Annotated in this window: 70 protein-coding genes and 2 other annotated features (1 of these 72 only partly in view); all 70 genes read left to right on the top strand. The window is 43.6% G+C overall.

The genetic code is table 11. The annotated features are described in order from the left end of the window. Positions 1-89, top strand: partial view of a glutamate--tRNA ligase gene (gene gltX, locus B0H99_RS14980; RefSeq protein WP_106534499.1) — the 3' end only. It extends 1,375 nt beyond the left edge of the window; 89 of the gene's 1,464 nt are visible here — the last part of the coding sequence; its start codon lies beyond the left edge, outside the window; its stop codon occupies positions 87-89. 43 nt (positions 90-132) lie between these two features. Then, positions 133-348: a binding site (T-box leader), on the top strand. A 52-nt stretch (positions 349-400) separates the two neighbouring features. Beyond that, positions 401-1,063, top strand: coding sequence for a serine O-acetyltransferase (gene cysE / locus B0H99_RS14975; protein ID WP_106534498.1), 663 nt, complete (start codon positions 401-403; stop codon positions 1,061-1,063). Beyond that, complete coding sequence (gene cysS, locus B0H99_RS14970; protein WP_106534497.1) at positions 1,060-2,460, top strand: cysteine--tRNA ligase; 1,401 nt, start codon at positions 1,060-1,062, stop codon at positions 2,458-2,460. The genes cysE and cysS overlap by 4 nt, the downstream gene beginning before the upstream one ends. A gap of 4 nt (positions 2,461-2,464) precedes the next feature. Continuing rightward, on the top strand, positions 2,465-2,884 hold the full coding sequence (locus B0H99_RS14965; protein WP_106534496.1) for a Mini-ribonuclease 3: 420 nt from the start codon (positions 2,465-2,467) through the stop codon (positions 2,882-2,884). Then, positions 2,881-3,633 (top strand): 23S rRNA (guanosine(2251)-2'-O)-methyltransferase RlmB, encoded by a 753-nt coding sequence (rlmB, locus tag B0H99_RS14960; protein ID WP_106534495.1) that lies wholly within the window; start codon positions 2,881-2,883, stop codon positions 3,631-3,633. The genes B0H99_RS14965 and rlmB overlap by 4 nt, the downstream gene beginning before the upstream one ends. A gap of 5 nt (positions 3,634-3,638) precedes the next feature. Further along, positions 3,639-4,148 (top strand): NYN domain-containing protein, encoded by a 510-nt coding sequence (locus B0H99_RS14955; protein ID WP_106534494.1) that lies wholly within the window; start codon positions 3,639-3,641, stop codon positions 4,146-4,148. A gap of 4 nt (positions 4,149-4,152) precedes the next feature. After that, the gene (sigH, locus tag B0H99_RS14950; RefSeq protein WP_181313683.1) at positions 4,153-4,869 is read left to right on the top strand and encodes an RNA polymerase sporulation sigma factor SigH; all 717 of its coding nucleotides are present in this window, start codon (positions 4,153-4,155) and stop codon (positions 4,867-4,869) included. Positions 4,870-4,930: 61 nt separating this feature from the next. Then, positions 4,931-5,086, top strand: coding sequence for a 50S ribosomal protein L33 (gene rpmG / locus B0H99_RS14945; protein ID WP_425440391.1), 156 nt, complete (start codon positions 4,931-4,933; stop codon positions 5,084-5,086). A gap of 59 nt (positions 5,087-5,145) precedes the next feature. Further along, complete coding sequence (gene secE / locus B0H99_RS14940) at positions 5,146-5,331, top strand: preprotein translocase subunit SecE (RefSeq protein ID WP_106534491.1); 186 nt, start codon at positions 5,146-5,148, stop codon at positions 5,329-5,331. Between the two features lie 98 nt (positions 5,332-5,429). After that, positions 5,430-5,963: a transcription termination/antitermination protein NusG gene (nusG, locus tag B0H99_RS14935; RefSeq protein WP_106534490.1), complete on the top strand. Its 534-nt coding sequence runs from the start codon at positions 5,430-5,432 to the stop codon at positions 5,961-5,963. Between the two features lie 163 nt (positions 5,964-6,126). Beyond that, positions 6,127-6,552, top strand: coding sequence for a 50S ribosomal protein L11 (gene rplK, locus B0H99_RS14930; RefSeq protein WP_052654209.1), 426 nt, complete (start codon positions 6,127-6,129; stop codon positions 6,550-6,552). A 109-nt stretch (positions 6,553-6,661) separates the two neighbouring features. After that, positions 6,662-7,360 (top strand): 50S ribosomal protein L1, encoded by a 699-nt coding sequence (rplA, locus tag B0H99_RS14925; RefSeq protein WP_106534489.1) that lies wholly within the window; start codon positions 6,662-6,664, stop codon positions 7,358-7,360. 42 nt (positions 7,361-7,402) lie between these two features. Beyond that, positions 7,403-7,551 (top strand) — a sequence feature (ribosomal protein L10 leader region). Positions 7,552-7,589: 38 nt separating this feature from the next. Next, positions 7,590-8,090 carry a 50S ribosomal protein L10 gene (gene rplJ / locus B0H99_RS14920; RefSeq protein WP_106534488.1) on the top strand — a complete coding sequence of 167 codons (501 nt, stop codon included), beginning with the start codon at positions 7,590-7,592 and terminating at the stop codon, positions 8,088-8,090. Positions 8,091-8,147: 57 nt separating this feature from the next. Next, complete coding sequence (gene rplL, locus B0H99_RS14915) at positions 8,148-8,507, top strand: 50S ribosomal protein L7/L12 (RefSeq protein WP_106534487.1); 360 nt, start codon at positions 8,148-8,150, stop codon at positions 8,505-8,507. Positions 8,508-8,626: 119 nt separating this feature from the next. Beyond that, positions 8,627-9,229, top strand: a complete 603-nt coding sequence (locus tag B0H99_RS14910; protein ID WP_106534486.1) for a class I SAM-dependent methyltransferase — start codon at positions 8,627-8,629, stop codon at positions 9,227-9,229. A 214-nt stretch (positions 9,230-9,443) separates the two neighbouring features. Further along, on the top strand, positions 9,444-12,998 hold the full coding sequence (gene rpoB / locus B0H99_RS14905; RefSeq protein ID WP_106534485.1) for a DNA-directed RNA polymerase subunit beta: 3,555 nt from the start codon (positions 9,444-9,446) through the stop codon (positions 12,996-12,998). A 107-nt stretch (positions 12,999-13,105) separates the two neighbouring features. Further along, complete coding sequence (gene rpoC, locus B0H99_RS14900; protein ID WP_106534484.1) at positions 13,106-16,711, top strand: DNA-directed RNA polymerase subunit beta'; 3,606 nt, start codon at positions 13,106-13,108, stop codon at positions 16,709-16,711. Positions 16,712-17,074: 363 nt separating this feature from the next. Then, complete coding sequence (gene rpsL / locus B0H99_RS14895) at positions 17,075-17,494, top strand: 30S ribosomal protein S12 (protein WP_106534483.1); 420 nt, start codon at positions 17,075-17,077, stop codon at positions 17,492-17,494. Between the two features lie 42 nt (positions 17,495-17,536). Further along, positions 17,537-18,007 carry a 30S ribosomal protein S7 gene (gene rpsG, locus B0H99_RS14890; protein ID WP_106534482.1) on the top strand — a complete coding sequence of 157 codons (471 nt, stop codon included), beginning with the start codon at positions 17,537-17,539 and terminating at the stop codon, positions 18,005-18,007. 51 nt (positions 18,008-18,058) lie between these two features. Beyond that, positions 18,059-20,137: an elongation factor G gene (fusA, locus tag B0H99_RS14885; protein ID WP_106534481.1), complete on the top strand. Its 2,079-nt coding sequence runs from the start codon at positions 18,059-18,061 to the stop codon at positions 20,135-20,137. A gap of 115 nt (positions 20,138-20,252) precedes the next feature. Continuing rightward, positions 20,253-21,440 (top strand): elongation factor Tu, encoded by a 1,188-nt coding sequence (tuf, locus tag B0H99_RS14880; RefSeq protein ID WP_106534480.1) that lies wholly within the window; start codon positions 20,253-20,255, stop codon positions 21,438-21,440. 499 nt (positions 21,441-21,939) lie between these two features. Then, positions 21,940-22,839: a branched-chain-amino-acid transaminase gene (gene ilvE, locus B0H99_RS14875; RefSeq protein WP_106534509.1), complete on the top strand. Its 900-nt coding sequence runs from the start codon at positions 21,940-21,942 to the stop codon at positions 22,837-22,839. A gap of 352 nt (positions 22,840-23,191) precedes the next feature. Continuing rightward, the gene (gene ilvB, locus B0H99_RS14870) at positions 23,192-24,904 is read left to right on the top strand and encodes an acetolactate synthase large subunit (RefSeq protein ID WP_181313684.1); all 1,713 of its coding nucleotides are present in this window, start codon (positions 23,192-23,194) and stop codon (positions 24,902-24,904) included. Next, positions 24,904-25,416, top strand: a complete 513-nt coding sequence (gene ilvN / locus B0H99_RS14865) for an acetolactate synthase small subunit (RefSeq protein ID WP_106534478.1) — start codon at positions 24,904-24,906, stop codon at positions 25,414-25,416. Before ilvB ends, ilvN begins: the two co-directional genes overlap by 1 nt. Before the next feature lie 27 nt (positions 25,417-25,443). After that, the gene (gene ilvC / locus B0H99_RS14860) at positions 25,444-26,478 is read left to right on the top strand and encodes a ketol-acid reductoisomerase (RefSeq protein ID WP_106534477.1); all 1,035 of its coding nucleotides are present in this window, start codon (positions 25,444-25,446) and stop codon (positions 26,476-26,478) included. Beyond that, positions 26,465-28,006 (top strand): 2-isopropylmalate synthase, encoded by a 1,542-nt coding sequence (locus B0H99_RS14855; protein WP_106534476.1) that lies wholly within the window; start codon positions 26,465-26,467, stop codon positions 28,004-28,006. The genes ilvC and B0H99_RS14855 overlap by 14 nt, the downstream gene beginning before the upstream one ends. Before the next feature lie 33 nt (positions 28,007-28,039). Further along, positions 28,040-29,140 carry a 3-isopropylmalate dehydrogenase gene (gene leuB, locus B0H99_RS14850; protein WP_106534475.1) on the top strand — a complete coding sequence of 367 codons (1,101 nt, stop codon included), beginning with the start codon at positions 28,040-28,042 and terminating at the stop codon, positions 29,138-29,140. 18 nt (positions 29,141-29,158) lie between these two features. Beyond that, entirely contained in the window at positions 29,159-30,577 is a 1,419-nt protein-coding gene (gene leuC, locus B0H99_RS14845) for a 3-isopropylmalate dehydratase large subunit (protein WP_106534474.1), read from the top strand. A gap of 21 nt (positions 30,578-30,598) precedes the next feature. Continuing rightward, positions 30,599-31,189 carry a 3-isopropylmalate dehydratase small subunit gene (gene leuD, locus B0H99_RS14840; RefSeq protein WP_106534473.1) on the top strand — a complete coding sequence of 197 codons (591 nt, stop codon included), beginning with the start codon at positions 30,599-30,601 and terminating at the stop codon, positions 31,187-31,189. After that, positions 31,143-32,210 carry a threonine/serine dehydratase family protein gene (locus tag B0H99_RS14835; RefSeq protein ID WP_106534472.1) on the top strand — a complete coding sequence of 356 codons (1,068 nt, stop codon included), beginning with the start codon at positions 31,143-31,145 and terminating at the stop codon, positions 32,208-32,210. Before leuD ends, B0H99_RS14835 begins: the two co-directional genes overlap by 47 nt. Before the next feature lie 157 nt (positions 32,211-32,367). Further along, on the top strand, positions 32,368-33,690 hold the full coding sequence (locus B0H99_RS14830; protein WP_106534471.1) for a Na+/H+ antiporter family protein: 1,323 nt from the start codon (positions 32,368-32,370) through the stop codon (positions 33,688-33,690). Positions 33,691-33,943: 253 nt separating this feature from the next. Continuing rightward, a complete protein-coding gene (gene rpsJ, locus B0H99_RS14825; protein WP_033542800.1) occupies positions 33,944-34,252 on the top strand; it encodes a 30S ribosomal protein S10 in 309 nt (102 codons plus the stop codon). A 50-nt stretch (positions 34,253-34,302) separates the two neighbouring features. Next, positions 34,303-34,932, top strand: a complete 630-nt coding sequence (gene rplC, locus B0H99_RS14820; protein ID WP_106534470.1) for a 50S ribosomal protein L3 — start codon at positions 34,303-34,305, stop codon at positions 34,930-34,932. Between the two features lie 28 nt (positions 34,933-34,960). Continuing rightward, positions 34,961-35,584, top strand: a complete 624-nt coding sequence (gene rplD / locus B0H99_RS14815) for a 50S ribosomal protein L4 (RefSeq protein WP_106534469.1) — start codon at positions 34,961-34,963, stop codon at positions 35,582-35,584. Further along, positions 35,584-35,868 carry a 50S ribosomal protein L23 gene (rplW, locus tag B0H99_RS14810; protein ID WP_106534468.1) on the top strand — a complete coding sequence of 95 codons (285 nt, stop codon included), beginning with the start codon at positions 35,584-35,586 and terminating at the stop codon, positions 35,866-35,868. Before rplD ends, rplW begins: the two co-directional genes overlap by 1 nt. 46 nt (positions 35,869-35,914) lie before the next feature. Then, positions 35,915-36,745, top strand: coding sequence for a 50S ribosomal protein L2 (gene rplB, locus B0H99_RS14805; protein WP_106534467.1), 831 nt, complete (start codon positions 35,915-35,917; stop codon positions 36,743-36,745). 60 nt (positions 36,746-36,805) lie between these two features. Further along, positions 36,806-37,084, top strand: coding sequence for a 30S ribosomal protein S19 (rpsS, locus tag B0H99_RS14800; protein ID WP_106534466.1), 279 nt, complete (start codon positions 36,806-36,808; stop codon positions 37,082-37,084). 19 nt (positions 37,085-37,103) lie between these two features. Beyond that, on the top strand, positions 37,104-37,445 hold the full coding sequence (rplV, locus tag B0H99_RS14795) for a 50S ribosomal protein L22 (RefSeq protein ID WP_106534465.1): 342 nt from the start codon (positions 37,104-37,106) through the stop codon (positions 37,443-37,445). A 3-nt stretch (positions 37,446-37,448) separates the two neighbouring features. Then, complete coding sequence (gene rpsC / locus B0H99_RS14790; protein WP_106534464.1) at positions 37,449-38,105, top strand: 30S ribosomal protein S3; 657 nt, start codon at positions 37,449-37,451, stop codon at positions 38,103-38,105. 1 nt (position 38,106) lies between these two features. Beyond that, a complete protein-coding gene (gene rplP, locus B0H99_RS14785) occupies positions 38,107-38,541 on the top strand; it encodes a 50S ribosomal protein L16 (RefSeq protein WP_036803910.1) in 435 nt (144 codons plus the stop codon). Further along, positions 38,531-38,731, top strand: coding sequence for a 50S ribosomal protein L29 (rpmC, locus tag B0H99_RS14780; protein WP_006828936.1), 201 nt, complete (start codon positions 38,531-38,533; stop codon positions 38,729-38,731). Before rplP ends, rpmC begins: the two co-directional genes overlap by 11 nt. Before the next feature lie 24 nt (positions 38,732-38,755). Further along, positions 38,756-39,019 carry a 30S ribosomal protein S17 gene (gene rpsQ / locus B0H99_RS14775; protein WP_106534463.1) on the top strand — a complete coding sequence of 88 codons (264 nt, stop codon included), beginning with the start codon at positions 38,756-38,758 and terminating at the stop codon, positions 39,017-39,019. Between the two features lie 47 nt (positions 39,020-39,066). Then, positions 39,067-39,435 carry a 50S ribosomal protein L14 gene (gene rplN, locus B0H99_RS14770; protein ID WP_036803916.1) on the top strand — a complete coding sequence of 123 codons (369 nt, stop codon included), beginning with the start codon at positions 39,067-39,069 and terminating at the stop codon, positions 39,433-39,435. 35 nt (positions 39,436-39,470) lie between these two features. Then, positions 39,471-39,782, top strand: coding sequence for a 50S ribosomal protein L24 (rplX, locus tag B0H99_RS14765; RefSeq protein WP_106534462.1), 312 nt, complete (start codon positions 39,471-39,473; stop codon positions 39,780-39,782). Positions 39,783-39,809: 27 nt separating this feature from the next. Beyond that, positions 39,810-40,349 (top strand): 50S ribosomal protein L5, encoded by a 540-nt coding sequence (rplE, locus tag B0H99_RS14760; RefSeq protein ID WP_106534461.1) that lies wholly within the window; start codon positions 39,810-39,812, stop codon positions 40,347-40,349. 19 nt (positions 40,350-40,368) lie between these two features. Further along, the gene (locus B0H99_RS14755; protein ID WP_106534460.1) at positions 40,369-40,554 is read left to right on the top strand and encodes a type Z 30S ribosomal protein S14; all 186 of its coding nucleotides are present in this window, start codon (positions 40,369-40,371) and stop codon (positions 40,552-40,554) included. A gap of 29 nt (positions 40,555-40,583) precedes the next feature. Beyond that, positions 40,584-40,982 carry a 30S ribosomal protein S8 gene (rpsH, locus tag B0H99_RS14750; protein ID WP_106534459.1) on the top strand — a complete coding sequence of 133 codons (399 nt, stop codon included), beginning with the start codon at positions 40,584-40,586 and terminating at the stop codon, positions 40,980-40,982. A gap of 30 nt (positions 40,983-41,012) precedes the next feature. After that, the gene (gene rplF / locus B0H99_RS14745; RefSeq protein WP_106534458.1) at positions 41,013-41,552 is read left to right on the top strand and encodes a 50S ribosomal protein L6; all 540 of its coding nucleotides are present in this window, start codon (positions 41,013-41,015) and stop codon (positions 41,550-41,552) included. Positions 41,553-41,585: 33 nt separating this feature from the next. Next, on the top strand, positions 41,586-41,945 hold the full coding sequence (gene rplR / locus B0H99_RS14740) for a 50S ribosomal protein L18 (RefSeq protein WP_106534457.1): 360 nt from the start codon (positions 41,586-41,588) through the stop codon (positions 41,943-41,945). Between the two features lie 20 nt (positions 41,946-41,965). After that, positions 41,966-42,466, top strand: a complete 501-nt coding sequence (rpsE, locus tag B0H99_RS14735) for a 30S ribosomal protein S5 (RefSeq protein ID WP_106534456.1) — start codon at positions 41,966-41,968, stop codon at positions 42,464-42,466. Positions 42,467-42,480: 14 nt separating this feature from the next. Continuing rightward, positions 42,481-42,663, top strand: a complete 183-nt coding sequence (rpmD, locus tag B0H99_RS14730; protein ID WP_106534455.1) for a 50S ribosomal protein L30 — start codon at positions 42,481-42,483, stop codon at positions 42,661-42,663. Positions 42,664-42,696: 33 nt separating this feature from the next. Then, positions 42,697-43,137 (top strand): 50S ribosomal protein L15, encoded by a 441-nt coding sequence (gene rplO, locus B0H99_RS14725; protein ID WP_106534454.1) that lies wholly within the window; start codon positions 42,697-42,699, stop codon positions 43,135-43,137. Further along, positions 43,137-44,432, top strand: coding sequence for a preprotein translocase subunit SecY (secY, locus tag B0H99_RS14720; RefSeq protein ID WP_106534453.1), 1,296 nt, complete (start codon positions 43,137-43,139; stop codon positions 44,430-44,432). The genes rplO and secY overlap by 1 nt, the downstream gene beginning before the upstream one ends. 62 nt (positions 44,433-44,494) lie before the next feature. Beyond that, positions 44,495-45,148, top strand: a complete 654-nt coding sequence (locus B0H99_RS14715) for an adenylate kinase (protein ID WP_106534452.1) — start codon at positions 44,495-44,497, stop codon at positions 45,146-45,148. Between the two features lie 57 nt (positions 45,149-45,205). Continuing rightward, complete coding sequence (locus tag B0H99_RS14710) at positions 45,206-45,478, top strand: hypothetical protein (RefSeq protein WP_106534451.1); 273 nt, start codon at positions 45,206-45,208, stop codon at positions 45,476-45,478. 82 nt (positions 45,479-45,560) lie between these two features. Further along, a complete protein-coding gene (gene infA / locus B0H99_RS14705) occupies positions 45,561-45,779 on the top strand; it encodes a translation initiation factor IF-1 (protein WP_006828950.1) in 219 nt (72 codons plus the stop codon). 37 nt (positions 45,780-45,816) lie between these two features. Next, on the top strand, positions 45,817-45,930 hold the full coding sequence (gene rpmJ, locus B0H99_RS14700; RefSeq protein ID WP_006828951.1) for a 50S ribosomal protein L36: 114 nt from the start codon (positions 45,817-45,819) through the stop codon (positions 45,928-45,930). Positions 45,931-45,953: 23 nt separating this feature from the next. Beyond that, positions 45,954-46,319 (top strand): 30S ribosomal protein S13, encoded by a 366-nt coding sequence (gene rpsM, locus B0H99_RS14695; protein ID WP_033542779.1) that lies wholly within the window; start codon positions 45,954-45,956, stop codon positions 46,317-46,319. Between the two features lie 25 nt (positions 46,320-46,344). Beyond that, positions 46,345-46,734, top strand: a complete 390-nt coding sequence (gene rpsK / locus B0H99_RS14690; RefSeq protein ID WP_006828953.1) for a 30S ribosomal protein S11 — start codon at positions 46,345-46,347, stop codon at positions 46,732-46,734. A 131-nt stretch (positions 46,735-46,865) separates the two neighbouring features. Beyond that, a complete protein-coding gene (locus B0H99_RS14685) occupies positions 46,866-47,810 on the top strand; it encodes a DNA-directed RNA polymerase subunit alpha (protein WP_106534450.1) in 945 nt (314 codons plus the stop codon). A 48-nt stretch (positions 47,811-47,858) separates the two neighbouring features. Beyond that, positions 47,859-48,233 carry a 50S ribosomal protein L17 gene (rplQ, locus tag B0H99_RS14680; protein WP_106534449.1) on the top strand — a complete coding sequence of 125 codons (375 nt, stop codon included), beginning with the start codon at positions 47,859-47,861 and terminating at the stop codon, positions 48,231-48,233. A 321-nt stretch (positions 48,234-48,554) separates the two neighbouring features. Continuing rightward, entirely contained in the window at positions 48,555-49,403 is an 849-nt protein-coding gene (locus B0H99_RS14675) for an energy-coupling factor ABC transporter ATP-binding protein (protein WP_106534448.1), read from the top strand. Beyond that, entirely contained in the window at positions 49,379-50,251 is an 873-nt protein-coding gene (locus B0H99_RS14670) for an energy-coupling factor ABC transporter ATP-binding protein (protein ID WP_106534447.1), read from the top strand. Before B0H99_RS14675 ends, B0H99_RS14670 begins: the two co-directional genes overlap by 25 nt. Beyond that, a complete protein-coding gene (locus B0H99_RS14665; RefSeq protein ID WP_106534446.1) occupies positions 50,248-51,045 on the top strand; it encodes an energy-coupling factor transporter transmembrane component T family protein in 798 nt (265 codons plus the stop codon). The genes B0H99_RS14670 and B0H99_RS14665 overlap by 4 nt, the downstream gene beginning before the upstream one ends. Before the next feature lie 11 nt (positions 51,046-51,056). Then, positions 51,057-51,800, top strand: a complete 744-nt coding sequence (gene truA, locus B0H99_RS14660) for a tRNA pseudouridine(38-40) synthase TruA (protein WP_106534445.1) — start codon at positions 51,057-51,059, stop codon at positions 51,798-51,800. Between the two features lie 193 nt (positions 51,801-51,993). Beyond that, complete coding sequence (rplM, locus tag B0H99_RS14655) at positions 51,994-52,431, top strand: 50S ribosomal protein L13 (RefSeq protein ID WP_106534444.1); 438 nt, start codon at positions 51,994-51,996, stop codon at positions 52,429-52,431. 28 nt (positions 52,432-52,459) lie between these two features. Next, positions 52,460-52,852 (top strand): 30S ribosomal protein S9, encoded by a 393-nt coding sequence (gene rpsI / locus B0H99_RS14650; RefSeq protein WP_106534443.1) that lies wholly within the window; start codon positions 52,460-52,462, stop codon positions 52,850-52,852. 661 nt (positions 52,853-53,513) lie between these two features. Further along, the gene (locus B0H99_RS14645; RefSeq protein ID WP_106534442.1) at positions 53,514-54,356 is read left to right on the top strand and encodes an STAS domain-containing protein; all 843 of its coding nucleotides are present in this window, start codon (positions 53,514-53,516) and stop codon (positions 54,354-54,356) included. A gap of 135 nt (positions 54,357-54,491) precedes the next feature. Beyond that, positions 54,492-55,553 (top strand): Mrp/NBP35 family ATP-binding protein, encoded by a 1,062-nt coding sequence (locus tag B0H99_RS14640; protein WP_106534441.1) that lies wholly within the window; start codon positions 54,492-54,494, stop codon positions 55,551-55,553. 158 nt (positions 55,554-55,711) lie between these two features. Continuing rightward, positions 55,712-56,398, top strand: a complete 687-nt coding sequence (locus B0H99_RS14635; RefSeq protein ID WP_106534440.1) for a KinB-signaling pathway activation protein — start codon at positions 55,712-55,714, stop codon at positions 56,396-56,398. The last annotated feature ends 479 nt before the right edge of the window (positions 56,399-56,877 follow it).

Below are 56,877 nucleotides of genomic sequence, written 5' to 3'. Positions count from 1 at the left end.
AAACGCATGGCCCGGAATTGCCGGATTCGATCGCTCTTTTAGGAAAAGAAAAAACGATTGATCGAGTAGCTGAATACGCGAGAGCGTAGGATTGACTTATAGCTCGAAAAGTGTAGAATAAACTTTACCATTACGAAATCGTTGACGAGAATAAGTACATGCAGCATGTTCTAAAGAGAGGATCCTCACCGGCTGAAAAGGATCTGAGCCCCTGCAGCATGGAAATGCCTCTCTGAGTGCTGAGTCGAATCAAGTAGACCAGACGTATTGCCTGCGTTAAAGGCGTTCGAGAGAAAAGGGTCCGTCCCTTTTAATCAGAGTGGAACCGCGCAATTATGCGTCTCTGTCATGTAAATGACAGGGGCGCTTTTTATTTTGGGACAGAAAGGAGCTAAACAGCATGTGGAAACGAATCAAAGATGATATTGATGTCATTTTTGAACAAGATCCAGCGGCACGCAGCTATTTTGAAGTGATGCTGACCTATTCAGGTTTGCATGCCATTTGGGCACATCGAATTGCACATTTCTTCTTTAAAAAGAACTGGTTTTTCTTAGCACGGGTCATCTCTCAAATTAGCCGGTTTTTCACCGGCATTGAAATCCATCCGGGAGCAGTTATTGGCCGCCGCTTCTTCATTGACCATGGAATGGGTGTTGTGATTGGTGAAACATGCGAAATAGGCGATAATGTCACGCTTTACCAAGGAGTGACGCTCGGCGGAACGGGCAAGGAAAAAGGAAAACGGCATCCAACGCTTGAAGACAATGTACTGGTCGCAACGGGTGCGAAAGTATTGGGCTCGATTACAGTTGGGGCCAATTCGAAAGTCGGAGCCGGTTCAGTCGTATTGAAAAACGTACCGGCCAACTCAACCGTTGTCGGAATTCCAGGAAAGGTCGTTATCCAGGACGGCATAAAAGTAAAACCGGATTTGAACCATCAGGATCTGCCGGATCCCATTATGGATAAAGTGGAAGCGATGGAATTCAAGTTGGCTGAGTTGCAGCGGGAAATCGAAGTATTGAGAAAAGCTAAGCAGGAAGAAGGGAAGCTATCATGAGTATTCAATTATTTAATTCATTGTCACGTGAAAAAGAAGTGTTTATTCCTCTTGAAGAAGGAAAAGTAAAAATGTATGTGTGCGGACCAACCGTCTACAATTATATTCATATCGGCAATGCGCGGCCGGTCATCGTTTATGATACCGTACGCCGCCATTTGGAATACAGAGGCTATGACGTAACGTATGTGTCCAACTTTACAGATGTAGATGATAAATTGATCAAAGCTGCAAACGAATTGGGGGAAGAGGTGCCTCAAATCGCCGAACGGTTCATTAAAGCCTACTTTGAAGATACGAAAGCACTCGGTTGCGACGAGGCGGATATCCATCCGCGCGTTATGGACCATATGCCACAAATCATCGAATTTATCGAAGCGCTAATTGAAAAAGGATTTGCCTATGAATCGCAAGGAGACGTCTATTACCGCACCCGTAAGTTCGATGGCTACGGCAAGTTATCGCATCAATCCGTCGATGAATTGAAAATTGGCGCACGCATAGAAGTTGGCGATAAAAAAGAAGACGAGCTGGATTTTGCGTTGTGGAAAGCAGCGAAGCCAAGTGAAATTTTCTGGGAAAGCCCATGGGGCAAAGGGCGTCCAGGCTGGCATATCGAGTGCTCCGTGATGGCGCGTGAGCATTTAGGCGATACAATCGATATCCATGCTGGCGGCCAGGATTTAACATTCCCTCACCATGAAAACGAAATTGCACAATCCGAAGCGTTGACTGGAAAAACTTTTGCACGTTATTGGATGCATAATGGGTATATAAATATTGATAACGAAAAAATGTCGAAATCACTGAATAATTTTGTTTTGGTCAATGACATTTTAAAAGAACTGGACCCACAAGTCCTGCGATTCTTTATGTTATCGGTCCACTACCGCCATCCGATCAACTACTCGCGGCAATTAGTGGAAGATGCAGCGGCCGGACTTGAACGCTTGCGCACTGCTTACAGCAACTTGAAGCACCGTTTAGGGGCATCCGCAGATCTTGGCGATCATTCAGATCTGTGGCTGTCAAAGATCGAAGGGATTAAAGCTGAATTTATTGAAACGATGGATGACGACTTCAATACAGCAAATGCGATTTCAAAGGTGTTTGATCTATCACGCCTGTCTAATACGTATTTATTGGAAAAGCAGACATCAACAAACGTAATTAAGGCTTTTATTCAAACGTTTGATGAACTTGTGGGCGTTTTGGGTGTGCCATTCAAGCAAGAAGAGGAACTACTCGATGCAGAAGTGGAAGCGCTGCTAGAGGAGCGTATTGAAGCGCGCAAGAACCGCAATTTCGCCAGAGCAGATGAAATCCGTGATTTATTCAAGGAAAAAAACATCATTTTAGAAGATACCGCACAGGGCACGCGCTGGAAGAGGGGGTAATAAGGTGAACGTTTTACGAAACAGGGACGTTGACCAGTTGAACGCACTGGCCCTCGCTTATATGGGTGATGCGGTTTTCGAGCAAGCGGTGCGTGAGCATTTGCTGCGCTCTGGACATGTCAAACCGAACATGCTGCATCGCCAATCCACTACATTCGTTTCGGCAAAAGCTCAGGCGATGGTGCTGAAGAGGCTGACGGAAGAAGAGTTTCTGACAGAAGAAGAACTGGCGGTCATGAGAAGAGGGCGCAATGCTAAATCGGGCAGTGTGCCGAAGAATACAGATGTTCAAACGTACAATTTCAGTACTGCGTTTGAAGCTGTGCTCGGCTGGCTGTATCTAAAAGAACAGCAAGAGCGGCTCCACGAAATCGTATCTTATTCGATTGCCATCGTGGAAGAGTTGAGAGGAGTGATCAAATGAGCGAAGAAACAACATCAGAAATTATCGGCGGCAAGAACCCTGTGCTCGAAGCACTTCGTGCAGACCGCGATATAAATAAGATTTGGGTTGCTGAGGGCGTGCAGAAAAAAGGCATCACCGAATTGCTGCAGCTGGCAAAAGACAAAGGGGTTTTGGTCCAGTTTGTGCCGAAGAAAAAAATTGACGGGCTGACCGATTCTAACCATCAAGGCATTGCAGCTGCAGTTGCGGCGTATAACTATGCAGAACTTGATGATTTGTTCAATGTGGCGACTGCTCGGGCAGAAGACCCGTTTTTCCTGATTTTAGATGAACTGGAGGATCCTCATAATCTCGGATCGATTATGCGGACAGCTGATGCGGTCGGCGCCCATGGCCTGATCATTCCAAAACGGCGAGCTGTCGGTTTGACGGCGGTTGTCGCGAAAGCTTCGACCGGTGCGATCGAGCACGTTCCAGTAGTACGTGTAACAAATCTTTCGCAAACGTTGGACGAACTGAAAAAGCGCGGCGTCTGGATTGCCGGGACGGATGCAAAAGAGTCGTCGGATTACCGCCAGATGGATGCCTCATTGCCGCTTGCTGTTATCATTGGCAGCGAAGGCAAAGGCATGAGCCGTGTTTTGCGTGATAAATGCGATTTCCTTTACCAGCTGCCAATGGTTGGGCATGTGACATCGCTGAACGCATCAGTAGCAGCCAGTCTTTTAATGTATGAAGTCTACAGAAAGCGTCATCCGCTGGGGTAAAGGCCATGAATATTCTGCTGGTTGATGGATACAATATCATTGGTGATTGGATGGAGCTGAAAGAATTAAAAAAGGACAAATTAGCAGATGCCAGAGACCGTCTCATTGAACGGTTGGCTGAGTATAGAAGCTTTAAAGGATGGCGAGTCATTATTGTATTTGATGCACATCTTGTCCCTGGAATCGAAGCCAAAAACAAACATCATGACGTTGAAGTCATTTTCACGCGGGAAAGTGAGACAGCGGATGAACGGATTGAGAAACTTGCGTCGAGCTTAAAAACGCGCCGCGACCAAGTCTATGTCGCTACTTCCGATTCAACCGAACAGTCGGTGATTTTTGCCAAAGGTGCCTTGCGTATTTCCGCGCGTGAGTTGGAGATTGAAATGGAAGAAATTCAGAAAAAAATCACCAAAAGAGTAAAAGAAATTCAGGAGGAGCGGGCATCATCCAAAATTCCATTAAGTGAAGAAGTAGAGGAAATTTTCGAAAAATGGAGACGCGGACAAGAATGAGAGGTTGACGCTCAAAATTTTCTTCCTGTATACTGATGTTATTGAGGCTCGCGCAACCGGAGGGATACCCGTGGGAAATCATGAGCAAGTTCAACCTAAAAGTTTTACCGACATGACAGATGAAGAACTTGTCAGTTTAGTCCACAACGGAAATACCGAAGCCTTAGATTTTTTGATAACCAAGTTTCGGCATTTCGTACGGATGAAAGCCCGCTCTTATTTTTTGATTGGTGCTGATAAAGAAGACATCATTCAAGAAGGCATGATTGGCCTGTATAAAGCAATCCGTGATTTTCGGAGCGATAAGCTGTCTTCGTTCCGCGCATTTGCCGAACTATGCATTATCCGGCAAATCATCACGGCTATTAAAACTGCCACAAGACAAAAACACATTCCGCTGAATTCTTATGTATCGCTTGATAAACCTATCTATGATGAGGAATCCGACCGCACATTGATGGATGTCCTGACGGGGAGCGCCGTAGACGATCCGGAAGAATTGATGATTAATAATGAAGAGTTCCTGTACATGGAAGAAAAAATGGGCGAAGTGTTAAGTGATTTCGAACGCGAGGTATTAACTTTTTATTTGGATGGACAATCCTATCAAGAAATCTCAGAAAAGTTGGGTCGGCATGTCAAATCAATTGATAATGCATTGCAGCGGGTAAAACGTAAATTAGAGCGCCACCTGCAGACAAATGAAACCGGAAGCTCTTGAGGTTCGGTTGACAGGTTAGTTTTAAGGTGATACCCTTGAAAAAGCTGCAAACTCGAATAGGATGAGGGAAATGGCTAAAAAAATCGTTTTAAACTGCTCGAAGTGTGCATCACGCAATTATACGGTTCCAGCGAAAGCGGAGCCTAGCACCCGTTTGGAACTCAAAAAATTCTGTGCTCATTGCAATGAGCATACCGTGCATAAACAAACGATATGAATTTTACTTGAATGCCGGACGATATAGAGTGATTTTGAAATTCGGAGGTTTTTTAAATAATGGGTAACATTGGTGGATTCTTCAATAATGTTCTTTCAGAAATGAGAAAAGTCAGCTGGCCGAAACGCAAAGAGTTAACCCGCTATACAATTGTTGTTTTATCAACCTGTATTTTTATGGCACTCTTTTTTGCATTGATCGATACAGGCATTTCTGCAGCAGTACGCTGGTTCTTAGCACTTTAAGCCAACAAGAATAACGAATAAAAATAGCCCGTCATTCTATTCGAACGGGTTTTTTAATTTGGAGAAAAAGGAGGGATGGACGTCTAGTCCGCGCGATAATGGAGAAAAATTGGTATGTAGTCCATACTTACTCTGGATATGAAAACAAAGTAAAAGCGAACTTGGAAAAGCGTGTCGAAACAATGGGTATGCAAGACAAAATTTTCCGCGTTATTATTCCAGAAGAGCAAGAAACAGATTTTAAAGACGGCAAAAAACGTACAGTAATGCGCAAAACCTTCCCGGGATACGTACTGGTTGAATTAATCATGACAGATGAATCTTGGTATGTGGTACGAAATACGCCAGGAGTCACAGGCTTTATCGGCTCATCAGGCGGCGGCGCAAAACCAACTCCGCTTTTAGATGAAGAAGTTGAGTTCATCTTGAAACAGATGGGCATGGCAGGACGTAAGCTCGATATCGATTTCGCTGTTAGCGACACGGTCGAAGTAATGGAAGGACCGTTTGCAAACTTCCAAGGCAAGGTAGAAGAAATTGATGAAACAAAAGGTAAAGTTAAAGTGTCCATCGATATCTTCGGCCGGGAAACAAAAATGGAATTGGATTTCGAACAAGTTCAGAAGGTATAAAAACTACTTGCTATTCTGTTTCATCAGTGGTATTATTTCATAGGTCAGACTGTCAGAGTACCATCTGTACATTTTAACTAATCTATCAATAAGGTTGATAGACTGATATTGAGTGGGAGGGGAAACCCTATTACCACATCACGGACTTAAGGAGGTGTGTTTCGTGGCTAAAAAAGTTATTAAAGTTGTAAAATTGCAGATCCCTGCAGCAAAAGCAAATCCAGCGCCACCGGTTGGTCCAGCATTGGGTCAAGCAGGTGTTAACATCATGGGCTTCTGTAAAGAATTCAACGCGCGTACTGCAGAACAAGCAGGACTTATTATTCCGGTTGAGATTTCAGTATTTGAAGACCGTTCATTTACTTTCATTACGAAAACTCCACCCGCTGCAGTTCTTTTGAAAAAAGCAGCAGGTATCGAGTCAGGTTCAGGCGAACCGAACCGCAATAAAGTAGCGACTGTGAAACGCGATCAAGTTCGCGAAATCGCAGAAACTAAAATGCCAGATCTAAACGCTGCTTCAGTTGAAGCTGCAATGTTGATGGTTGAAGGTACTGCTCGCAGCATGGGCATTACAATCGAAGACTAATAATTAGTAGTTGTTTTTGGATGGGTTGCGTTGAGTTCGATAGTGAACCACGCAGCCCTTAATCGTGGGAGGCTTACACCGTTAGACCACAACAAGGAGGACATTTAAAATGGCTAAAACAAGCAAAAAGCTGCAAGAAGCAGCAAAATTAATCGACCGTTCAAAACTTTACAATGCAACAGAAGCGATCGAACTTGCGAAAAAAACTAGCACAGTTAACTTTGACGCAACAGTAGAAGTAGCTTTCCGTCTTGGAATTGATACGCGCAAGAACGACCAGCAAATCCGTGGGGCAGTAGTACTTCCAAACGGTACTGGTAAAACTCAAAGCGTATTGGTTTTCGCTAAAGGCGACAAACTTAAAGAAGCTGAAGCTGCAGGCGCTGACTATGTTGGCGATGCTGAATATATCCAAAAAATCCAACAAGGCTGGTTTGACTTCGATGTAATCGTAGCTACTCCTGACATGATGGGCGAAGTTGGTAAACTTGGACGCGTTTTGGGACCAAAAGGCTTAATGCCAAACCCTAAAACAGGTACAGTTACATTTGATGTAACTAAAGCTGTTCAAGAAATCAAAGCTGGTAAAGTGGAATACCGTGCAGACAAAACAGGTATCATCCATGCTCCAATCGGAAAAGTTTCTTTCGATGACAGCAAACTAGCTGAAAACTTAGCGGCGATTTTCGAAGTAGTACAAAAAGCGAAGCCATCGGCTGCTAAAGGTACTTACATGAAGTCGTTAAACGTTACAACTACAATGGGTCCTGCTGTTAAAGTAGACACTAACACTGTAATCGCTAAATAAGTTATTGACATTTCATTTCTTCTTTGCTACAATAGCGAAGTTGTGAAATATCCATTTGTACCGCAGACAGCAGGGGCGCTAGCCGCTTAATTTATCCCTGCCGAGGACATGATGAATTCAGTAAACATCTTTATGATGCTGACTTTATGCCTCTGTGTCTGTAAAAGACCAGAGGCTTTTCTTATGTTTTGAAACGGTATAGATGAAAAAATCTACAGGAGGTGCCAAAATGAGCAAAGCAGTTGAAACGAAAAAAGTTGTCGTACAAACAATCGCTGATAAATTCGGTGCTGCAGCTTCGGTTGTAGTTGTTGATTATCGCGGATTGAATGTTGCCCAACTTACCGAACTTCGCAAACAGCTTCGTGAAGCAGGGATTGAGTTTAAAGTTTACAAAAACTCAATGACTCGCCGTGCAACAGAAATGCACGGACTTGAAGCAATCAACGAACACTTTGTAGGTCCAAACGCGATTGCATTTTCAAATGAAGATGTAGTAGCGCCAGCGAAAATCATCAACGATTTCGCTAAAAAGAACGAAGCACTTGAGATCAAAGCAGGTGTTATTGAAGGCACGATCGCATCAGCAGACGAGGTTAAAGCGTTGGCGGAACTTCCATCACGCGAAGGCCTACTATCTATGCTACTCAGCGTACTTCAAGCTCCAATCCGCAACTTTGCTGCTACTACAAAAGCAGTTGCAGATTCAAAAGAAGAACAAGGCGCTTAATTAAGTTAGCCGGTTAAGCTACACAAAAAAATACCTAATCTATAGGAGGAAATTATAATGACACAAGAACAAATCTTAGACGCAATCAAAGAAATGACAGTTCTTCAACTTAATGACCTAGTAAAAGCAATCGAAGACGAGTTCGGCGTAACTGCTGCTGCTCCTGTTGCTGCAGCTGCTGCTGGCGGTGCTGCTGAAGAAGAGAAAACTGAATTTGACGTAATCCTTGCTTCTGCAGGCGATCAAAAAATCAAAGTTATCAAAGTAGTACGCGAAATCACTGGTCTTGGCTTGAAAGAAGCAAAAGGTCTAGTTGACGAAGCACCTAAAGCGCTTAAAGAAGGCGTTTCTAAAGAAGATGCAGAAGAAATCAAAGGCAAACTTGAAGAAGTTGGCGCTTCAGTAGAAGTTAAGTAATTTCAAGAATTAATAAAAGATAGAAAAGCTCGTCAGTGCATACCGACGGGCTTTTTCTTCTTTTTATATTCAGATTTTCGTTTTTTGGTTAAAAACCGATTAATGTAGGGGGACCTCATATGTCGCAACATTACTATTCTAAAAATCCTCAAACAAAAAGCAATCCTCGAGAGTGGACCTATACATTGCGGGGCGAGAAGTTCCATTTCCATACAGATGCAGGCGTTTTTAGTAAAGGTGAAGTGGACTTTGGTTCACGCCTATTGATTGAAGCGTTTCAAGGTTCAGAAGTAGACGGACCAGTGTTAGATGTAGGATGTGGGTATGGACCGATCGGAATGGCAGTCGCCAAAGCATTTCCTCAGAAAAAAGTCCATATGGTGGATGTCAATACGCGCGCAATTGAGTTAGCCAAGAAAAACGCTGATAAAAACGGCATTCAAAATGTAATGGTTTATGAAAGTGATGGACTTGCTTCGGTCGAAGCATCTGATTTTTCAGCAATTTTAACAAACCCTCCGATTCGGGCGGGAAAAGAAACGATTTTTCGTTTTTATGAAGAAGCTTGCGAAAAATTGGTGGCTGGAGGTTCTTTGTGGGTGGTTATCCAGAAAAAGCAAGGGGCTCCTTCGACGCAGGAGAAGTTAGAAGAACTTTTTGGAGAAGTGCGGGTAGCTGACAAAAAGAAAGGTTACTTCATCTTTGAGGCAAGAAAAGTTTGACTTGACAAAACGCCTATGATATTATAATGAAATGCAAAATTATTATTTTGAGGTCGTTTGCCCTTTTTCGGGCATGGCATAGCGACAGTATGAATTACGTGTTAACCGAAAATGAGCTAAATTTAGTCTCGTTTTCTTTTTGTCTTTTCGATATCATACACTATTTAGTGGAAATCGCAAAGACCTATAATCGTTTTATTGAGGGGTGAATAAGTTGGCAGGTCAACTAGTTCAGTACGGTCAGCATCGTCAACGCAGAAGTTTTTCGAGAATCAGTGAAGTACTGGATCTTCCGAACTTAATTGAAATCCAGTCATCGTCTTATGAGTGGTTCCTTGAAGAAGGATTGCGCGAAATGTTCCGGGACATCTCACCGATTGAGGATTTCACAGGGAATCTGTCGCTCGAGTTTGTTGATTACAGTCTCGCAGAACCAAAATATCCAGTCGATGAATCAAAGGAACGAGATGTGACTTACGCGGCTCCGCTTCGCGTAAAAGTGCGTCTTCACAACAAAGAAACGGACGAAGTGAAGGAACAAGATGTCTTTATGGGAGATTTCCCGTTAATGACGGAAACCGGAACTTTTGTAATCAATGGTGCGGAACGCGTTATCGTTTCTCAATTGGTACGTTCGCCAAGTGTTTATTTCCATGACAAAACAGACAAAAACGGTAAAAAAGGCTTTGGGGCTACGGTTATTCCAAACCGCGGTGCATGGCTTGAATATGAAACAGATGCAAAAGATGTAGTGTATGTCAGAATCGACCGCACGCGTAAATTGCCTGTGACTGTTCTTTTAAGAGCCCTTGGATTTGGTTCTGATCAAGAAATCATTGATTTGCTTGGCGATAACGAATTCCTTCAAAACACGCTGGAAAAAGACAACACAGAAAGCACTGAAAAAGCACTTCTAGAAATCTATGAGCGTTTGCGCCCAGGTGAACCACCAACAGTCGAAAGCGCAAAAAGCTTACTTTATTCACGTTTCTTCGACCCAAAACGCTATGATTTAGCAAATGTGGGCCGCTATAAAATGAACAAAAAACTTCATATCAAAAACCGTCTTTTCAATCAAACCATTGCTGAAACATTGGTTGACCCTGAAACAGGTGAAATTTTGGTTGAAGCTGGAACATTGATTGACCGTCGAGTTTTGGACCGCTTGATCCCTAATTTGGAAAGTGGTGTTGGTTTCCATACAGTGAACCCGGTAAACGGCGTTCTTGAAGGAGATGTTACACTTCAGTCGGTTAAAATTTATGCTCCTAATGACGAGAGTCAAAAAGAAATTACGGTAATTAGCAATGCTTACGTGGAAGATGCCATCAAACACGTAACAACAGCTGATATTATTTCTTCTATTAGTTACTTCTTTAACCTACTTTACGGTGTTGGAAACACGGATGATATTGATCATCTTGGGAACCGCCGCCTTCGTTCAGTAGGTGAGCTGTTGCAAAACCAGTTCCGCATCGGCTTATCCCGTATGGAGCGCGTAGTACGTGAGCGCATGTCAATCAACGATACGCAAGCGATCGTACCACAGCAATTGATCAATATCCGTCCGGTTATTGCGTCAATTAAAGAGTTTTTCGGTAGTTCTCAGCTTTCCCAGTTCATGGACCAAACAAATCCACTGGCTGAGTTGACGCACAAACGCCGTCTATCGGCTCTTGGACCCGGTGGTTTAACACGTGAGCGCGCAGGCTTCGAAGTGCGTGACGTTCATTACTCCCACTACGGCCGCATGTGTCCGATTGAAACGCCTGAGGGCCCGAACATTGGTTTGATCAATACACTTTCGACATTTGCGAAAGTAAATAAATTTGGTTTTATCGAAACGCCGTATCGGCGCGTAGATCCTGAAACCGGCCTTGTAACCGAGCACATCGATTACTTGACTGCTGACGAAGAAGACAACTATGTAGTGGCGCAGGCTAATTCAAAACTGAACCCAGACGGTTCATTTGTTGAAGATGAAGTTGTTGCTCGTTTCCGCGGTGAGAACACCGTTTATAAGCGCAGCAGTGTCGATTACATGGACGTTTCTCCTAAGCAGGTTGTTTCTGTAGCGACAGCATGTATCCCGTTCCTTGAAAACGATGACTCCAACCGAGCATTAATGGGAGCGAACATGCAACGTCAAGCTGTTCCATTGTTAAACCCTGAAGCGCCTTTCGTAGGTACAGGTATGGAGCATTTGGCAGCACGCGACTCAGGAGCAGCGGTAATCGCTAAGCATGAAGGTATTGTGGAATCGGTAGAAGCTAAAGAAATCAAGGTTCGCCGTATTGAAGAAATCGACGGCCAAGAAGTAAAAGGCGACGTGACCACATACAGATTACAAAAATTCGTCCGTTCTAACCAAGGAACCAGCTATAACCAGCGCCCAATTGTAAAAGTCGGCGACCGTGTGTCAAAACGCGACATCTTAGCAGACGGTCCTTCAATGGAACGTGGTGAAATGGCATTAGGACGTAACGTATTAGTAGCATTTATGACATGGGATGGCTTTAACTATGAAGATGCGATCATCATGAGCGAACGTCTAGTTAAAGATGATGTTTACACATCTGTCCATATTGAAGAATACGAATCCGATTCACGTGATACTAAACTTGGACCTGAAGAAATTACGCGCGACATTCCGAATGTTGGTGAAGATGCGCTTCGTAATTTGGATGACCGTGGAATTATCCGTGTCGGTGCAGAAGTTAAAGACGGCGATATTTTAGTTGGTAAAGTAACTCCTAAAGGAGTAACAGAACTGACAGCTGAAGAGCGCTTACTGCATGCTATCTTTGGAGAAAAAGCGCGTGAAGTGCGCGATACTTCGCTGCGTGTGCCTCACGGTGCCGGCGGTATCGTACTTGACGTGAAAATCTTCAACCGCGAAGATGGCGATGAGCTGCCACCAGGCGTTAACCAACTAGTACGAGCTTATATCGTTCAGAAGCGTAAAATTTCAGTCGGTGATAAGATGGCCGGGCGCCATGGTAACAAAGGTGTAATTTCGCGCATTCTTCCAGAGGAAGACATGCCGTTCATGCCAGATGGAACTCCGGTTGACATCATGCTTAACCCGCTTGGCGTACCTTCCCGGATGAACATCGGACAAGTATTGGAATTGCATCTAGGTATGGCATCCCGTTCGCTTGGAATTCATATGGCATCTTCTGTATTTGACGGTGCCAATGAGGAAGACGTTTGGGGAACAATGGAAGAAGCAGGAATGTCGCGTGACGGAAAGACCGTTCTTTATGACGGCCGTTCCGGTGAAGCTTTTGATAACCGTGTATCTGTAGGGATTATGTATATGATTAAACTTGCGCACATGGTTGACGACAAGTTACACGCCCGTTCAACTGGTCCTTATTCACTTGTGACTCAACAGCCTCTTGGCGGTAAAGCTCAATTTGGCGGACAGCGTTTTGGGGAAATGGAAGTATGGGCACTCGAAGCTTATGGTGCTGCTCATACGCTTCAAGAAATCTTAACGGTCAAGTCGGATGATGTAGTTGGTCGTGTTAAAACATATGAAGCTATTGTCAAAGGCGAAAGTGTACCAGAACCAAGTGTTCCAGAATCATTCAAAGTATTGATCAAAGAACTTCAAAGTTTAGGTATGGATGTTAAAATGTTGACGATTGACGATGAAGAAATTGAATTGCGCGATTTGGACGAAGAAGATGATCTTCAGCCAGCTGATTCATTGAACATCTTGCCAATTGCAGATAAAGAAGCGCCTGTTGGAACAATTGATTGATAAATTTTGGAATCGGACGGCTTCAAATAGCCGTTCGAATTCCATTTGCTTGGTCATAAACGAGGAAGAGCCGTGCAGAAACTCGAGACAAAAGGGAGGTAGGCTCCTTGATAGATGTTAACAATTTTGAGTATATGAAAATCGGATTAGCGTCACCCGATAAAATTCGCTCATGGTCTTATGGAGAAGTCAAAAAGCCAGAAACAATTAACTACCGTACATTAAAACCTGAAAAAGACGGTTTGTTCTGTGAACGTATTTTCGGTCCTACTAAAGACTGGGAATGCCATTGCGGAAAATACAAGCGCGTCCGTTATAAAGGTGTAGTCTGTGATCGCTGTGGCGTTGAAGTTACGCGTTCAAAAGTAAGACGTGAACGTATGGGCCACATTGAACTAGCAGCTCCTGTTTCACATATCTGGTATTTCAAAGGAATTCCGAGCCGTATGGGTCTTATCTTGGATATGTCCCCACGCTCACTTGAAGAAGTTATCTATTTTGCTTCTTATGTAGTAATCGATCCTGCGGATACACCATTAGAGAAGAAGCAACTTCTTTCTGAAAAAGAATACCGTGCATACCGTGATAAGTTTGGCAAGAAATTCCAAGCTGCTATGGGAGCGGAAGCGATCAAACGACTTCTACAGGAAATCGATCTTGAGCGCGAAACTGATTCGTTAAAAGAAGAATTGAAAACAGCTCAAGGCCAACGCCGCACACGTGCGATCAAACGCCTTGAAGTAGTGGAATCTTTCCGTAACTCAGGAAACAATCCTGATTGGATGATTCTAGATGTTCTTCCAGTTATTCCACCTGAGCTTCGCCCAATGGTTCAATTGGACGGTGGCCGCTTTGCGACTTCCGACTTGAACGATTTATATCGTCGTGTAATCAACCGGAACAACCGTTTGAAACGCTTATTGGATCTTGGTGCTCCTAGCATTATCGTTCAAAATGAAAAACGTATGCTTCAGGAAGCTGTAGATGCACTGATTGACAATGGCCGTCGTGGCCGTCCTGTTACAGGACCAGGTAACCGTCCATTGAAATCTCTTTCTCATATGTTAAAAGGTAAACAAGGGCGTTTCCGTCAAAACCTTCTTGGTAAACGTGTCGACTATTCTGGTCGTTCCGTTATCGTAGTTGGACCGAACTTGAAAATGTACCAGTGCGGTCTTCCAAAAGGAATGGCAATCGAATTGTTCAAACCTTTCGTGATGAAAGAACTTGTAGAACGAGGGCTTGCCCACAATATCAAGAGTGCGAAACGCAAGATTGAACGTCTTCATTCTGAAGTATGGGATGTATTAGAAGATGTTATTAAGGAGCATCCGGTTCTATTGAACCGAGCACCGACTCTTCACAGACTTGGTATTCAGGCATTTGAACCAACACTTGTTGAAGGTAAAGCGATCCGTCTTCATCCGCTAGTATGTACTGCATACAACGCCGATTTTGATGGTGACCAAATGGCTGTTCACGTACCGTTGTCATCTGAAGCACAAGCAGAAGCTCGACTTTTGATGCTTGCAGCTCAAAACATTTTGAACCCGAAAGACGGAAAGCCTGTTGTAACACCATCCCAGGATATGGTTTTAGGAAACTATTACTTAACACTTGAGCGCGAAGGTGCTACAGGAGAAGGAGCTACTTTTACCGGACCGGAAGAAGTAATGATCGCTTATCAAACAGGTCACGTGCATCTTCATACACGTATCGCCATCTTAGCGGGATCAGTTAACAATCCGACGTTTACAGAAGAACAAAATAAAATGCTTTTGCTGACAACAGTCGGTAAAGTTATTTTCAATGAAATTCTGCCAAAGTCGTTCCCTTATATCAATGAACCGACAAACTATAACTTGCAAGTGGAAACACCAGCGAAGTTCTTTGTTCCGACAACGACAGATGTCCGCCGTCATTTCAAAGAAGCTGAACTAGTGACGCCATTTAAAAAGAAAATTCTTGGGGAAATCATTGCTGAAGTATTCACTCGTTTCCACATTACGGAAACTTCAAGAATGCTTGACCGCATGAAGAGCCTTGGATTTAAATATTCAACTCAAGCTGGTATTACGGTTGGGGTGGCTGATATCGTCGTACTTCCTGATAAAGGCGAAATTCTAATCGAGGCACAAGCAAATGTTGATAAAGTAATGCAACAGTTCCGCCGTGGTTTAATTACTGAAGAAGAACGTTATTCACGTGTCATTTCTTACTGGAGCAGCGCAAAAGACGTTATTCAGGAAAAATTGATGGCTTCTTTGGATAAGACAAACCCGATTTATATGATGAGTGACTCCGGTGCCCGTGGTAACGCGTCCAACTTTACACAGCTTGCTGGTATGCGCGGACTTATGGCCAACCCGGCTGGACGAATCATTGAACTTCCAATCAAATCTTCATTCCGTGAAGGTTTGACAGTACTTGAATACTTCATCTCGACTCACGGTGCGCGTAAAGGTCTTGCCGATACAGCATTGAAAACAGCCGATTCAGGTTATTTGACTCGTCGTTTGGTTGACGTTGCACAAGATGCAATTGTTCGCGAAAATGATTGTGGAACGGACCGCGGCTTGCTAGTTGGAGCGTTGATGGAAGGAACGGAAGTTATCGAAGAGCTTGACGAGCGCATCATCGGCCGTCACGCGAAGAAAACAGTCCGTCATCCGGAAACAAATGAAGTTATTGTAGCTAAAGACGAATTGATTACTCTTGACTTGACTCGACTAATTCTTGAAGCAGGAATCAAGGAAGTAACTATTCGCTCGGCGTTTACATGTAATACAAAACACGGCGTATGTAAGAAGTGTTATGGTACGAACTTGGCAACTGGTGACGAAGTTGAAGTGGGCGAAGCAGTAGGAATTATTGCGGCTCAATCAATCGGTGAACCAGGAACTCAGCTCACAATGCGGACATTCCACACTGGTGGGGTTGCAGGTGATGATATTACCCAAGGTCTTCCACGTATCCAAGAGATTTTTGAATCACGTAATCCGAAAGGGCAAGCTGTTATTTCTGAGATTAACGGTACTATCACCGAAATTGACGAAATTAGAGAAGGCCTGAAAGAAATTACAATTCAAGGAGACGTTGAGACACGTAAATATTTAGCTCCTTACAACGCACGATTAAAAGTACAGCTGGATGATACAATCCGTCGCGGTGAAGTATTAACCGACGGTTCGATTGATCCGAAGCAATTGCTGCAAGTTAAAGATGTACAGTCTGTACAAGTATATCTATTGAAAGAAGTTCAAAAAGTTTACCGTATGCAAGGCGTTGAAATCGGCGATAAACACGTTGAGGTTATGGTCCGTCAAATGTTCCGTAAAGTTCGCGTAATTGAAGCCGGAGATACTGATTTGCTTCCAGGTTCACTATTGGATATTCACCAATTTACAGAAGCGAACGTAAAAGCTGTCTTAGAAGGCAATCTTCCTGCTACCAGCCGTCCTGTTATTCTCGGAATCACAAAAGCTTCACTTGAAACCGAATCATTCCTATCAGCAGCGTCCTTCCAAGAAACGACTCGCGTCTTAACGGATGCAGCCATTAAAGGAAAACGTGATGAATTGTTAGGATTGAAAGAGAATGTTATTATCGGTAAGCTTGTTCCAGCTGGAACAGGGATGCAACGTTACCGTCAGATTAAAATTGCAAAAGACGAATTAGACGTGCAAGCAGAAACAGTTGGCACAGAATCATAATACGAGTTTTGTTGATTCCGGAAAGTTTTAATAAAACTTTCCGGGATTTTTTAAGAATCAGTTGACACTGCCAGAAGAGAATGATAACATATTGAGGGTTGATGTTTAACGGTCTGTTGCTGCTCAATTTAAGTTCATTAAAGTATTTATTAAAGTAGTACAGATAAGTAAAACGATCATCGGTACAAACAGCAGTAAGCGATTTGAAGTTGGTTTTATAGGGACGCCTGTTCCAAACAACTGCTTCAGCGGTCACTGGATACCAGTTTTTGTGTAAAAAACACAAAGACTTTGTTTTTACCCAAAAAATGAACCACCTGGATATGTGGTATTAGAACACCTTTTGAGAGGAGGAAAAAATCGATGCCTACAATTAACCAATTAGTTAACAAACCTCGTAAACCAAAAAGCACGAAATCAAACTCACCAGCGTTGAATAGAGGGTACAATAGCTTCCAAAAGTCTCAGACTAACGCTACTTCACCTCAAAAACGTGGAGTTTGTACACGTGTTGGTACGATGACACCGAAAAAGCCAAACTCTGCATTGCGTAAATATGCGCGTGTACGTTTGACAAACCAAATTGAGGTTAATGCTTACATCCCTGGAGAAGGTCACAACCTTCAAGAGCACAGTGTAATTCTTCTTCGCGGCGGACGCGTAAAAGATTTACCGGGTGTACGTTACCATATCGTACGTGGAGCACTTGATACTGCTGGAGTAAACGGCCGTATGCAAGGACGTTCTAAATACGGAACTAAACGCCCTAAAGAAAAAAAATAATCATATAATAACGAAGTGATTTCGTTGAAAGGAGGAACATACATGCCTCGTAAAGGTCCTGTAGCTAAACGTGACGTGTTGCCAGATCCGATTTATAATTCCAAATTGGTGACACGCTTAATTAACAAAATGATGGTCGACGGAAAAAGAGGTACTTCACAAAAGATCCTATACGGAGCGTTTGAACTAGTTAGAGAACGCAGCGGTAAAGATCCAATTGAAGTATACGACCAAGCATTGACAAACATTATGCCTGTACTTGAAGTGCGCGCACGCCGTGTCGGTGGAGCAAACTACCAAGTGCCAGTTGAAGTTCGTCCAGAACGTCGTACGACTCTAGGTCTTCGCTACCTTGTAAACTATTCACGTCTTCGTGGAGAAAAAACAATGGAAGAGCGTTTGGCTAATGAAATTCTTGATGCAGCTAACAACACTGGAGCAGCAGTTAAGAAACGTGAAGATATCCATAAAATGGCGGAAGCAAACAAAGCGTTTGCTCACTATCGCTGGTAATTTCTTTCAAGATGTTAAAATCTTAATCCGAGACGGAAGGAGAAAAACAACATGGCAAGAGAGTTCTCCTTAGACAAAACACGTAATATCGGAATCATGGCACACATTGATGCCGGTAAAACGACTACTACGGAGCGTATTTTATACTACACAGGTAAAATCCATAAAATTGGTGAAACGCATGAAGGTGCTTCTCAAATGGACTGGATGGAGCAAGAGCAAGAGCGTGGTATCACAATCACGTCTGCTGCAACAACAGCTGCATGGAAAAACCATCGTGTTAACATCATCGATACTCCTGGACACGTAGACTTCACAGTAGAAGTTGAACGTTCATTGCGTGTACTTGATGGTGCAGTTACAGTTCTTGACGCTCAATCGGGCGTTGAACCACAAACTGAAACGGTATGGCGCCAAGCTACAACTTATGGCGTTCCACGTGTTGTATTTGTCAACAAAATGGATAAAATCGGTGCTGATTTCCTTTACTCAGTAAGAACTTTGCATGATCGCCTACAAGCGAATGCTCATCCAATTCAATTGCCGATCGGTGCTGAAGATGAATTCGAAGCAATTATCGACTTAGTTGAAATGAATGCCATTTTCTATGCAAATGACTTAGGAACTGAAATCACTACTGGTGAAATTCCTGAATCTCACAAAGAACTTGCTGAGGAATGGCACACTAAATTAGTGGAAGCTGTTGCTGAGCTTGATGAAGAGTTGATGGAAAAATATCTTGGCGGTGAAGAAATCACTAAAGAAGAACTTAAAGCGGCAATCCGTAAAGGAACGTTGGCAGTTGAGTTCTATCCAGTGGTTTGCGGAACTGCATTCAAGAACAAAGGTGTTCAATTAATGCTTGATGCAGTAATTGACTACCTACCATCACCACTTGATGTACCACCTATGACTGGTGTTCTTCCAGATTCAGACGAAGAGGTACTTCGTAAACCTAGCGAAGATGAGCCATTCTCTGCACTAGCGTTTAAAGTAATGACAGATCCATATGTAGGAAAACTAACGTTCTTCCGCGTATATTCTGGTACTCTTAAATCTGGGTCTTACGTTCAAAACTCATCTAAAGGGAAGCGTGAACGCGTAGGACGTATCCTGCAAATGCACGCTAACTCTCGTGAAGAGATTTCTGAAGTATATTGTGGAGACATCGCTGCTGCAATCGGCCTTAAAGATACATCTACTGGAGACACATTGAGCGACGAGAAAAACCAAGTAATCCTAGAGCGCATGGTATTCCCGGAACCAGTTATCTCTTTATCAGTAGAGCCGAAATCAAAAGCGGACCAAGACAAAATGGGTCAAGCCCTTGCGAAATTGCAAGAAGAAGATCCGACTTTCCGTGCACATACAGATCAGGAAACTGGTCAAACGATCATCGCAGGTATGGGTGAACTTCACCTTGATATCCTCGTTGACCGTATGCGCCGTGAGTTCAATGTAGAAGCTAACGTAGGTGCACCACAGGTATCTTACCGTGAGACATTCCGTAGCTCTGCACAAGTTGAAGGTAAATTCGTACGCCAATCTGGTGGACGTGGACAATTCGGACACGTTTGGATTGAATTCTCTCCAAACGAAGAAGGAGCAGGTTTTGAGTTTGAAAATGGTATCGTTGGTGGTGTTGTTCCTCGTGAATACATCCCAGCAGTTGAAGCGGGTCTTCGTGACTCTCTAGACAACGGTGTTCTTGCCGGATATCCATTGATCGACATCAAAGCTCGTTTGTTCGACGGTTCTTACCATGATGTTGACTCGAATGAAATGGCATTTAAAGTAGCTGCTTCTATGGCGCTTAAAAATGCAATCTCTAAAGTTAATCCTGTAATTCTTGAACCAATTATGCGCGTTGAGGTTGTTATCCCTGAGGAATACCTTGGAGATATCATGGGTGACATTACGTCACGCCGCGGCCGTGTAGAAGGTATGGAAGCCCGCGGAAACGCGCAAGTTGTCCGTGCTATGGTGCCTCTTGCAGAAATGTTTGGTTATGCGACTTCATTGCGTTCTAATACGCAAGGCCGTGGTGTGTTCTCAATGCACTTCGATCACTATGAAGAAGTACCAAAATCAATTTCTGAAGAGATTATCAAAAAAAATAAAGGTCAATAATTGAATTTTGACCTTCAATAAAGTATAAATAGTTTGTATGCCTGGAATAATAGGGCCCTATTATTCCGGTACTTCAAACATCCAATTAACTTAATTTTTGAGGAGGATTTTTCTAATGGGAAAAGCTAAATTTGATCGCTCTAAAACACATGCGAATATCGGTACAATCGGTCACGTTGACCATGGTAAAACAACTTTGACTGCTGCTATCGCTACAGTACTTGCAAAACGTTCTGGTGGTACGGCAATGAGCTATGCTCAAATCGATAACGCACCTGAAGAAAAAGAGCGTGGAATCACAATCAACACTTCTCACGTTGAATATGAAACTGCTTCACGCCACTATGCGCACGTTGACTGCCCAGGACACGCTGACTATGTTAAAAACATGATCACTGGTGCTGCACAAATGGACGGCGGGATCCTAGTAGTATCTGCTGCTGACGGCCCAATGCCACAAACTCGTGAGCACATCCTTCTTTCACGTCAAGTTGGTGTTCCTTACCTAGTAGTATTCATGAACAAATGTGATATGGTAGACGACGAAGAGCTTCTTGAACTAGTTGAAATGGAAGTTCGCGACCTTCTATCTGAATATGAATTCCCTGGCGATGACATTCCTGTTATCAAAGGTTCAGCTCTTAAAGCTCTTGAAGGCGAAGAAGAGTGGGAAGAAAAAATCGTTGAATTGATGAACGCAGTTGATGAGTACATCCCAACTCCACCACGTGACACTGACAAGCCATTCATGATGCCAGTTGAGGACGTTTTCTCAATCACTGGTCGTGGTACAGTTGCTACTGGTCGTGTTGAGCGTGGACAAGTTAAAGTCGGCGATACTATCGACATCATCGGTCTTACTGAAGAGCCAAAATCTACTACTGTAACAGGTGTAGAAATGTTCCGTAAATTGCTTGACTATGCTGAAGCTGGCGACAACATCGGTGCACTTCTTCGCGGGATTTCTCGTGACGACGTACAACGTGGACAAGTATTGGCTAAACCAGGCACAATTACTCCACACACTGAGTTCAAAGCAGAAGTTTATGTTCTTTCAAAAGAAGAGGGTGGACGTCACACTCCATTCTTCACAAACTACCGTCCACAGTTCTACTTCCGTACAACTGACGTAACTGGTGTTTGCAACCTTCCTGAAGGCGTTGAAATGGTTATGCCTGGAGACAACATCGAAATGATCGTTTCTCTTATCTCTCCAATCGCACTTGAAGAAGGAACTAAGTTCTCTATCCGTGAGGGTGGACGTACTGTAGGCGCTGGCGTCGTTGCTTCTATCCAGAAGTAATTTCTGTTAAGTGGTTAACCCCCATCTCATTTTAAAATGAGATGGGGGTTTTTTGTGGTTTGCGGGATCTTCCTTTTGTTCTTTAGAGCACATGAAAGTGTAATCTACTGTCAGTTGATCAAATGGCTTTTAGTTAAACAATAGGGCCAAGCCAGATCATCAAATAGCTTTGAAAAATTCTTCATTTTTCTTCAAGTCGATTTAAACGTAAAATTCCTTCTTCTGCTTATTCAGGAATAAAATCGATTTCCAACTAAGTTGAAGAGTTTACTTTTTTATTTTTTAAAATTTTTTTTATTAGTTTTTTATCCTTCTAAACCTTGTTGCAATAACAATGAAAACGGATACATAATCTTAAAGTATTTAGAATTCAATAAAAGTTTCAGAAAACTTTGTTGACAGTTGGTTTTAAAGGCGATATGATAACAACAATTTAAAATTCATAAATGATATACAATATATCGCTTGTTTAATATATCAGGAGAAAGAAGTGAGCAGCATGGGTGAACAGGTCATTTATATGAATGGTGGATTTGTTAAGAAAGAAGATGCAAAGGTTTCGGTTTACGACCATGGTTTTTTATATGGAGATGGAGTCTTTGAGGGAATTCGTTCATATAATGGAAACGTCTTCCGATTAGAAGAACATCTAGAACGGCTCTATGATTCCGCAAAATCTGTAATGCTTAATATTCCATATACTTTCGAAGAGATGACTGATCTGATTGTTCAGACCTTGCGCCGCAATGAGTTGAAAAACGCTTATATTCGTCTTGTTGTATCAAGGGGAGTCGGAAATCTTGGTCTAGACCCTTTCAGCTGCAAGGAACCTAACGTCATCATTATCGCGGAAGCATTAGCGATGTATCCGCAAGCGTTATATGAATCTGGAATTGAAATTGCATCAGTTGCAACACGCCGTAGCCGAGCAGATGTATTAAGCCCGAAAGTAAAGTCGCTTAATTACATGAACAATATCTTAGTGAAAATTGAAGCAAACCTTGCTGGAGTTTCAGAAGCGTTGATGATGAACGAGCAAGGCTATGTTGCAGAAGGTTCAGCGGATAACATCTTCATCATCCGCAACCAAAAGATATTAACACCGCCAGGCTATGTTGGAGCTCTTGAAGGCATTACAAGAAACGCCATTATTGATTTAGCAAACCAAAAAGGCTATGACATTCAAGAAGGCGTGTTTACAAGACACGATGTTTATACAGCCGATGAAGTGTTCTTAACTGGTACAGCAGTCGAAGTAATTTCAGTAGTTAAAGTGGATGGCCGTGTAATCGGCGATGGAAAACCTGGACCGGTCACAAACGATTTGCTTTCTGCATTTCGCGAACTTGTGGAACAAGACGGCGTAAAAGTATATGACGAGCAGTTAAAAGCAATATAAAACAAAAAGAATAAAACAACTCAATGACGAGGTTAAAGTTAATGGATCAGGTATTTACAGAGAGCCGGTACAGGTGGAAGCCGGTAATACTGCCATTAATGACATCCCCTCCGAGTGGAGTGCTGAAAGGTTCGCACCGTTTAGGCATTCCCGGTGGCCATTTAATTCGGTCATCGTTACCAGCGGATAAGTTAACTTATCCATGAGGCTGTATTTATACAGCAAAGTAGGGTGGTACCATGAAGCTTTTTCATCCCTAAGCCAAGAACAGGTTTCTTTGCTTAGGGATGAAAAAGCTTTTTTATTTTTAAAAAGACATATTCAAAAGGAGGCGGACAGATTGGGCGTAAACATGAAAGTAAGACAAGAAGCAGACCAACGACTGAAAGGCAGCGGGGCTGATGTGTTGATTCAATCATTACAGGAACAAGAAGTCGAGATCATCTTCGGCTATCCAGGGGGGGCTGTTTTACCGATTTACGATGCATTGCACAAAAATCCGATCCGGCATGTGCTTGCTCGGCATGAACAAGGCGCAATCCACGCCGCCGAAGGATATGCAAGAGTGTCCGGAAAACCTGGCGTAGTTATTGCTACTTCAGGTCCAGGGGCAACAAATTTGGTAACCGGAATTGCAGACGCGATGCTTGATTCGCTTCCTCTAGTAATCTTTACCGGACAGGTAGCCAGCAGCGTAATCGGAACAGACGCTTTTCAAGAAGCTGATATCATCGGCATCACACAACCAATCACTAAGCACAATTACCAAGTTAAAAATGCAGAAGATTTGCCGAGAATCATTAAAGAAGCTTTTTATATCGCATCTACCGGGCGGCCAGGTCCTGTTGTAATCGATGTGCCAAAAGATATTTCAGCAAAAATGTTTGTGGAGGCTGAGCAGCAAAAGACGGTCGAGTTGCCTGGTTATCAACCGACAACTCAGCCAAACTTCTTACAAATCCAAAAAGCAGCTCAAGCTTTAGCAAAATCCGAACGGCCGTTGATCTTAGCCGGTGCTGGAGTGCTTGCGGCCCGAGCTACAGAAGAGCTGCAGAAGTTTATTGAACGCCACCGGATTCCAGTCACGAACACTTTGCTTGGATTAGGAACAATAGACGGTCATCATGAATTGTTCCTTGGCATGGCCGGCATGCACGGAACGTATACCGCCAACACAGCAATTTGCGAATGCGATGTCCTTCTAAATATTGGGGCGCGCTTCGATGACCGGCTTACCGGCAACTTGGCGCATTTTGCGCCAAAAGCAAAAGTTATCCATATTGACATTGATCCGGCTGAAATCGGAAAAAATGTACCAACAGCCATTCCGATAGTAGCGGATGCAAAAGAAGCTTTGCTGGAGTTGCTGGACCAACCGTTCGAATCACCTGACACTGCCGAATGGCTGCAACTGTTAGAAGCGAATAAAGCAGAATATCCGCTGCAGTATAAAGCAGATAAACAAAGAGGAATCCTACCTCAACAAGCTATTCAGTTGATCCATAGCTTGACTGGAGGAGATGCAGTAGTTACGACCGATGTTGGACAACATCAAATGTGGGCGGCGCAATACTACAAATTCAACCACCCACATCACTGGGTAACTTCAGGAGGGCTTGGCACCATGGGCTTTGGTTTTCCTGCAGCAATCGGTGCTCAATTGGCCAAGCCAAATGAGAAAGTAGTTGCCATTGTCGGAGATGCTGGATTTCAAATGACATTGCAGGAGTTATCGCTTTTGCAGGAATTGCGGCTTCCGGTGAAAGTTGTGATTTTGAACAATCAATGCTTAGGGATGGTTAGGCAGTGGCAAGAAACGTTTTACGAAGAACGGTATTCCCAGTCATTAATTTCCGTTCAACCGGATTTTGTGAAGTTGGCCCAAGCTTATGACATTCAAGGCTATAAAGTCGAAACGATGGAAGAAGCCGAGTCGGTTTTTGCAGAAGCATTCGCGTCTGATGAGCCAGCACTGATTGATTGCCGGGTCGTTCAGTTGGAAAATGTGTACCCAATGGTTGCGCCAGGCAAAGGGCTGAATGAAATGATCGGAGTGAAGATTTAATGAAACGAGTAATCACAACAACGGTTATCAATCAAAGCGGAGTTTTAAATCGAGTGACCGGCCTTATGATGAAGCGACAGTTCAATATTGAGAGCATCTCAGTGGGGCATACGGAGCAACCGGGAATGTCCAAAATGACTTTTATAGTCAACGTGGAGGATGAAGGGAAGTTAGAGCAGTTGTTAAAGCAGCTGCAAAAACAAATTGATGTAATTAAAGTAAATGACATTACCGATAAAGCGGTAGTCATGCGAGAGCTGGCATTGATTAAAGTAGTCGCCCCGCCAGCTGTTAGAAGTGAAATTTACAGTATCGTAGAACCTTTTCGGGCTACAGTGGTCGATATGAGCAAAAACGTCACTACTTTCCAAGTGACCGGAGATCCGGAAAAAATCGAAGCTTTCATTGACTTGATGAAGCCTTACGGCATTAAAGAGTTAACACGGACTGGCGTTTCGGCGTTTGTTAGGGAAACACAAAAAGTGCAGGCCCCGCAACTGAATATATTATAAAAACCCAAAAACCGAGGAGGAAACAAAATGACAAAAATGTATTATAACCAGGATGTAAACGAGCAAGTATTAGAAGGGCAAACAATCGCTATCATCGGATATGGTTCGCAAGGCCATGCACATGCGCAAAATTTAAAAGACTCTGGATTTAATGTAGTAGTTGGTGTGCGTCAAGGAAAATCATTTGATCAAGCTCAAACGGACGGCATGCGAGTGGCGACAGTAAAAGAAGCGGCTCAAGCAGCCGACGTCATCATGGTGCTGGTGCCGGATGAAAAGCAAACACAAATTTACAACGAAGATATCAAACCAGCATTAAAAGCCGGAAAATCACTTGTTTTTGCCCATGGTTTTAATGTTCATTTTAATCAAATTGTTGCTCCGAAAGATGTTGATGTTTTCTTAGTTGCACCAAAAGGGCCTGGCCATCTTGTTCGCCGGACATACGAATCAGGCGCCGGTGTTCCTGCACTATTCGCTGTACACCAAGACGTTTCAGGGCAAGCTAAGGAAGTAGCGTTAGCTTATGCCAAAGGAATCGGATCAGCCCGTGCTGGAATATTAGAGACAACGTTCAAAGAAGAAACCGAAACGGATCTATTTGGGGAACAAGCAGTCCTTTGCGGTGGTGTGACATCACTTGTGAAAGCCGGATTCGAAACGCTTGTTGAAGCGGGATATCAGCCGGAATTGGCATACTTCGAATGTATGCACGAATTGAAGTTGATTGTCGACCTAATGTATGAAGGAGGCTTGTCTGGAATGCGCTATTCTATCTCAGATACTGCTCAATGGGGAGATTTCATTTCAGGGCCGCGCATTGTTGATGCCGATACAAAAGAACGAATGAAAGAAGTATTGAAAGATATTCAAACCGGAAAATTCGCCAAAGGCTGGTTGCTTGAAAATCAGTTGAACCGCCCAGAATTTACGGCGATTGAAAAAGCGGAAGAATCTCATCAAATCGAACAAGTTGGCCGCGAATTGCGTGCCATGATGCCATTTGTCAATGAAGGTAAAAAAGCCAAACACAAAGAGGTGGTCGCTAATGCCGCAAATTGATATTTTCGATACGACATTGCGAGACGGAGAACAGTCGGCCGGGATCAACTTGAATACTGCAGAGAAAATCGAAATCGCCCGCCAGCTTGAACGTTTTGGAGCGACGATTATCGAATCAGGGTTTCCTGCAGCTTCCCCAGGAGACTTTGACGCTGTCCAGCGCATTGCAGGAACAGTGAAAAATTCCATCGTAACGGGCCTTGCCCGTTCGATGAAGAGTGATATTGATCGGACTTGGAATGCACTAAAAGGGGCGGAACAGCCGCATATTCATATTTTTCTAGCGACTTCTCCTATCCATATGGAACATAAATTGATGAAGACACCGGAACAAGTGGTGGAAATTGCTGTTGAGTCAGTCAAATACGCTCGCCAGTTTTTCCCGCTCGTTCAATGGTCGGCAGAAGACGCTTCCCGTTCGGATCCGGAATTTTTGGCACATATTATCCGCAAAGTTATTGAAGCGGGAGCAACAACCATCAATTTGCCGGACACAGTCGGCTACGCAACACCGCAGGAATATGGTGCGATGTTCAAATACATGACTGAACACGTATCCGGGATTGAGAAAGTTAAGCTTTCCGCGCATTGCCATAACGACCTTGGCATGGCGACAGCGAATACACTAGCTGCTATCGAAAATGGGGCAACTCAAATTGAAGGTACCATTAACGGCATAGGTGAGCGTGCCGGCAACGTAGCGCTAGAAGAAATTGCGGTTGCATTGCATATCCGCAAGCAAATCTACAATACGGAGACGGGCATTAACTTACACGAGATCAAACGTACAAGCCAATTGGTCAGCCAACTGACAGGCAGCTTGATTCAGCCAAACAAAGCGGTAGTTGGCAAAAACGCTTTTGCCCATGAATCAGGGATCCACCAGGATGGCATGTTGAAAAACCCATTGACTTATGAAATCATCACGCCGGAACTAATTGGGGATGCATCGACAGAATTGGTTCTTGGAAAGCATTCCGGTAGACATGCTTTTAGAGACCGCGCTGTTAAAATGGGCTTTGAGCTATCAGAAGAAAAGCTGAACAAAGCATTTACTGAATTTAAAAAGTTAGCAGACCGCAAAAAAGAAATAGTGGAAGATGATTTGTATGTGTTGCTGACAGATCAGCAAATCAATGATACCGAAACACCGGTTTATAAACTGGATAGCGTACAAGTCCAATATGGTACGGCGAATATCCCGACTGCAACAGCGTCAGCCTATCACCCAAATGGCGATATGATTCGGGAAGCTGCAACAGGTGCTGGATCGGTTGAAGCAATCTTCAATACGCTAGAGCGGATTGTGGAAGGAAAAGTGCATATCCTGGATTATCGTGTTACATCAATTGGCAAAGGGCGAGATGCTCTCGGGGAAGCAGTTATCAACATGACGTATAACGGAGAAACGGTCACAGGACGCGATGTTGCACAAGATGTTTTGGAAGCGACAGCCAAAGCTTATCTAAATGCAGTGAATCGACAAATCATCAAAACGGGCCAAAAAATAAAAATAGCAGCGGTATAACGCCAGCAATCATCAATAGAGGAGGATTTCATAATGAAAAAAACAATAGCGGTATTGCCAGGAGACGGAATCGGACCAGAAGTAACAGATGCGGCGGTAAAAGTGCTGCAATCCATCGCAATGCGCTATGGACATAATTTTCATTTGAAGCATGCGGCAATCGGTGGAACGGCGATCGATCAGTTTGAGAGCCCGCTTCCTCAGGAGACAATTGAAGTTTGTGAAGCGAGCGATGCTATTCTTTTAGGCGCAGTCGGCGGACCAAAATGGGATAGCCAACCTTCTCATATGCGACCGGAAAAAGGATTATTGACTATCCGAAAACACTTTGATTTATTTGCAAATCTTCGACCTGTTAAAGCAGTGCCTGCGCTGCTTTCCTCTTCACCGTTGAAGGAGGAAGTGGCTAAAGAAGTTGACATGATGATTGTCCGGGAATTGACGAGCGGCTTGTATTTCGGGGAACCGAAACGTAAATCTGAAAAATCGGCAGTTGATACGCTGGTATATACCCGAGAAGAGATTGAACGCATTGTTAACCAATCATTTGAAATGGCTCGCACCCGAAGAGGCAAAGTGACGTCGGTTGATAAAGCCAATGTTCTGGAAACAAGCAAACTGTGGCGTGAAGTAGTGGAAGAACGCAAGAAAGCCTATCCAGATATTGAAGTAGAGCACATGCTAGTTGATTCAGCAGCAATGAAATTGATTACAGATCCGCGTTCTTTCGATGTAGTCGTTACTGAAAATATGTTTGGAGATATTTTAAGCGACGAAGCGTCCGTTATCACAGGCTCTCTTGGCATGCTGCCTTCTGCAAGTATCCGCTCTGATGGTTTTGGCCTTTACGAACCGGTACACGGATCAGCACCGGATATCGCAGGGCAAAACAAAGCCAATCCATCTGCAGCTATTTTATCGGCGGCGATGATGCTGAAACACTCTTTCGGCCTCCATGCAGAAGCTGCAGCAATTGAAGCTGCGGTAATGAGTGTGTTGGAAGATGGTTACTGCACAGGGGACTTGGAAGGTGAGGGGAAACGGGTCATGTCGACAAATGATTTCGTTGCAAAAGTGATTGAAGAATTGGAACGGGAATTTATCTCTGAACATATCATGTATTCTTATGTCTAAATGAAGGGAGCAGTTATCATGGCAAAAACGATTATCGAGAAAATTTGGGAACAGCATATTGTCTATGAAGAATCAGGAAAACCGGATCTTCTTTATATCGACCTTCATTTATTACATGAAGTAACTTCTCCTCAAGCTTTTGAAGGGCTTCGGATGAACGGGCGGAAAGTGCGTCGTCCAGATTTGTGTTTTGCAACAATGGACCACAACGTACCTACAAGAAACCGGGAAACGATCAAAGATCCGATTTCCCGTAAACAGATTAAGACGTTAGAGGAGAACTGCAAAGAATTTGGAGTGCCGCTTGCAGGCATCAACCATCCGGATCAAGGGATTGTCCATGTGATTGGTCCAGAACTTGGTCTTACACAACCTGGCAAAACAATTGTTTGCGGAGACAGCCATACTTCGACACATGGGGCATTTGGAGCTTTGGCTTTCGGCATTGGCACCAGTGAAGTAGAACATGTTCTTTCTACACAAACGTTATGGCAATCAAAACCAAAAACGATGGAGATCCGTATTGAAGGAGAACTCGGCTTCGGTGTTTCCTCAAAAGATGTCATCCTCGCAATCATTTCGAAGTTTGGTGTGGATATGGGAACTGGCCATATTGTGGAATACACTGGAGAAGCGATTCGCAAATTATCCATGGAAGAGCGTATGACAATCTGCAATATGTCGATTGAAGCGGGTGCTCGTGCCGGACTTATAAGCCCAGACGAGAAGACGGTGGAATATTTGAGAGGGCGCCGGCATGTTCCGGCAGGAGAAGCGTTCGAAAGCGCGGCAGAACAATGGCTAGCGTTAGCGACAGATGAAGGTGCAAATTACGATATGTCACTTAGCATTCATGCAGACGAAATCTCTCCATTCGTAACGTGGGGGACAAACCCGTCAATGGGTTCCGGCATTGCCGAACGGGTTCCGTATACAACGGATTTTGACAAGCAAGCAGATCGCGATGCCTTAAAACAGGCTTTGGCTTATATGCAGCTTGAAGAAGGCGCACCACTTTCTTCTATTGAAATTCAGCATGTCTTTATCGGATCTTGTACAAACTCCCGTATTGGAGATTTGCGTGCGGCTAGCGCCATCATTGCCGGCAAAAAAGTACATCCATCTGTGACTGCCATCGTAGTGCCAGGGTCGGAATCAGTAAAACGGGCAGCAGAAGCAGAAGGCTTGGATAAAGTTTTCCTGGAAGCGGGCTTTGAATGGCGAGAGACAGGGTGCAGTATGTGCTTAGCAATGAATGAAGATTCCGTACCGGCAGGCGAACGGTGTGCGTCCACTTCAAACCGCAATTTCGAAGGGCGGCAAGGTGCAGGGTCCATGACCCATCTAGTGAGTCCGGTCATGGCAGCGGCTGCAGCCATTGAAGGGCATTTGACAGATGTCCGCAAGTATATGGAAGAACCCGTACCATCGTCATAAAGGAAAAGGAGGCAACCGCAGATGAAACCAATCAATAAAATCACCAGTATCTTGACGCCGCTGGATCGGCAAAACGTGGATACTGACCAAATCATTTCCAAAGAATTTTTGAAGCGCATTGAGCGTACAGGCTTTGGCAAGTATTTGTTTTATCATTGGCGCTTTCGCCCGGATGGTTCGAAAATTGAAGAATTTGTCCTCAACGATCCACGCTTCCAAGGCTCCGAAATTTTAGTCGCACAAGAAAATTTCGGTTGCGGCTCTTCACGCGAGCATGCCCCGTGGGCGATTCAGGATTATGGGTTTAACGTAGTCATCGCACCAAGCTATGCGGACATCTTTTACAACAACTGTGTGAAAAACGGCATTTTGCCAATCCGCTTGAAAGATCAGGAAGTAAATGAGCTTATTCAAAAGGGACAGAAGGAAGACTTTCAGCTGGAAGTCAATTTGGAGGAGCAGTCGGTGACTGGACAGGACGGAAGCTGGTATGAGTTTACGATTGATCCGTACTGGAAGGAAATGCTGCTTAAAGGCTGGGACGAAATTGCATTAACCTTCCAATATGATTCATACATCGCAGCATACGAAGAAAAACAGCAACACGTTTAATGTATTACTATTAAAGGGAGATGATTTAGTTGGGAATTCGTACGATACAGTAGGTTTATATGACGCATTCGAAAAGCTGGCACCAATCGTCCACCGTACTCCTTGCAAACAGTCGCAAACGTTGAACAGGATCGCTGGCAATAAAGTCTCTTTGAAATTGGAAAACTTGCAGAAAACTGGATCGTTCAAAATAAGAGGGGCTTTCAATAAGATCAGCCACTTGACGGACGAAGAATGCCAGCAAGGCATCTTGGCTGCTTCTGCAGGCAACCATGCTCAAGGAGTCGCTTTAGCTGGAAGAGAAAAAGGTGTTCCGGTAACAATTTTCATGCCGGAATCAACTCCAGACGCAAAAGTGATGGCGACACGCCAGTACGGGGCAACTGTTCGGCTCATTGGAAAAAGTTTTGACGAAGCTTATGCAGCTGCCAAAAAAGAGCAATTGTTTACGAGAGCGGCCTTTGTCCATCCGTTTGATGACTTGGCAATCATTGAAGGCCAAGCGACGGCAGCGATGGAGATGATGCAGCAATGCCCGGATATGGATACTATTGTAGTTCCGGCAGGGGGAGGCGGTTTGCTCGCTGGTACAGCTCTTGCGGTCAAGGCAATTCGCCCATCTGTTCGCGTAATCGGTGTGCAAGCGCAGGCAGCTTCGGCAATCGCTTCGATTTTCCATGGCACTTCCGCTACTGCTGTGCCGTTTCTTCCAACCATAGCAGAAGGGATCAAAGTGAAAGATCCGGGCAAGTTGACTACGAAAATCATCCAGGCTTATGTAGATGATGTCATTACGGTCAGTGAAAAAGAAATTGCTTCAGCCATCCTCTTCATGCTGGAACGGGAGAAAATGCTGATTGAGGGAGCGGGAGCTGCTGCTGTAGCTGCAGTTCTTTATCGTCACCTGCCTTTTCACTCGAACAGCACAGGGGTTATTGTAAGTGGCGGCAATTTTGATATCGGCAAATTGAATGCGTGTATTAAGACTGCAACTGATATGAGTACGGCCAGTTCTTTTTAATAGGAAAACTCCTTTGCTTCCGGGCAAAGGAGTTTTTAGTTTTCAGAGTTTTTAAGCTTTCTACTATATAAAGAAATGTGGGTTGACATCCTTTTAGCCTTTTGTTAATTTAAAGTGTACACTTTAATGCTTTAGCAAACTAAAGGAGATAGATATCATGAATGCAGTTATTGTTGCTGTTTTGGTCATGTTGGTCTTGAGCTTGCTCCGGGTCAACGTGGTCTTTGCGTTATTGCTTGGAGCGCTTGCGGGAGGACTGAGCGGCGGGTTGCCGTTTATGGACACAGTTAAGGCGTTTACAGACGGACTTGGAGCAGGGGCTACCATAGCGTTAAGCTATGCTATGTTAGGAGGTTTTGCGGTAGCGATTTCCCGTACCGGAATTCCGGAACTTCTTGTCTCGAGCGTATTAAAGCTCGTTAATAAGGAAGGAGAAGCAACGCGAGAAAGCTTAGCGAAAGCATTAATCATTTTTGCGTTATTGCTTATGGCTATCTTTTCGCAGAATTTGATTCCGATCCATATTGCGTTTATTCCTTTATTATTGCCACCGATTTTGCACATTATGAACGAGTTGCGGATTGACCGCCGCTTAATCGCTTCAGTGCTGACATTCGGTTTGACGGCGCCTTATATTTTATTGCCGTATGGTTTCGGTTTAATCTTCCATGATATTGTGGCTACACAAATGGGGCTTGCCGGTTTACCGGTTGATATGGCGGATATTCCTAGAGCGATGATGATTCCAGTCCTTGGCTTAGTAGTCGGACTTGTGATTGCCATCTTTATCTCTTACCGGAAACCGCGCGACTATCACACTAAAAACATTAATATAGAAGAAACTAACAAAAAGATGGCTTCAACAAAAGATATTATCGTAACAGTCTTGGCGCTATTAGCTGCGCTATACGGACAAATCACTACAGATTCTATGATTATAGGAGCGCTTGCCGGCATTTTGGTCTTGTATCTATTAGGGGCTATGAAATGGCATGAGGCGGATGACATTTTGAGTACGGGCATGCGCATGATGGCATTCATCGGTTTTGTGATTATCGCCGCAAACGGCTTTGCTTCTGTTGTAACGGCGACAGGCGCCATCGAGCAGTTGGTGGCAAGCGTTTCCGAGATGTTTGCGGGCAATAGAGGCCTCGCCGCGTTTGCTATGCTGGTGGCGGGTTTGTTGGTAACAATGGGCATCGGCTCATCCTTTGCAACAATCCCGATCATCGCCGCAATCTTTGTTCCGATGAGTATGGAGTTCGGCTTCTCAAGCTTGGCAATCATTGCGCTGATCGGCACAGCAGGAGCACTGGGGGATGCCGGTTCACCAGCGTCCGATTCAACGCTTGGGCCGACAGCTGGTCTCAATGTGGATGGCCAGCACAATCACATCTGGGATACTTGCGTACCAACGTTCCTTCACTACAACATTCCGCTCTTAATCTTCGGGTGGATTGCCATCATGTGGTTGGCTTAAGATAAAAATGTTCGGACTATTAGCGTATAGGTTGAATATAAAATAAATCCTGCTATACTAATAAAAGTGATTAAAAGAATTTCGTAAAAACACTTGCGGAATTCTTTTTAATTTTGTATACTAGTGAACGTTGGTCTTTGACTGCGATGAAGCGAGAGGTTACCGATACACCCGGCCGCTTTGCCATGGCGAGTGATTGGAAAATTTTCGTGGAGAATGTCTATCAAAAATAGGCGAAAAGGGAGGGAAAATAATGGCAAAACAAAAAATTCGTATCCGTTTAAAAGCATATGATCACAGAATTCTTGATCAATCTGCTGAGAAAATTGTTGAAACAGCTAAACGTTCAGGTGCAAGCGTATCGGGTCCGATACCGTTGCCGACGGAAAAGTCAGTTTACACAATCTTGCGCTCAGTCCACATTTATAAAGATTCACGTGAGCAATTTGAGATGCGCACGCACAAACGTCTAATCGATATCGTTAACCCAACACCACAAACTGTTGATGCGTTAATGAAATTAGATTTACCATCTGGCGTTGACATTGAAATCAAACTTTAATCGGTAAACGAAATATAAAAAACACAAATAATTGCAGGAGGTGTGACAACATGACCAAAGGAATCTTAGGTAGAAAAATCGGTATGACGCAAGTTTTTGCTGAGAACGGTGATTTAATCCCTGTAACTGTAATTGAAGCTGCTCCAAACGTAGTTCTTCAAAAGAAAACAGTTGAGGTTGACGGCTACGAAGCAGTTCAATTAGGTTTTGAAGACAAGCGTGAAAAGCTTTCTAACAAACCTGCTAAAGGACATGTAGCTAAAGCAAACACTGCTCCTAAGCGCTTCATTCGCGAATTTCGCAATGTAAACTTAGCTGATTACGAGATTGGTCAGGAAGTCAGAGTAGATGTATTCGCAGAAGGCGATGTAGTAGATGTAACAGGAACAACAAAAGGTAAAGGTTTCCAAGGTGTTATTAAACGCCACGGACAATCACGCGGACCAATGGCTCACGGTTCACGCTACCACCGTCGTCCTGGTTCAATGGGTCCGGTTGCTCCTAACCGTGTATTCAAACAAAAGAAATTACCTGGTCAAATGGGTGGCAACACAGTTACGATCCAAAACCTTCACATTGTGAAAGTTGATGCAGAACGCAACTTGCTTCTTATTAAAGGTAATGTTCCTGGTTCACGCAAAGCGTTGATCCGAGTGAAATCTTCTATTAAAGCGCAATAATATCTTTTCAAGGAAGGAGGAAACAAGAATGCCTAAAGTAGCTTTATTAAATCAAACAGGTTCACAAGTGGGCGACATCGAATTGAACGATTACGTATTCGGTATCGAACCAAATGAAGCCGTGTTATTTGACGCAGTAGTGATGCAACGCGCTTCGCTTCGTCAAGGTAACCATAAAGTAAAAAATCGTTCTGAAGTAGCTGGTGGTGGTAAAAAGCCATGGAAGCAAAAAGGAACTGGACGCGCTCGTCAAGGGTCTATCCGTTCACCACAATGGCGCGGAGGCGGTATCGTATTCGGTCCAACGCCACGCAGCTATAGCTATAAACTTCCTAAGAAAGTACGTCGTTTAGCTCTTCGTTCTGCACTTTCATCTGCAGTAGCTGGAGAAAACTTGATGGTACTTGAAGGATTGACTTTCGATGCACCGAAAACAAAGGAATTCACTAAATTAGTGCAAGACCTTTCAATTGGCAAAAAAGCATTGTTCGTAACTGCTGACCTAGACGAAAACGTTGCATTATCTGCACGTAACCTTCACGGTATGACGGTAGTAACAGCAAGCGGCATCAACGTTTTAGACTTGCTTGGCCATGACAAAGTTGTTATGACTAAAGCAGCAATAGAAAAAATAGAGGAGGTGCTTAGTTAATGGAAGCACGTGATGTATTAAAGCGTCCGGTCATTACTGAGCAATCTTCAGAAGTAATGGCAGAGAAAAAGTACACTTTCGAAGTGGACACTCGCGCAAACAAAACACAGGTAAAACAAGCCGTACAAGAAATCTTTGGCGTTCAAGTTGAGAAAGTTAACATCATGAACTATAAAGGCAAATTCAAGCGTATGGGCAAACACGCAGGATACACAAACAAACGCCGCAAAGCGATCGTTAAGTTGACTGCTGACTCTAAAGACATCGAATTGTTCGAAATTTAATTTCTATAAGTTCTTAAGGAACTAATCAAAGAAGGAGGGAAACAACATGGCGATTAAAAAATATAAACCTACCTCCAACGGTCGTCGTAACATGACGAGTTCAGATTTCGCAGAAATCACAACGAACAAGCCAGAAAAATCGCTTTTACAACCTGTAAAGCGCAAAGGCGGCCGTAACAACCAAGGTAAGTTAACTGTACGCCATCACGGTGGTGGACATAAACGCCAATATCGTGTCATCGATTTCAAACGTAACAAAGATGGCATTCCAGGACGCGTTGCTACAATCGAGTACGATCCGAACCGTTCTGCTAACATCGCATTAATTCACTACGCTGACGGGGAAAAACGTTACATCTTGGCTCCTAAAGGAATCGAAGTTGGAACACAAATCATGTCAGGCGTTGAAGCTGATATCAAACCAGGTAACGCACTTCCGTTATCAAGCATCCCAATGGGTTCTACAATCCACAACATTGAATTGAAGCCAGGCGGCGGCGGACAACTTGTACGCTCTGCAGGAACTTCAGCTCAGGTATTGGGTAAAGAAGGTAAATACGTAACTGTTCGTTTACAATCAGGCGAAGTTCGCATGATCTTGGCTACTTGCCGTGCAACTATCGGTTCTGTAGGTAACGAGCAACACGAATTGATCAACATCGGTAAAGCAGGACGCTCTCGCTGGTTAGGCAAACGCCCAACAGTACGTGGATCTGTAATGAACCCTAACGATCACCCACACGGTGGTGGTGAAGGACGTTCGCCAATCGGACGTAAATCACCAATGTCTCCATGGGGCAAGCCGACTCTTGGTTACAAAACACGCAAGAAAAACAACAAGTCAGATAAATTTATCGTGCGTCGTCGTAAAAAATAATTTGATTTCGCTGCGGTTCGCCAAAAGAGCCGTGGTGCAATCACGAAGGGAGGATCCCAAATGGGTCGCAGCTTGAAAAAAGGACCTTTTGTTGATGATCATCTTATGAAAAAAGTTGATGCACAAAAGGACTCTGAGAAAAAACAAGTGATCAAAACTTGGTCTCGCCGTTCTACAATTTTCCCGACATTCATCGGACAAACAATTGCTGTATATGATGGACGTAAACACATTCCTGTCTACGTAACTGAAGATATGGTAGGCCACAAGCTTGGTGAATTTGCTCCAACACGCAAATACGCAAGCCATGGTGCAGACGATAAGAAAACAAGACGTTAATTGAGAGGAGGATTTCCCCATGCAAGCAAAAGCTGTCGCTAGAACAGTACGTATTGCTCCTCGTAAAGTCCGTTTAGTAGTAGATTTAATCCGAGGCAAGCAAATTGGCGAAGCCGTTGCAATTTTGAACCACACTCCGAAAGCAGCATCTATTGTTGTTGAGAAGTTGTTAAAATCTGCAGCTGCTAACGCTGAACATAACTACGAAATGAATTTGGACAACCTGATTGTTAGCGAAGTATTCGTTGACGAAGGTCCAACACTTAAACGTTTCCGTCCACGTGCAATGGGACGCGCAAGCGCAATTAACAAACGCACAAGCCACATCACGCTAGTGGTATCTGAGAAGAAGGAGGGATAATTCGTGGGACAAAAAATACATCCAATCGGGATGCGTATCGGCATCATTCGTGACTGGGAGTCAAAATGGTACGCTGAAAAAGACTATGCGACACTTCTTCACGAAGATATTAAAATCCGCGAGTACGTTGAAGCTCGTTTAAAAGAAGCTTCAGTTTCTAAAATTGAAATCGAGCGCGCTGCAAACCGCGTGAACGTTACAATTCACACTGCGAAACCAGGTATGGTAATCGGTAAAGGTGGTTCTGAAGTAGAAGTACTTCGCAAACAGCTTACTACTATGACTGGCAAGCGTGTACACATCAACATCATTGAAATCAAAAGAGCTGACCTTGATGCAAAATTGGTTGCTGAAAGTGTAGCACGTCAATTGGAAAACCGCGTGTCTTTCCGCCGTGCACAAAAACAAGCAATCCAACGCACAATGCGTTCTGGCGCTAAAGGGATCAAAACTCAAGTATCTGGACGTCTAGGCGGCGCTGACATTGCGCGTGCTGAACACTACAGTGAAGGTACTGTTCCGCTCCATACACTTCGCGCTGATATCGATTATGCGCATGCTGAAGCAGACACAACTTATGGTAAGCTTGGCGTAAAAGTATGGATCTATCGCGGTGAAGTCCTTCCAACTAAGAAGAAATCTGAGGAAGGAGGCAAATAATATGTTAATGCCTAAACGCGTTAAATATCGTCGTGAGCACCGCGGAAAGATGCGCGGAGAAGCTAAAGGCGGCAAAGAAATCGCATTCGGTGAATTTGGTCTCCAAGCTTTAGAATCATCTTGGATCACTAACCGCCAAATTGAAGCAGCACGTATTTCCATGACTCGTTACATGAAACGTGGCGGTAAAGTCTGGATTAAAATTTTCCCTCATAAGCCATATACGAAAAAGCCTCTAGAGGTTCGTATGGGATCTGGTAAAGGTTCACCTGAAGGATGGGTAGCCGTTGTCAAAACTGGTAAAGTAATGTTCGAACTTGCAGGAGTATCTGAAGAAGTGGCACGCGAAGCATTGCGCCTTGCATCTCACAAACTTCCGATCAAAACGAAGTTCGTAAAACGCGAAGAAATTGGTGGTGAATCGAATGAAAGCTAATGAAATCCGTGACCTAACCACTGCTGAAATCGAACAAAAAGTGAAATCACTGAAAGAAGAGCTTTTCAACCTTCGCTTCCAATTGGCTACTGGTCAATTAGAAAACACTGCTCGCATCCGCGAAGTACGTAAAGCGATTGCCCGTATGAAAACTGTGATTCACGAAAGAGTACTCAGTGGCAATAACTGATAAATCGAGAGGAGGTTTGCAAGTATGACTGAGCGTAATCAACGCAAAGTATACACAGGCCGTGTTGTGTCTGACAAAATGGACAAAACCGTTACAGTAATGGTTGAAACTCAAAAGAAGCACGCATTTTATGGCAAACGTGTAAAATACTCTAAGAAATACAAAGCTCATGATGAGCTAAACGAAGCGAAAATGGGCGACATCGTTCGCATCATGGAAACTCGTCCGTTATCAGCTACAAAACGCTTCCGCGTATTGGAAGTTGTAGAAAAAGCGGTTATCATTTAATTTAAATAATTTCGGAACGTAAGAAATTCCGAAGGGAGGTTACCTAAGTGATCCAACAGGAAAGTCGTTTAAAAGTTGCAGACAACTCGGGTGCTCGTGAAGTACTAGCGATTAAAGTACTTGGTGGTTCTGGTCGTAAGACTGCAAACATCGGTGACGTAATCGTTTGTACCGTGAAAAAAGCAACACCAGGTGGCGTTGTTAAGAAGGGTGAAGTCGTTAAGGCTGTTATCGTTCGCACGAAAAGCGGAGCTCGCCGTAAAGACGGTACTTACATCAAATTTGATGAAAATGCATGTGTCATTATTCGTGACGATAAAGGTCCACGCGGAACACGTATTTTCGGACCTGTTGCACGCGAACTTCGCGACAACAACTTCATGAAAATCGTTTCACTTGCTCCTGAAGTTCTTTAATCTATCATTGTGCAATACCAAGGAGGTGCGACAGAATGCATATTAAAAAAGGCGATACAGTTAAGGTAATCTCAGGCAAAGACAAAGGCAAAACAGGCGTTGTTTTGACTGCTTTACCTAAGAAAGAACGTGTGCTTGTAGAAGGTGTCAACATCGTGAAGAAGCATACAAAACCGAACCAGGCAAATCCGCAAGGCGGAATTGTCAGCCAAGAAGCAGCAATCCACGTTTCTAACGTTATGTTACTTGACCCTAAATCCGGCGAGCCGACTCGTGTAGGATATAAGGTTGAAGATGGCAAAAAAGTTCGTGTTGCAAAAAAATCCGGTGAAAAATTAGATAAATAAAATTCCTGAATGAAGGGAGGTACACACATGAACCGCCTAAAAGAAAAATATGTGAATGAAATCACTCCTGCTCTAGTGAGCAAGTTCAATTACTCTTCAATTATGCAAGCACCAAAAGTAGACAAAATCGTTGTCAACATGGGTGTGGGTGAAGCAGTACAAAACACGAAATCACTAGATACGGCTGTTGAAGAATTGCAAACAATCACTGGTCAAAAACCAGTTATTACTAAAGCTAAGAAATCTATCGCTGGCTTCCGTCTTCGTGAAGGTATGCCTATCGGATGTAAAGTTACACTACGCGGAGAGCGTATGTACGACTTCCTGGATAAATTGATTGCTATCTCATTACCACGTGTACGTGACTTCCGTGGCGTATCGAAAAAATCTTTCGACGGACGCGGCAACTACACACTAGGTGTGAAAGAACAATTGATCTTCCCTGAAATCGATTATGATAAAGTTTCTAAAGTACGCGGTATGGACATCGTAATTGTAACAACTGCGAACTCTGACGAGGAAGCTCGTGAGTTACTAACACAATTCGGAATGCCGTTCCAAAAGTAAACGTGAGGGAGGCGTAAACGTGGCTAAAAAATCTATGATCGCAAAACAAAAACGCACGCCAAAGTTTAATGTACAAGCATATACACGCTGTGAACGTTGCGGACGTCCGCATTCAGTAATACGCAAATTTAAACTTTGCCGTATTTGTTTCCGTGAACTTGCATATGTGGGACAAATTCCTGGCGTCAAAAAAGCCAGCTGGTAATCCCCTAATTTGGGAAGGAGGTAAAAGTAATGACAATGACAGATCCGATTGCAGATATGCTTACACGCATTCGTAACGCGAACATGGTTCGTCACGAGAAATTAGAGCTTCCGGCTTCTAACGTGAAAAAAGACATCGCTGAAATTCTTAAGCGTGAAGGTTTCGTTCGTGACGTTGAGTATGTTGAAGATGAAAAACAAGGTATGATCCGCATTTTCTTGAAATACGGAGCTAACAACGAACGCGTTATCACTGGCTTGAAACGCATTTCAAAACCAGGCTTGCGCGTATACGCTAAAACAAATGAGGTACCTCGTGTACTAAACGGTCTAGGAATTGCTCTAGTATCGACATCACAAGGTCTAGTTACTGATAAAGAAGCCCGCGCGAAACAAATCGGCGGAGAAATCATAGCATACGTTTGGTAATAAACAACAAACGAATGGAGGTGCAACAGAATGTCACGAGTAGGTAAAAAACCAATCGAGGTACCAGCTGGAGTTACCGTTACTGTGGGCGACAACAACGTCGTTACAGTAAAAGGTCCTAAAGGCGAACTATCTCGCACATTTAACAAAGATATCGCAATCTCTCAAGAAGAGAACATCCTAACATTGTCACGTCCTTCTGACTCTAAAGAACACCGCACAATTCACGGTACAACCCGCGCTTTGCTTGCGAACATGATTACTGGAGTTTCAGCTGGATTCGAACGTTCACTTGAATTAGTCGGTGTAGGTTACCGTGCACAATTACAAGGAACAAAATTGGTTCTTAACGTTGGATACTCTCACCCGGTAGAATTCACACCGGAAGAAGGTCTTACAGTTGAAGTCCCAGCTAACACAAAAGTTGTTATCAAAGGTATTGATAAAGAACGTGTTGGAGCTCTTGCTTCTAACATCCGCCAAGTGCGTCCGCCAGAGCCATATAAAGGCAAAGGGATTCGCTATGAAGGAGAAGCAGTTCGCCGCAAAGAAGGTAAAACAGGTAAATAATGCTGCTTAGGCAGGCTGAAAGGAGTGACCTCAGTGATTACGAAACTCGATAAAAACGCATCTCGTAAAAAACGTCATGCACGCGTACGTTCTAAAATTACGGGCACAGCACAACGCCCGCGTTTAAACGTATTTCGTTCAAACAAATACATTTACGCTCAATTGATCGATGATACTAACGGTGTAACGCTTATTAGCGCATCATCAATGGAAAAAGGTTTCGAAGGCTCAACCGGAAATCTTGAAGCTGCAACTAAAATTGGCGAAACTATCGCTAAACGTGCTGTAGAACAAGGGTTGACATCGATTGTTTTTGACCGCGGTGGTTATTTATATCACGGACGTGTTAAAGCTTTAGCAGAAGCAGCACGTGAAAATGGTTTAGAATTTTAAAAGAAGGAGGGACACATTTCATGCGTCGTATTGATCCAAACAAACTTGAACTTGAAGAACGCGTAGTTACGATTAACCGCGTAGCGAAAGTTGTAAAAGGTGGACGTCGTTTCCGTTTCTCCGCATTAGTTGTAGTAGGAGACAAAAATGGTAATGTCGGTTTCGGTACTGGTAAAGCACAAGAAGTTCCAGATGCTATCCGTAAAGGTATCGAAGATGCCAAGAAAAACCTTATTGCAGTGCCAATGGTTAAAGGTACAACTCCACACTTAGTAATCGGCCGTTTTGGTGCAGGTCAAATCCTGATCAAACCTGCTTCTCCGGGTACTGGAGTAATTGCTGGCGGACCTGTCCGTGCGGTACTTGAACTTGCAGGAGTACAAGATATCTTATCTAAGTCTCTAGGTTCAAACACACCAATCAACATGGTTCGTGCAACTATTGACGGTTTAACTCAACTGAAGAGTGCTGATGAAGTAGCAAAACTTCGCGGTAAAACTACAGCAGAGCTATTAGGATAAGGAGGGAAAATTACATGGCTACTAAACTAGAAATTACCCTCACAAAAAGCGTAATCGGTTCAAAGCCGAACCAACGCAAAGTTGTTCAAGCCCTAGGCTTGCGCAAAATGCATCAAACTGTTGAGCAACAAGACAACGCAGCCGTTCGCGGTATGCTTGATAAAGTCGCTCATCTAGTAACAATTAAAGAAGTTTAATTACTGATTTCTATAGAAGGAGGTGCCAACCATATGAAACTTCATGAATTAAAACCAGCAGAAGGATCACGCAGCTCAAGAAAGCGGATCGGACGTGGTATCGGTTCAGGTACTGGTAAAACATCAGGTAAAGGTCATAAAGGTCAAAACGCACGTTCAGGCGGAGGAGTTCGCCCTGGATTTGAAGGTGGACAAAACCCGTTGTTCCGTCGTTTACCAAAACGCGGCTTTACGAACATTAACCGTAAAGATTATGCAGTAGTAAACTTGGACGTATTAAACCGTTTTGAAGAAGGCACAGAAATTACACCTGCATTGTTGATCGAATCAGGTGTTGTGAGCAATGAACGTTCTGGAATCAAAATTCTTGGCAATGGTAGCTTAGAAAAGAAACTGACTGTCAAAGCTCACAAATTCTCTGGATCAGCTAAAGAAGCGATTGAAGCTGCCGGTGGACAAACCGAGGTGGTTTAATGTTTCAGACAATCTCTGATTTTATGCGCGTGACTGATATTCGAAATAAAATTATCTTTACACTACTGATGCTCATCATTTTCCGTATCGGGACTTTCATTCCGGTACCGAACGTTGATGCAACAGTATTGCAAGCTACTGATCAAATGGGTTTGATTGGATTCTTAAATACTTTCGGTGGAGGCGCCTTAGCTAACTTTTCGATTTTAGCGATGGGAATCATGCCTTACATTACAGCATCGATTATTGTGCAATTATTGCAGATGGATGTTGTACCGAAATTTGCAGAGTGGGCGAAACAAGGTGAAGTCGGAAGACGGAAACTTGCGCAATTCACTCGCTACTTCACAATAGTACTTGCGTTTATCCAAGCAATCGGTATGTCTTATGGGTTCAACCAAATGTATGGTGGAACATTAATCCAGAATGACACAATCTCAACGTATGTTGTTATTGCTATCGTATTGACTGGAGGAACAGCGTTTTTACTGTGGCTTGGTGAGCAGATTACGGCAAAAGGTGTGGGGAACGGTATTTCGATTATCATCTTCGCTGGGATTGTCGCTGCAATACCTGGTTCTATAAACCAACTTTACGCACAACAGATTGAAGGAGCTGGAGATCAGCTTCCAATCAACATCGCCATTATGGCGTTGATTGCATTAGCAGTTGTTGCCGTTACAGTATTGGTTATTTACGTTCAGCAAGCGCTGCGTAAAATTCCAATTCAGTATGCAAAGCGAGTTGCTGGCCGCGGCCAAACAGCCGGCGGACAACAAACGCATTTACCTTTGAAAGTAAACGCGGCCGGAGTTATCCCAGTAATCTTTGCAGTGGCGTTTATCATTACGCCACAAACCATTGCTTCTTTCTTTGGAGCTAACGCGTTTACGGATGCGATCCAAAATACTTTTGATTATACTCGTCCTGTCGGCATGATTATTTATGTTGCCTTGATTGTGGCTTTCACGTATTTTTACGCATTCATTCAGGTGAATCCTGAAAACGTGTCGGATAACTTGAAAAAGCAGGGTGCATATATTCCGGGAATCCGTCCGGGTAAAAATACACAGGATTACTTAACAAGTGTGCTATACCGTTTGACAATCGTCGGCGCCATCTTCCTTGCACTGGTCGCTATTATGCCAATTTTCTTCATCAACCTTGCGGGCTTGCCCCAATCGGCTCAAATTGGTGGAACTAGCCTTCTGATTGTAGTAGGGGTTGCGCTTGAAACGATGAAACAACTGGAATCACAACTTGTAAAGCGCCATTATAAAGGCTTTATGAAATAATCAATGGGCGTAGAGGAACGTTTAGGCGTTCCTTGTCCAATTGTCTGAGGGGGCAAAACCGTATGAATATCGTATTAATGGGTCTTCCTGGTGCCGGAAAAGGCACTCAAGCAGACAAAATTGTTGAGAAGTACGACATCCCTCATATTTCTACAGGTGATATGTTCCGCGCCGCCATCAAAGGTGAAACGGAACTAGGCTTGAAAGCAAAATCGTTCATGGATCAAGGTGCATTAGTACCTGATGAAGTGACTATCGGTATCGTCCGTGAGCGTCTTAGCAAGGTTGATTGTCAAGAAGGCTTTCTATTAGATGGCTTTCCACGAACAGTTCCTCAAGCTGAAGCGCTAGAATCTCTTCTTGCTGATCTTGGCAAAAGAATCGAGCATGTCGTAAATATTCAAGTTGAACAAGATGAGTTGATTGCACGTTTGACAGGCCGTTGGATTTGTAAAGTTTGTGGAACTGCTTACCATACTGTGTTTAACCCGCCGGCAACAGCTGGTGTGTGCAACAAAGATGGCGGAGAGCTCTACCAGCGCGAAGATGATAAGCCTGAAACCGTCACGAAACGTTTAGAAGTTAACATGCAACAAACACAGCCGCTTCTTGATTTCTATGAAAGCAAAGGCGTGCTGGGGAATATAAATGGACAGCAGGATATTCACCAAGTATTTGCTGACATTGATGCTCTTCTAAAGGGCGACCGAGGATAATACCCGGCGCCGGGCGCAGTTAGTTGCCTCCATGTGGCTTTAAGGGGCACAGGAGAAATGAATTCTCGAGAGCTGCAAAAGCATAAAATGCCTGGTTATATGAAATTCAGTGCCGAATATCTTAGGCCTTTGAGCCGTGCAATTCGCAACTGGAGGGAGTATAATGGGTTTCGTGGAAGCATCTGTGTAACGGGTTTGGAACTCATCCAAGGCAGTCCGGGCGGCCGAGGATACATGAGGCAGACTGGCAACCGGATTACCCCCGACCTGCATCTGCAGGAAGCGGAACTCGGAGACTTGCCTTCACTGCCATTCATGCAATCCTGGTGAATGAATAGAGCACTATTGTTCAATCAGCAAATACTGTTTGAAGATGAGATCCTAATTTGTATACAGAAGGGAGACTGGGTCGATGGCGAAAGACGATGTAATTGAAATCGAAGGAACAGTCGTTGAGACTTTGCCTAACGCGATGTTTAAAGTAGAATTGGAAAATGGCCATACGATTCTTGCGCATGTATCTGGCAAGATCCGCATGCACTTTATCCGCATTCTGCCAGGAGATAAAGTAACAGTGGAACTTTCTCCTTACGATTTAACTCGCGGTCGTATCACATACCGTTTTAAATAATCTTTTGCACTCCGGACTACTAAGGAGGTTAGGTTAGATGAAAGTGAGACCATCTGTGAAACCGATCTGTGAAAAATGTAAAGTTATTCGCAGAAACGGTAAAGTAATGGTAATCTGTGAAAATCCGAAACACAAACAAAGACAAGGCTAATATGAAGGAGGTGCATGGCACACATGGCACGTATTGCTGGTGTTGACATTCCGCGCGACAAACGCGTTGTTATTTCATTAACATATATTTTCGGTGTTGGTAAAACAACTGCACAGAAAGTTCTTTCTGCTGCTGGCATTTCTGAAGATACACGAGTTCGTGATCTTACAGAAGATGAGTTGAACAATATCCGTGAACAATTAGATCAATACAAAATTGAAGGTGACCTTCGCCGTGAAGTATCTATGAACATCAAACGCTTGATGGAAATTGCTAGCTTCCGGGGTATCCGCCACCGCCGTGGACTACCTGTACGCGGTCAAAATACGAAGAACAATGCGCGTACGCGTAAAGGTCCTCGTAAAACTGTTGCGAACAAGAAAAAATAATCAGTAAAGGAGGTTTCTTCTTAACATGGCACGTAAACAACAAACTCGTAAGCGTCGTGTGAAAAAGAATATCGAATCAGGTATCGCTCACATCCGCTCAACATTTAACAACACAATTGTTACGATTACAGATATGCAAGGGAACGCAGTATCTTGGTCAAGCGCAGGTGCTCTAGGATTTAGAGGTTCACGTAAATCTACACCTTTCGCTGCTCAAATGGCTGCAGAAACCGCTGCTAAAACATCAATCGAACACGGTCTTAAAACTTTGGAAGTTACAGTTAAAGGTCCTGGTTCAGGTCGTGAGGCTGCAATCCGCGCACTTCAAGCTGCCGGACTAGAAGTTACAGCAATCAAAGATGTAACTCCAGTACCTCATAACGGTTGCCGTCCGCCAAAACGCCGTCGCGTATAATCGTTAATCTGAATCGGATTTTGAACATCACGATATACTGAATGTGTTCTGAACCGTAGCGAAAGTCCTTATGACTCTCGAGTTCTTGATGAAGCGAAATAAACACCGACGTTTTGAAGGAGGGTAAATGAATGCTCGAAATAGAAAAACCAAAGATTGAAACGATTGAGATCGATAGCAACGCCAAATACGGCAAATTCGTTATTGAACCTCTTGAGCGTGGATATGGAACCACTTTAGGAAACTCCTTACGTCGAATCTTACTTTCATCTTTACCAGGCGCTGCAGTTACTTCGATTCAAATTGACGGTGTTTTGCATGAATTCTCTACTGTTGAAGGTGTAGAAGAAGACGTGGCATCAATCATTTTGAACATTAAGAAGCTTGCGCTGAAAATTTACTCTGACGAAGAAAAAGTCATTGAAATTGATGTTAAAGGTGATGGAACGGTTACGGCTGCAGATATTACTCACGACAGTGACGTGGAAATTCTGAATCCGGATTTATATATTGCTACAATCGCTAAAAATGGCCATCTCCGTATGCGTATGTATGCGAACCGAGGCCGTGGATATGCTCGAGCAGATCAGAACAAACGTGAAGATCTTCCAATCGGCGTTATCCCGATTGACTCTATTTATACGCCTGTTTCACGCGTCAATTTCCAAGTGGAAAACACTCGAGTGGGTCAACTGACTCATTTTGATAAACTCTCTCTTGATGTCTGGACAGATGGAAGCATCGGTCCGAAAGAGGCAATCGCGCTTGGCGCAAGAATTTTTACCGAGCATTTGAATATCTTCGTAGGATTAACAGACGAGGCACAAACGGCTGAAATCATGGTTGAAAAAGAAGAAGACCAAAAAGAAAAAGTTCTAGAGATGACTATCGAAGAACTGGATCTATCGGTACGCTCTTACAACTGCTTAAAACGTGCAGGTATCAATACGGTACATGAACTGGCAAGCAAGTCGGAAGACGACATGATGAAAGTCCGCAACCTTGGACGCAAATCACTTGAAGAAGTTAAAGTGAAGTTGGAAGATTTAGGACTAGGACTTCGTAAAGAAGACTGATTGCCTTAAATTCTGTTCCGAACTATTTACCGAAGGAGGGAAACTTCAATGAGAAAGCTTCAACGTACAAGTTCTCAACGTAAAGCACTATTACGTGACCTTACAACAGACTTAATCGTACATGAGCGCATTCAAACGACTGAAGCTCGTGCGAAAGAAGTGCGTTCTACTGTAGAAAAAATGATTACTTTAGGCAAACGTGGAGATGTTCACGCTCGTCGTAAAGCTGCAGAATGGATGCGTCGTGAATTGGTTACATCTACGGATGAGGAAGGTAACGAAACAACAACTTTTGCTTTGCAAAAATTGTTTGATGATGTTGCACCACGTTACGCAGAACGCCAAGGCGGATACACTCGCATTATGAAAATGGGTCCTCGTCGCGGAGACGGCGCACCAATCGTAATTATCGAATTAGTTTAATCACATTGAAGAGGGTTCAAACCCTCTTCTTTTAGCATTATGATTTATACGACAATATGAAAAGCTGAGTGTTATGATGAGCGAGCCGAAAGGCGGCGTCTTGTCTAGCTCTACGCACCTCATTCAACCCGGGCTTAAGCAACCTGGGAAGCCATAGAAATAGAAAAGCGCATTTCTCTGAATGAGGTGCGCGCTTTTTTTATTTAAGCTGTTTTTAGCAGAGTAAAGATAATTTTGCAGATTGAAGTTCTGCTATATTTACATACATATGAGGAACCAAGTAGAGTAGAGCTTAGCAGGAGTTAGAGGAGGTCAGCTGAGATGAATTCGACTATTATGTCATTTGCAAATGTGACATTTACATATGCACCAGAAAACGAAACTGTGCGCCCAGCTGTGCAGAACTTGTCTTTTTCCATTCAAAACGGTGAATGGATTGCACTAGTTGGCCATAACGGTTCAGGGAAGTCGACGATTGCCAAATTAATGAACGGCTTGTTGTTTCCCCAGCAAGGAACGGTAGAAGCCATGGGTCAAATTATGTCTGAAGGAAGTTTATGGGACATCCGTTCGCAAATGGGAATGGTGTTTCAAAATCCAGACAACCAGTTTGTGGGAGCGACCGTCCAAGATGATGTAGCTTTTGCTTTGGAGAATAATGGCGTGCCTCATGCCGATATGGTGCTGCGGGTAAAAGAATCGTTGCGTCAAGTAAAGATGGAAGAGTTTATGGACCAGGAGCCTCATCATTTGTCTGGCGGTCAAAAGCAGCGGGTGGCCATAGCAGGAGCGTTGGCGCTGAAACCTCGGTTGTTGATACTGGATGAAGCGACATCGATGCTTGATCCGCAAGGGCGAATAGAAGTCATTGAAACTATACGAGAACTTCGGAAAGCGACGGGCTTGACGGTCATTTCCATTACGCATGATTTAGAAGAAGCGGCCCTTGCTGATCGCATTATCGTCATGAACGCTGGACAGAAGCATACAGAAGGCACGCCGGAAGAGGTCTTTTTATCTGGGGAAGCCCTGGTAGAACTTGGATTGGATTTGCCGTTTGCGATGCGCATGACGCATTTGTTGAGAGAAGCAGGAGTGCCTGTTGCAAAAGAACATATGTCAGAAGATGAGTTGGTGGAAGAGTTATGGACATCTTACTTCAAGAAGTAGGGTATAGCTATGCACAAGATACCCCTTTTGAAAAAAGGGCTTTGCATGATGTAACGCTGCATATTCCGTCAGACTCTTATACGGCGATTATCGGCCATACAGGATCAGGCAAATCAACAGTGTTGCAGCATTTGAACGCATTGTTGTTGCCTACCGAAGGATATGTGGTTATTGGTGATCGAAAACTTCAGTCAGGGGTCAAAGCAAAAAACCTACGGCCAGTGCGCCGTCAAGTAGGGATTGTTTTTCAGTTTCCGGAACAGCAGTTGTTTGATGAAACGGTCTTAAAGGATATTATGTTCGGACCATTAAATTACGGCGTGCCAGAAGAAGAAGCAAGCCGCCGGGCACATGAATTGGTGGAGCAGCTGGGGCTGCCTCCAGAAGTATTGTCTAAATCTCCATTTGATCTCTCAGGCGGCCAGATGCGAAGAGTGGCAATAGCGGGAGTATTAGCTATGGAGCCAGATGTATTAGTGCTTGATGAGCCGACTGCCGGTCTAGATCCAAGAGGACGCCGTGAAATTATGGACCTATTTCATGAGCTTCACCTAAAAAGGAACTTAACGACCGTCCTTGTGACGCATAGCATGGAGGATGCGGCACGTTACGCTGATCTGGTGGCAATCATGCACAGCGGCCGTTGCGTGGCCACAGGAGAGCCGAGAGACATTTTTACGAATGAAGAGCAGCTTCAGGACTATCGATTGGAACCACCGCGTTCAATCCGGCTTCAGCGTAAGTTTGAAGAAAAAACCGGAATTATGCTGGATGGCATTTCATTGACTGAAGAAGCATTGGCTAAAAATATAGCGCTAGCCTTATCAAAAGGGCGTGATTTAATATGATGGAAAAAATGATCTTCGGGCGCTTTATTCCTGGAAATTCGTTCGTCCATAAAATGGACCCAAGGGCGAAAATTTTATTTGTCTTCTTGTTTATTGCCATTGTTTTTATTGCCAATAGCGTAGTGTCATATGCTGTTTTGTTGGCGTTTACTCTTCTGGTCGTGACCTTGTCTAAAATTCGGCTCTACTTTTTAATAACCGGATTGAAGCCAGTTATTATATTGGTGGTTTTTACTTTTCTTTTGCATATCTTTTTTACAAGAGAAGGAGATTTACTCATCAATTTCTGGTTTTTGGAAATTTATGAAGAAGGCCTCCGGCAAGGGGTTTTCATCTCAATCCGTTTCTTGGTGCTGGTGTTCATCACAAGTATTTTAACATTAACGACTTCGCCAATTTCAATTACTGATGGAATTGAAGTATTGCTTGGACCGTTCAAAAGGCTAAAATTGCCGGTTCATGAATTGGCATTAATGATGTCGATTTCACTGCGTTTCATTCCGACTTTAATGGATGAAACAGGAAAAATCATGAAAGCTCAAATGGCAAGAGGTTCCGATATTGGATCGGGTCCGATAAAAGAGCGCGTAAAAGCGGTCGTCCCTTTGCTTATTCCGTTGTTTGTGAGTGCTTTTAAACGTGCGGAAGATTTAGCGACGGCGATGGAAGTGCGCGGCTACCGCGGAGATGCCGGAAGAACACGTTACCGGCAGTTAAACTGGAGATTTGTTGATACGTTAAGTTTGGCGCTTCTTGCCGGCTTAGCGGCCTTGCTATGGTATTTACGGATTTAAGGAGAGACAAAATGAAACGAATGAAAGCCAAAATTGCTTATGATGGATCGGGTTTTGCGGGCTATCAGGTCCAGCCGAATTCGCGTACGGTTCAGCAGGAGCTAATGAGCGTATTAAAAACCATTCATAAAGGACAGGCGATCCAGGTCGTAGCGAGCGGACGGACAGACGCCAAAGTGCATGCGACTGGCCAGGTCATCCACTTTGACACGACACTTGCAATTCCGATTGCCGGCTGGCTTAAGGCGTTAAATGTATTGCTGCCGGAAGATATTCGGGTTTTGGCTATTGAAGAAGCAGCTCCATCGTTTCATGCGCGTTACCATACAAGTGGAAAAACATACCGATACAAATGGGACCGCAGCTCGATCATCAGCCCATTCACCCGGAATTATATGGTGCATACGAAACAACGGCCGAATGTGGAAGCGATGAGACAGGCTGCGGCGGCTGTTTTAGGCACACATGATTTTTCGAGTTTTTGCGCTGCGAACACTGGAGTAGTGGATAAAGTCCGGACAGTCCGTCGATTGGATATTGAAGAACGCGGTGAAGAGCTTCATATGATAATAGAAGGTTCCGGCTTTTTATACAATATGGTGCGGATCATTGCTGGCACCTTGATGGAAATCGGCCTCGGAAGAAGAGAGGCGGCTGAAATGGCTTCAATTGTTGAAGCCGCAGACAGAAGCGCTGCAGGAAAAACAGCCGCTGCTCATGGGTTGTACCTGGAAAATGTAACTTACACAGACTGAAACAACTTTTCCTGGTGTTTTGAGAAAAACGCTTGACTTTCGACCGCTGGCGTTATAACATGATGTATGGTATTTTCATTACCCCCACGATATGCCCCGGAAGGTTATTTGTTAGGGATAACGAAAAAACGGAACAACGGAACATGGAACTGTGATTAAATAAAAGAGACGATTTATTAGGAGGACAATATACATGCGTACAACATTCATGGCTAAAGGTCACGAAGTAGAGCGTAAATGGTTGGTTGTCGATGCAGAAGGGCAAACTCTTGGACGTTTAGCTTCTGAAGTCGCTTCAATCTTGCGCGGGAAATACAAACCAACATTCACACCAAACGTTGACACTGGTGACCACGTGATCATCATCAACGCTGAAAAAATTCACCTTACAGGTAAAAAACTTTCAGACAAAATCTACTATCGCCACACTCAATTCAGCGGCGGGTTAAAACAGCGTACTGCACTTGAAATGCGCACAAACTACCCAACAAAAATGCTTGAATTGGCTATCAAAGGAATGCTTCCTAAGAACTCTTTAGGACGTCAAACATTCAGCAAACTGCACGTTTACGCTGGACCAGAACACAAACACCAAGCACAACAGCCTGAAGTTTACCAACTTCGCGGATAATATTAGTAAATAAGAGGAGGATACACCTTTGGCACAAGTTCAATATATCGGTACAGGTCGCCGTAAAAACTCAACAGCTCGCGTACGTCTAGTACCTGGCGACGGCACAATTACAATCAACAACCGTGACGTATCGGATTACGTTCCATACGAAACGCTTGAGCAAATCATCAAACAACCACTAGTAGCTACTGAAACTCTTGGAAGCTATAACGTGCTTGTAAACGTAAAAGGCGGCGGCTTCACAGGTCAAGCTGGAGCAGTACGCCACGGAATCGCTCGCGCTCTACTTACAGTAGACCCTGCTTTCCGTCCTGCTTTGAAATCTGCTGGTCTTTTAACACGCGACCCACGTATGAAAGAACGTAAGAAACCAGGTCTTCGTTCAGCTCGTCGTGCGCCACAGTTCTCAAAACGTTAATTTTCAACAAAAGCCCTTTTCTCATATCGAGAAAAGGGCTTTTTATATTTTTATTGATTCATAAAATAAAACCCCCAGAAAAACGGAGGTCAAGTTAAATTATAGGCGCCTATTCCTTCGTTTATGGCAATGGCTGCTTCTTCTGCCGATTCAAAATACTTAACCCGTTGAGTTTGAAGATTCTTCACTTCCAAAGTAGACGTATTTTTTAAACAGACTACAGTAAAAAGCGCTTGTTCATTTTTGCTGAATGTTTGGGTGATGTTTACAGTGTTATAAAAACAAACTGTTTACAGAATTTCTTTTATGCTTTCTAGTGACATAGTGCATTCTCCTTTCTGTTTTTGGAAAGGGACCATAAAAGCTGAAAGAATCTAGGCGGTATCTGGCTGGAATTACAGCATAACATCTATAGAGTTTGTTTAGGGCGCACCCCGATAAATGACATACGAATGAAATAAACTCAAAAGTGGATTAACAACAGGTCTTATCTACAAAAGAATATTTTAAGGGCTAACAATGCAATTTTTCAAAGGATGTTATACTATAAAAATAGAAGAGTTTACAAGCCGTCATCGTTTATTATGTTTATCAGCTTCACTGAGATAAAGCCATAAGCTGCGACAAAGATTCCAAGGTATAGCGCAGGAGGAGAGAAAGAATGGGAAAGAAAGTCGGATTGCATGAATACTTTTTAGAAAAAACGTGGAACTTAACAGAAGAGTGGTATGCTTCCTTGGGGGAAAGCCAAGCCGGTGTTTACGGTTCCCATGATCCTAAAGTTGTTGAAGCCCTTAAAAAGCAAAACCATAATTTTCATGTTAACTTCTCATCAATTTTCAATAAAGGCAAGAAAGAGTTTTTTGAAGACTTTCAAGAATGGGTTACGGACATTGCGCAGGACGAAGCCCATTTAGCTACACCCATCACAGATATCATTCGGGAATTCTTCCGCACACAGAATCAGTACTTGGATCTGGTAGAAGAATACGCATCACTTCATGAAGAAACGGTCTCGGCTGAAGAGGTAAGCGCTTGGAAACGCGACATCGTAAATGGCATCAACGAAATCGTTTTAAGATTTAGTTACGAAAACGCAAAGGCAGCCGAAGAAAAATCCAATGCCCAGCAGCAGATGATTATTGAATTGAGTTCTCCTGTTATTATTCTTGCCAATAAGACCGGGCTACTTCCTTTGATTGGAGAGATCAATACATATCGGGCGAAAGTAATGTTTGAGAATACATTGCAAAAAAGCGCTAAGCATGGCCTTGAAAGATTGTTCATCGATTTATCCGGAGTTCCGGTGATTGATACGATGGTTGTCCATCAAATCTTCCAATTGATCAAAGGGCTGAATTTGATTGGCATCAGAACTTCATTGTCAGGCATTCGCCCGGACATTGCTCAAACAGCTATTCATCTAGGTATCCAATTTAAAGATATTGAAGTCTATAGCACTCTCTCTCAAGCACTTAAGACAAGAGAGCTTGCGGGAAAATAATCGAAAATAGGCCACCCTCTTCTTATTCTAGAAGAGGGTTTTGTTTTTCCTTTTCCCGAAGACTGAATAGATTTAAAATAGAAAACTCTGTGTTATACTGTACGGTGAGCAAAAGACTTAAGGAGTGTATCGATTATGATGAATGAACAACAAGTGCGCGAGTTGCTTGGAGAGTTGCAAGATCCTTTTTTACATAGATCCTTAAATGAAACGAATGGTATTACTTCTGTCTCAATCAAAGAGGAAAAAAATCATGTCAGCGTAAAGTTGGCCATCGCCAAAACAAATACGCCAGAACAAATGCAAATGCAAATGAAAGTTGTTGAAATGCTAAAAGGGGCAGGAGCAGCTTCTGTCGGAATTCGCTTCGAAGAACTGCCTCCGGAAGCTTTGGCTCAGTTCCGCGGCCAAGCAACAGCGGCCGAAGCGCAGGATTTATTGTCGCCATTAAACAAAGTTGAATTTATTTCAATTGCGAGTGGTAAGGGTGGAGTAGGAAAATCAACGGTTTCTGTCAACTTAGCTGTTGCGTTAGCACGTCTCGGCAAAAAAGTCGGCTTGATCGATGCTGACATCTATGGATTCAGTGTGCCGGACATGATGGGAATTGATAAGACGCCTGTTGTACGGGGGAATACAATTATTCCGGTAGAGCGTTTCGGCGTAAAAGTTATTTCCATGGGCTTTTTTGTAGAAGACAATATGCCGGTTGTATGGCGTGGTCCAATGCTCGGTAAAGTTTTAGATCAATTCTTCCGTGATGTAGAGTGGGGAGAATTAGACTATCTGTTGCTAGATCTGCCACCGGGAACAGGGGACGTTGCGCTCGACATTCATCAGATGCTTCCAGCTTCAAAGGAAATCGTCATCACAACGCCTCATCCGACGGCCGCTTTCGTAGCAGCGCGTGCAGGAGCCATGGCTCTTCAAACGGACCACGAAGTTCTCGGAGTCATCGAGAACATGGCATGGTTCGAAAGCAAAGAGACAGGGACAAGAGAGTATTTATTTGGACAAGGCGGCGGACCGAAACTGGCAGAAGAATTGCAAGCGCCTTTGCTTGGCCAGATTCCGCTTGGTCAACCTGATTGGAATGAAGAAGACTTTGCTCCATCTGTATATGCTGCAGAGCACCCAACCGGAAAGATCTACGAAGAGATCGCTCAACAAATTTTAAAACAGTTTGCAGAAAAATAAATAAGCAAACAACCCGGAAACCGAATTAGGCTTCCGGGTTTTTAATTTCCAATCGCAGTGTTTCAATGTTTGTTCACATCTATTGCGTATGGCTGATGGATTTTTCTTCTGGCGGTTGTTACAATTGTAAAAGGACTTCAAATAACGGAGGCATTCAAGTGACAATACGAAATTGGATAAAATTTTCGATAAATGCAATTTTAATCGGTGGATTAATAACCGGGATACTTGGGTTATTTATTCGCTGGAACGATGTTTTTGCAGAAGCATTCCGAAGTGGACAGTGGGGAGAATTTCTCGCAGGCTTTGTTTGGATGGTTGTGGTCGGGGCTACAATGAGTTTGATTGCGCAGATGGGCTTTTTCGCATACTTGACGATTCATCAGTTTGGAATGAACATGTTCCGGACGCTTCGGCTTTGGAATTGGGTACAGCTTTTAATCATCGCGGTGGTTATTTTTGATTTGATCGCTTTCCGCTTTGCACCGAATGCTGAGACATCCAGTCAAGTATGGCTGTATGCAACCTTGCTGTTTGTGTTGATTGCAACGGCAGTAGTTACAGCTTACTTCAAAGCGAAATGGACTAATAAAACGGCGTTCGTTTCCGCGCTATTCTTTATGATTGTAGTTACGACTTTAGAATGGCTGCCATCGTTAATGGTAGAAGCCGGAAATATTGACAGCTGGGTCACGCTATTGCTATTCCCATTTTTATCGGTGAATGCATATCAAATCCTAGTCTTGCCTAAATATAACGCCAAGTCTGATGTAGATCGGCAAAAACTTGAAGAGCGGCGTGCAGCGAGGAAAGCTGCGGCACAACCTGCTGCTAAAAAAAGATAAGTGATTAAAAGCCATCCGGTAGCCTCTTAGAGAGGAGCAGGATGGCTTTTATATTTACAGTAAGCATGGAAGGAGGGCAAGCAGCTTGGGAGTGGGCTTTTTATTTTAGAAGGCCTGAGTCCATATTTAAAAGATGATTTTTTACGTATAATTAAATCAGGGAAAGTGTTGACTTAAATTAGAGAGGCTGTTATATTAGTAACTGTCCTTAAAACGACTCGAAAAAAACATTGAAATAGAGTGTTGACAATGAGTCGTGAAAGAGATATTATTAAAAAGTTGCCAATAAAGCAAAACGGTTGCCAAATATAAATTCAAAATTTATAGTTGACATCTGATTTTGGAAAAGGTATACTAATAAAGTTGCTGATAAACGCAACTGAGACATGAACCTTGAAAACTGAACAGCAAAACGTCAACAAACGTTTATTGACGCGTTCCGAACGCGGCAATAAAATTTCTGCGACGGTTGCCCTTTG

It is taken from the genome of Planomicrobium soli (assembly GCF_003014655.1).
GTDB lineage: Bacteria > Bacillota > Bacilli > Bacillales_A > Planococcaceae > Planococcus > Planococcus soli_B.
This window is presented reverse-complemented; position numbering and strand designations above follow the sequence as displayed.

Bases quoted from the DNA above. Each gene is read 5' to 3' on its own strand.
- cysS (WP_106534497.1), top strand. From the start codon at position 1,060: ATGAGTATTCAATTATTTAATTCATTGTCACGTGAAAAAGAAGTGTTT.
- B0H99_RS14830 (WP_106534471.1), top strand. From the start codon at position 32,368: ATGAATGCAGTTATTGTTGCTGTTTTGGTCATGTTGGTCTTGAGCTTG.
- rpmG (WP_425440391.1), top strand. From the start codon at position 4,931: ATGAGGGAAATGGCTAAAAAAATCGTTTTAAACTGCTCGAAGTGTGCA.
- rplD (WP_106534469.1), top strand. From the start codon at position 34,961: ATGCCTAAAGTAGCTTTATTAAATCAAACAGGTTCACAAGTGGGCGAC.
- cysE (WP_106534498.1), top strand. From the start codon at position 401: ATGTGGAAACGAATCAAAGATGATATTGATGTCATTTTTGAACAAGAT.
- rplF (WP_106534458.1), top strand. From the start codon at position 41,013: ATGTCACGAGTAGGTAAAAAACCAATCGAGGTACCAGCTGGAGTTACC.
- rplM (WP_106534444.1), top strand. From the start codon at position 51,994: ATGCGTACAACATTCATGGCTAAAGGTCACGAAGTAGAGCGTAAATGG.
- rpmD (WP_106534455.1), top strand. From the start codon at position 42,481: ATGGCTACTAAACTAGAAATTACCCTCACAAAAAGCGTAATCGGTTCA.
- rpsJ (WP_033542800.1), top strand. From the start codon at position 33,944: ATGGCAAAACAAAAAATTCGTATCCGTTTAAAAGCATATGATCACAGA.
- leuB (WP_106534475.1), top strand. From the start codon at position 28,040: ATGAAAAAAACAATAGCGGTATTGCCAGGAGACGGAATCGGACCAGAA.
- tuf (WP_106534480.1), top strand. From the start codon at position 20,253: ATGGGAAAAGCTAAATTTGATCGCTCTAAAACACATGCGAATATCGGT.
- B0H99_RS14710 (WP_106534451.1), top strand. From the start codon at position 45,206: ATGAATTCTCGAGAGCTGCAAAAGCATAAAATGCCTGGTTATATGAAA.
- rpsL (WP_106534483.1), top strand. From the start codon at position 17,075: ATGCCTACAATTAACCAATTAGTTAACAAACCTCGTAAACCAAAAAGC.
- rlmB (WP_106534495.1), top strand. From the start codon at position 2,881: ATGAGCGAAGAAACAACATCAGAAATTATCGGCGGCAAGAACCCTGTG.
- rplQ (WP_106534449.1), top strand. From the start codon at position 47,859: ATGAGAAAGCTTCAACGTACAAGTTCTCAACGTAAAGCACTATTACGT.
- leuD (WP_106534473.1), top strand. From the start codon at position 30,599: ATGAAACCAATCAATAAAATCACCAGTATCTTGACGCCGCTGGATCGG.
- ilvE (WP_106534509.1), top strand. From the start codon at position 21,940: ATGGGTGAACAGGTCATTTATATGAATGGTGGATTTGTTAAGAAAGAA.
- rpmC (WP_006828936.1), top strand. From the start codon at position 38,531: ATGAAAGCTAATGAAATCCGTGACCTAACCACTGCTGAAATCGAACAA.
- rplA (WP_106534489.1), top strand. From the start codon at position 6,662: ATGGCTAAAACAAGCAAAAAGCTGCAAGAAGCAGCAAAATTAATCGAC.
- rplX (WP_106534462.1), top strand. From the start codon at position 39,471: ATGCATATTAAAAAAGGCGATACAGTTAAGGTAATCTCAGGCAAAGAC.
- rplB (WP_106534467.1), top strand. From the start codon at position 35,915: ATGGCGATTAAAAAATATAAACCTACCTCCAACGGTCGTCGTAACATG.
- ilvN (WP_106534478.1), top strand. From the start codon at position 24,904: ATGAAACGAGTAATCACAACAACGGTTATCAATCAAAGCGGAGTTTTA.
- ilvB (WP_181313684.1), top strand. From the start codon at position 23,192: ATGAAAGTAAGACAAGAAGCAGACCAACGACTGAAAGGCAGCGGGGCT.
- secY (WP_106534453.1), top strand. From the start codon at position 43,137: ATGTTTCAGACAATCTCTGATTTTATGCGCGTGACTGATATTCGAAAT.
- leuC (WP_106534474.1), top strand. From the start codon at position 29,159: ATGGCAAAAACGATTATCGAGAAAATTTGGGAACAGCATATTGTCTAT.
- rpsG (WP_106534482.1), top strand. From the start codon at position 17,537: ATGCCTCGTAAAGGTCCTGTAGCTAAACGTGACGTGTTGCCAGATCCG.
- B0H99_RS14835 (WP_106534472.1), top strand. From the start codon at position 31,143: ATGATTCATACATCGCAGCATACGAAGAAAAACAGCAACACGTTTAAT.
- secE (WP_106534491.1), top strand. From the start codon at position 5,146: ATGGGTAACATTGGTGGATTCTTCAATAATGTTCTTTCAGAAATGAGA.
- rpsH (WP_106534459.1), top strand. From the start codon at position 40,584: ATGACAATGACAGATCCGATTGCAGATATGCTTACACGCATTCGTAAC.
- rpsQ (WP_106534463.1), top strand. From the start codon at position 38,756: ATGACTGAGCGTAATCAACGCAAAGTATACACAGGCCGTGTTGTGTCT.
- nusG (WP_106534490.1), top strand. From the start codon at position 5,430: ATGGAGAAAAATTGGTATGTAGTCCATACTTACTCTGGATATGAAAAC.
- rpsE (WP_106534456.1), top strand. From the start codon at position 41,966: ATGCGTCGTATTGATCCAAACAAACTTGAACTTGAAGAACGCGTAGTT.
- rplL (WP_106534487.1), top strand. From the start codon at position 8,148: ATGACACAAGAACAAATCTTAGACGCAATCAAAGAAATGACAGTTCTT.
- B0H99_RS14675 (WP_106534448.1), top strand. From the start codon at position 48,555: ATGAATTCGACTATTATGTCATTTGCAAATGTGACATTTACATATGCA.
- B0H99_RS14855 (WP_106534476.1), top strand. From the start codon at position 26,465: ATGCCGCAAATTGATATTTTCGATACGACATTGCGAGACGGAGAACAG.
- B0H99_RS14955 (WP_106534494.1), top strand. From the start codon at position 3,639: ATGAATATTCTGCTGGTTGATGGATACAATATCATTGGTGATTGGATG.
- B0H99_RS14910 (WP_106534486.1), top strand. From the start codon at position 8,627: ATGTCGCAACATTACTATTCTAAAAATCCTCAAACAAAAAGCAATCCT.
- infA (WP_006828950.1), top strand. From the start codon at position 45,561: ATGGCGAAAGACGATGTAATTGAAATCGAAGGAACAGTCGTTGAGACT.
- rpsM (WP_033542779.1), top strand. From the start codon at position 45,954: ATGGCACGTATTGCTGGTGTTGACATTCCGCGCGACAAACGCGTTGTT.
- rpsK (WP_006828953.1), top strand. From the start codon at position 46,345: ATGGCACGTAAACAACAAACTCGTAAGCGTCGTGTGAAAAAGAATATC.
- ilvC (WP_106534477.1), top strand. From the start codon at position 25,444: ATGACAAAAATGTATTATAACCAGGATGTAAACGAGCAAGTATTAGAA.
- fusA (WP_106534481.1), top strand. From the start codon at position 18,059: ATGGCAAGAGAGTTCTCCTTAGACAAAACACGTAATATCGGAATCATG.
- rplW (WP_106534468.1), top strand. From the start codon at position 35,584: ATGGAAGCACGTGATGTATTAAAGCGTCCGGTCATTACTGAGCAATCT.
- rplJ (WP_106534488.1), top strand. From the start codon at position 7,590: ATGAGCAAAGCAGTTGAAACGAAAAAAGTTGTCGTACAAACAATCGCT.
- rplP (WP_036803910.1), top strand. From the start codon at position 38,107: ATGTTAATGCCTAAACGCGTTAAATATCGTCGTGAGCACCGCGGAAAG.
- rplV (WP_106534465.1), top strand. From the start codon at position 37,104: ATGCAAGCAAAAGCTGTCGCTAGAACAGTACGTATTGCTCCTCGTAAA.
- rpsS (WP_106534466.1), top strand. From the start codon at position 36,806: ATGGGTCGCAGCTTGAAAAAAGGACCTTTTGTTGATGATCATCTTATG.
- rplO (WP_106534454.1), top strand. From the start codon at position 42,697: ATGAAACTTCATGAATTAAAACCAGCAGAAGGATCACGCAGCTCAAGA.
- rplC (WP_106534470.1), top strand. From the start codon at position 34,303: ATGACCAAAGGAATCTTAGGTAGAAAAATCGGTATGACGCAAGTTTTT.
- truA (WP_106534445.1), top strand. From the start codon at position 51,057: ATGAAACGAATGAAAGCCAAAATTGCTTATGATGGATCGGGTTTTGCG.
- B0H99_RS14670 (WP_106534447.1), top strand. From the start codon at position 49,379: ATGGACATCTTACTTCAAGAAGTAGGGTATAGCTATGCACAAGATACC.
- B0H99_RS14715 (WP_106534452.1), top strand. From the start codon at position 44,495: ATGAATATCGTATTAATGGGTCTTCCTGGTGCCGGAAAAGGCACTCAA.
- B0H99_RS14645 (WP_106534442.1), top strand. From the start codon at position 53,514: ATGGGAAAGAAAGTCGGATTGCATGAATACTTTTTAGAAAAAACGTGG.
- B0H99_RS14665 (WP_106534446.1), top strand. From the start codon at position 50,248: ATGATGGAAAAAATGATCTTCGGGCGCTTTATTCCTGGAAATTCGTTC.
- rplE (WP_106534461.1), top strand. From the start codon at position 39,810: ATGAACCGCCTAAAAGAAAAATATGTGAATGAAATCACTCCTGCTCTA.
- B0H99_RS14640 (WP_106534441.1), top strand. From the start codon at position 54,492: ATGATGAATGAACAACAAGTGCGCGAGTTGCTTGGAGAGTTGCAAGAT.
- B0H99_RS14685 (WP_106534450.1), top strand. From the start codon at position 46,866: ATGCTCGAAATAGAAAAACCAAAGATTGAAACGATTGAGATCGATAGC.
- rpmJ (WP_006828951.1), top strand. From the start codon at position 45,817: ATGAAAGTGAGACCATCTGTGAAACCGATCTGTGAAAAATGTAAAGTT.